The organism is [Lactobacillus] rogosae (genome assembly GCA_900112995.1).
Taxonomy (GTDB): Bacteria; Bacillota; Clostridia; order Lachnospirales; family Lachnospiraceae; genus Lachnospira; species Lachnospira rogosae.
Genome location: FONU01000019.1, coordinates 1 through 57671 on the forward strand (window position 1 = coordinate 1; position 57671 = coordinate 57671).

Consider the following 57671-nt stretch of genomic DNA (forward strand, 5'->3'; position numbering starts at 1 on the left):
TTAGAAGTTTCTTCGAAACTTCGGATGCGTGGAAAAGCAACGCAGGGCATATGATATAATGAGCACTAATGTGCTCATCTTAAAAGTTCCTTACGAAACTTTATATTCGCTGAAAAACTGCACAAAATTTATGATATAATATCAGAGATAAAATAAAAATAATACGAGGAATACTATGAGAATTCTTGAATTTGAGAACCACCACTTTGGTGTTGAAGATATTAAAGAAGCCCTTACTGAGATGGGGCATGAATTAACAGTTGTATCAACTCCACTTTTTCTGGAAAGAGCAAGCGAAGAGTTTGATAAGCTTTTTGAAGAACAGATTACAGGACAGCACTACGATGCCGTATTCAGCTTTAATTACAGTGCCGCCGTATCTACTAACTGCAACCGCCACAACATTCCATACATATCATGGATATACGACAGCCCGCTTCTTACACTGTATTCATACACTATAACCAACCCCTGCAATTACATATTCTTATTCGACAGTGAACAATATCTACAGCTTAAGAATGGGGGAATAAATACAGTATATTATATGCCTCTTGCTGTCAACACTGCACGTCTTGACCGTATGCCAATGAACACCAGGGTTCATCAGGTATTTGACAGTGATGTATCATTTGTCGGCTCTATGTACAACGAAAAAGGCAATTTCTATGAAAGACTAGAGAATATATCTCCATATGTTAAGGGCTACCTCGATGCTGTAATAAATGCACAACAGCGTATATATGGTGCTAATTTCCTTGAAGATGTACTTTCTCCTGACATAATTAAAGCCATACAGGAAATAACACCTTACACACCTAATAAAGATGGCATTGAAACTCCTTCTTATGTATATGCGAATTATTTTCTTGCAAGAAAGGTCACACAGAATGAACGCTTTGAGATATTAAAGGCTGTATCTGACCATTTTACAACCAAACTTTATACACACAACCCAACTCCAGAGCTTCCTGATGTGATTAACAAAGGACCTATTGATTTCTACGACAATATGCCTTATGTATTCAAATGCAGCAAAATCAACCTGAATATCACTCTGAGAAGCATTAAATCAGGTATTCCGCTCCGCTGTATGGATATTATGGGTGCCGGTGGATTTCTACTCACTAATTATCAGGCAGATTTCCTTGAATACTTCACACCTGATAAGGACTTTGTATATTACGAATCAATTGATGACCTTATCAGAAAATGTGATTACTACATAAAGCACGAAGATGAACGTAAGGCTATCGCGCTAAATGGTTACAATAAAGTTAAAGAATTCCACAATTATAAGGTCAGGTTAAATGATATATTCAAAATTGCTGGGTTGATTTAATATCATAATTGTAATTTATAAGCCTCTTAAGATACTCTCTGCCCTATTATCCCAAATATGTTCTTTAGAGGCTTTTATATATGCGTTCTGTGCTATACTCTCTCTTAAGCTGTCATTTGCAAGTAATTCTCTTACTACATCTGGCAGCTTTTCAAGATGTTCAAGATTAAACGTAACAATATCCTCATAATTGTTAAATTCTCTATCCAGATATTCTGTTCTCTCACTTAAGCATACCGCACCAGACAGGCATATATTAGCTATTCTTTCCGTCATTCCTGCCTTATGCCAGGTCATCACATTAAGTCCTATCTTAGATCTGCCCCATATTTCAAGGGACTCATCTACATTTACAGCATCATGCTTTATGAGATTATCTTTGCCAAGTCCCGAATATCTGTCCCAGGTATCTCCAAATACATCAATCTTAATACCTGCTGCCAAAAGTGTCTCAAGCACCTTCGTCCTATAGTAATTAACTATATTGCGGCATACATCCTGCAAAGAATCAAGCAGTGAAAGAAACTTTTGCTCATCAATATTAAAATCTTTGTATACAAGAAGCTCTTTAAGCCCCTGTTCAAATGTTATATTAGGATGTGCTTTCATATACTCATAATATTCTTTTTGAAACTCATCTTTAATAACACTCTCATCTACATAATTACACGCCCCGATAAACACTATATCAAATGGTCTGTCCTTATTAGCCGCCCAGCCAGCATCTTCTCCTGCTGGTGGAAGCTGCAAAGCATTGACCGCGCCAAAATGCTCCTCTATAAATTCAGCATAATATCTATCCTGGCACAAAAGATAATATTTATCATCTATTCCTTCAAACAGATTTCCAAAATACATTGGATTATCAAACCAGAAAATGTACTTAGGACATTTCATCTTTCTAAAATAGTCTTTAAATAACACAATAGACTGAAAACCTATAAAACCCTTTAATGAATTATCCTCAATATCAGATAGATTTACAGTCATTCCATAACTTCCATCAGATGTTATTACAGCCTGTCCTTTTTTGATAAGAGACCTGGTTATATCACCTGCAAATCTTCTTAATACTCCATGGCACGTATTATCGCCCATAATTACATAAAATGGTGCTGTATTAATCTTAATCTTTGCAAACAGCTCATCATTATTAAGAATTTCCAATAACTGTCCGTTGTATAAATCTGCACACCCTTTACTGTCAGCATATGCCTTCATTGCATATATTGCATTTTCAAGCAGTCCTTTGTGTGTCAATTCTTTCATATAAAGCTTTAAAACATAAGCATATGTAAGGAATTGGGCAGCTGTCTGTTCATCTGATATGCCTGTCACATTATACGCTTCCTGTACGTCTGATGAACCCGCTGCATTATCTGCTTCCTGTACGTCTGATGAACCCGCTGCATTATCTGCTTCCTGTATGTCTGATGAGCCTGCTTCCTGTGAAAATAAGTTCTCTTCGCTTGAACACAGCACGCCATATATTCCATTGTAATTATACTTTTCTGCATAATATGCCACTCTTACCGCAAGCTCATAATCTATGCCAGCCGTTAATTCTTCATTATAACAGCCTGTATACACGAGTATGCTTTTCTTAATGACCACACCATATACATTCATTTTAAAATAATCAATTATGTTATTAAAATCTATTTCTCCGTCTTGCACATTTTCTCCAAATATAGCCATACCATAATCCAGCAGGAAATCATTTTCCGTGATTATCTGTCTTATCTCTTCCTCACTTGTTACATTTTCATCAGCCAGTATCACATAATCTGCCTCTTCTGCCCCAATCATAAGATTTCTTTTAGCCGGACTTTTAAAATCCTCTCTATTAAAATCAAACCCTTTAATTATATCATTGTGATAACTGCTGTTTTCCATATTATCCATCTCACTTTCTTATCTTTCCTATAAGAATTCTTATATTTATGTATATAACTTCGCCAGCTGCTTTACGCTTTCTTACTGGCAACACGTCTTTGTTTATGATAAAATATAATTCTCAATTACTTATATAGTATATATGCAAAGGAGAATTATGAACATACTTTTTTATAGATATGGAAGTATATGCGAACCCGACATTATCGCTTCCTTTAAACACCTAGGTTTCAATATAACAGAAGATACAAGAGAAGTATACAACAAACAGCTTCTTCCATCAGACTGCATTAAGGGGCTTAACGAGCTTTTAAAGCAGGACACTTATTCTTTTATATTCTCAATTAACTTTTTTCCTTCAGTATCTGATGTATGTAATATATGGGGTATTCCGTATCTGTGCCTTATCGTGGACAGCCCTGTACTTGAATTATTCTCAACTTCATTAGCTAATCCCTGCAATAAGGTATTCTTATTCGACAGACAGTTGTACAACGATTTCCACCACATCAACCCTGACGGAATATTTCATATTCCACTTGCTACCAACGTCCGTGACAATTACGCTACTGCAACTATGGCAAGTGCTGCTGACAGAGCCAGATTTTCATCAGATATATCATTTATCGGCTCTTTATATTCAGAGAAATGTCTATATAACCAAATTACTCTTCCTGAAAAAATGCGTGGCTATGTAGACGGACTTATTGAAGCGCAGCTACTTGTATATGGATATAACTTCATCGAGGAATGTGTAACCCCTGAACTAATAGAAGCATTTTGCAAAGTCAGACCTGAGCTTATCAACTTTCCTGACAGTATGAAGGTTGATACAAAAGCTGTAATTGCACAGCACATTATAAGTGTAAAGGTGGCTGAACAGGAGCGGCTTCGTTACCTGAAAGCCTTATCTGAACATTTCAACGTAGACTTGTATACAGGCAGTGATACATACTCAATGCCACTAATTCATAATCGTGGTTTTGCTAAGACAAACACAGAAATGCCTATTATATTCCACCAAAGTAAAATCAACCTTAACTTAACAGCCAAATCAATACGAAGTGGTCTGTCTCTTCGCATATTTGACGTACTTGGCTGTGAAGGTTTTCTTATAACTAACTATCAGGCAGAACTGCCAGAACATTTTAATATAGGTGAAGATCTGGAAGCATATACAAGTCTTGATGACTTAATGGGAAAATGTGAATACTACCTTTCACACGATAAAGAACGCAGGGAAATAGCACATAATGGCTTTGAAAAAGTTAAAAAGTACCATACATATGATATCAGGCTTACTCAGATGCTGGAGATTGCGTTTGGGCTTAAATAATACGCTGCATTATAAAACATATTATATAAAAATTCTAATGGGAGATTTAATTATGAATATTGCAACTGCACTAAACAGAAAATACCTCGAATACACAGTCGTTATGCTATGTTCATTATGTGAAAATAACAATGAACATATTGATGCCTATCTTCTACATAGTGAACTTACACCACAAGATATTGACCTTATTAAAAATTCTCTATCAAAATATAATATTACAATAATTTCAGTTGAAATAAACAAATCTGATTTTGATGACAGACTTCCAAGAAATACACAATGGAGCATTGAAACTTATTATAGACTTATGTTAATGGATATACTCCCTGAAAGCGTAGACCGACTAATGTATCTTGATGTCGATTTAATAATAAATGGCTCTATAGAAGAACTTTACCACGTTGATTTTGCTGGTGATGACGTCATTGCCGCCGATGATAGTAATGGAAAACGTACATTAGATACATTTGGTTCAAAACAAATTGAAATGTTCCGTGATATGCTTGCCCAAGGTTTTCGCTATTTTAACGCAGGCGTTATGCTTTTTAACGTTGCTCAAATCCGAAAAACACATAATTTCAATACTTATATGGCTGCTGTAAAAGAATGGAACTATGAAATGGAGGCTCCTGATCAGGATATACTCAACTATGTACATGGATATAAAGCTGGATATGTTGATTACAAAGAATTTAATCTTTTTGCAAGGATTGCCCACAATCAAAAATATTCATATAACGATGTTAAAAATTCTGTTAAAATTATTCATTTTGCAGGTGACAAGCCTTGGAATAATACTAACTGTCATTATGATATTGAACAATTATGGTGGGATTACGCTAAAAAGACACCTTTCTATCATTCTCTTCTTGAACAGCTTCAACAAAATCTTATGTCAGATAACACTTTAGAAGCAATTTTTGACAATCTTATTAAAGAAAATGGAGAGCTCAAAGACAAAGTATCATCTCTGCTCTCCATTAATGAAAAACTTATAACTATGGTAAAATAAATATATTTATTATTAATTTAGCAATAATAACAGCGGGAACATATCTTCCCGCTGTCTTAATTGTCATAGAGTATTACAATCCATTTCAGTTCTACTACTATTGCCGATTTATTAACATTATTCCTTGGGACGAAGACCATTGCTGCAATCCAATCTGCACCTCCTGATTAGGTATTGCCACCTTCTTATTATCAAAGTCATAAGTCAGATATCCAAGATGTACAAGTAATGTTAAAACATCATCAGAACTCTCAAGGTAAACGCTCCAACCCATGTACCTACAAACGCCCCGGAAAATTTGATATAACCATAATAATCCAGTTGCACAAGTTGTACGATTTTAACGAATTGTACAATTCGTACAACCAGTACAAATTTTTTGGGGAGGTTATAATTATTGAATGCTAAAGAGCTGGAAACACATCACAATCTTAAAAAGTTGGCATCCCTAATAGCGGATAGCTGATATCATATGAGCGGACGAGCGGTATCGCTCGTCCGTATAAGAGGTTTTTCAACTGCATATTATTCAAATTTAATTAATTTTCTTTAAATCAACAACAACACTATCTTCTTTTAATTCAAATTTTCCAACCATTACATAATCATACGTACCAGCTCTCACCTCATATATCGTAATTTAGCATCATTTACCAGATACAAGCATCCAATTCCTCGTGCACTAGCTCGACCATATGTAGTCTTATCAATTGGAGGTACACCAATTTTCTTTATTGAAATTACTTCTTACAAATTCAAAGATAAATATTAGTATAATCAAATATATTCCCACTAAGTACGAATCATAAGTTCACTATTCACAATACAATTTTCAACTTTGTATCAAATATTTTGTAATTAATTATACACATATGCTTCACTAATCAAGCAATAACATAAATTATAATTTGCAGTCGTTGCCTCTACCTTTAAAGTTGAACAACTGTTAATAGCTACATCTGTTACTTTAATTGGTTCATCTAATTTTGATATTTCAGTTGAATATATTACATTTTCATTTTCATCCTTTAAAGAAACCGTCACATTATTAGTATTACTACTTCCATCTGCAATTGATATTATAAAACTTATATAATTATATTTTTTATCAGTATTATATATTATATATGAATTATTATAGGTCAATTGCAAAGCATTTGATCTATTATTTCCTCTGGAGTCCTTCTTTGAAACATTTACATCACAATTCTTCTTATCTACAACCCATATTTTATCTGAAAACAAGCTTGTTCTGTCTGATACTTTTTTCCCAATATACATATAATTATCGTCTGTCGTAATAGTTTTATTGTTTCCAACTATTCCTTCAATTACACTTTTTGCATAATATTCCTTACCATCAATAACTGCTTGTGATTTATCCGATGCGATTGAAATATTACTACTATCAACATATAATCCAAGATTCCTATAAACAACATAACTTCTATCATTTAATTGATTTTTTAATAATTCATTTTGCTCTTTAATTTCAACATAGTTTTTATAATACTCTGTATTCTGATCATTCAATTTTTCATTATCTTGTATCGTCTTTTGATAATCTTTTATAAATTCATCTACATTATTAAAACTTACTACATTACCATCTCCTATAACACTCGAATTAATATTTTTATAAATTTTCTTTTCCTCATATGTGCTTCCTCCTAAAGCACCCACTATAGCTGTAGCAATTATAATAATCAACTTCCATTTCTTATTTTTTATTTTAAGTTCTTCTTTTTTTATTTCCTTTTCTTTTATCTCTACATCTGACATATTAATCTCCTTTTATCTTAACATTGTACTTTACATTTTCTTAAATATGTTCCCCCCCACTTCCTATTTTAGCTTAAAATACTTTTAATCTACTAAAAGCAACAAGCCACCCGAATCCTAACGGACCGAATGGCTTATAATTCTATTATATATATTATGTATTGCCCCACTACAACCATTAGAATTCCTATCAATCCCATCTTTATTATCTTAATTAGAGTATAAAGCACCTAAATTTATTTTGCAATAATTTACTAAGTATATACTCTTCAATATTATGTATACTTTAATCTCTACTTAAAGCAAAATATCTAAAAGCTTATTATTATAATATCTTTATACTAATACTAATTCCAACATTTTTAAAATCTGTTCATATATACCAACTTTCTGGGCATCCTGAAGTATTATTTCTACACGATGATTGAACATCCCGGTTTTTATATAATCATTTTTATATTTTCCAAGTAATTTACAGCTTGATACTAAATAGTTATATGAATTCGACGAAATTCCATCACTAGAAATAGCTGCATCAACTAATACTCCATCGACAAAGCCAGCCTTATAATTTTTTGCTATACGTAATACAAAATCATAATCCTCTAATGCCGAAAAGCTATTATCCATCTTTCCTACAGCATTAAGACAATTTTTTTTAACCACTAAACTTGAAAATGGTATTAAATTATCCCATAATAGTTGGTTATATATATTTCCTATTTTATTATCATACGATATTCTCTCATCCGGCAGAATCATACTATGTGTATCATCAATCTTATATCTCAACTTACTGTAAACAAAATCTAATTGCTCATTAAGTTCAAACAATTTCATCTGCCTTTCCAGCTTATCAGCAACCCACATATCATCAGAATCCTGAAAAGCTATATATTCTCCTTTTGATACTTTTATTCCATAATTTCTTGCCGCACATACCCCTGAATTTGTAACAAATTTATGATAAATAATCCTATCATCATTAATTTCATTTATGACATTCTCAGTTTCATCTATAGAACCATCATCTACAATAATTAATTCATAGTCTTTATATGTTTGATCTAATATACTCCTTATAGAATTCTTTATAATATATGCTCGATTATATGTGGGTAATATTACACTAACTTTTCTTTTCTCCATATTTCTAATCCTTAATTTTAGCTCTGATATTTATATCAATTTAATATATTGGAATTTTTAATACATACTTTATATAGTTCACACATTTCTTATCAACTGTTCCACAATATTACTCCACACATAATTGTCTGCCACAATATCAAAACCATTCTGAATTATTGCTTTCGCTTCATCAGAATTATCCAGATAATACTTTATTAACTGAGGTATTTCTTCACACGCATCAAGCTTATAGTAAACAATATCTTGTTTATCTTTGAAATGCTTCTTAAGCCATTCACTTGAATCCGTCAATGGTAAAGAACCTGACAGCAGGATATTAAATATTCTATCGTGAGTACCCGCCTTAAACCACGGCATAACATTAAGATTAATCTTTGCCTCTGCCATAACTGGAAGTGTCCTCGCAAATGGGACACGGTCATTAATAATATGCACATTACTTAAATTAGCAGAAGGGTGATTTTCCCAGCCTCTTCCTAACAACCATATATCAATTCCTGCTTCGGCTATTATTGAAATAATCTTCTCCCTGTAATACATTCTCGCCATCCAGTCTATAGGTTCAGAAAATCTAAACAACTGCTTAACCTGCTCCTGTGCTAATGAAAGCTCCATCATATCAATAACATCAAGCACCGCCTGCTCCGTTGTTATACTATTATTGTCAATCATATACTCAGCAAGATTGTGATAAAATATCCTAAGCAGTTCATTATCTTTAAATGTATTGTCAATCTGTTCCAGATAACCCTGTGGTCTGTAATATGTCCCGGAAAATAACACATCATATGGACGTTTATCATAACCTTCAAGATTTAACTTTCCATTATAAGTACCCGCGTGTGGCATAAATTCTACTCTGCCTACAGTACCACCAAAATATTTCTTAACATAATCAACGTGATTATCATCACAGCAGAACTGCACATAATTTCTTGGATGCTTCTGCATAGTCGGATGAAATCTCAATGGGTGATCCATCAAAATATTAAGTGCTACCGTATCCATAGAATCCCACAGCTCTATAAACATATCGTCTTTTAAGCCTATTCCATCAAATCCTATAGCCGCATCTGCTCTTACCGAAAGGAACTCCGTAAACGCCTTAAAGGAATGACTCTCATCCTGCGTGCTGTTAGTTAAATCTAATATAAAGCACTCGTGATTTCTTTTTTTTAATTCTTCCACAATTCTATCCGTAAAATAGTTGAAAGATTCTACAGTGGAGTAAAATAATACGAAACGCATAGGTAATCCTTTCTCTCTTTAAAAATATACGCTTATTTGTGTTGGCGTTTTAGTGAATCGCATTTCTTTTTATATCTATATAATTTCACACCTATAAATGGCTGTGCAACATTATCATTTTTCAGTTCCTTTTCAAGAATATCTATCTTTGATTGCAAAAAAGTTGACGTCAGACACTTCTTCTTCTCCCATCTTGCAAACTCTGTACTCACACTATCATACATACTTCTACATGTTGCCACTATTTTTGTAGATGTATCTCTTATTATCCTGCCTGAAGCATCAAAATTAATACTTCTCATACAATAAGCACATATCCCATGCTGTTCTTTAAATAAATTTTCTCTTATTTCATTTTTAGGCATTCTTTCAAATAACTCTCTAAGCTTAGACGTGTCACCTGGAAGACTAATTGCTCTATAGCCACTAGCTGGATCCTTTTTTATATTATCAGATGCTTTTTTTATTGATATAGGGGTTCTTCTCTTTCTAATGTATATCATTATCATTTCCCACTTCTAATTTATATTCCGATTTTAAAGCAATAACTTTTGCATGTTCCTGTCCTAACAGTTTCTCTAAACTATTTAACGCTGATTTTGCCTCATCAAAATTTTCTTCATCCAACTCATTTTCAAATTTTTCTATAAGATTTTCTATTATTGCTGGCTGCATATGATATCCTAACATATCTCTTAATATTTCATTTACCGAATAAGCATAACTATCTGATATATACTCAATTTCTCCATCACTAATGTTTATAATATGAGCATTCTTACAAGATGATATAATAATTGGAGAATGCGTAGCTGCAATAAATTGAACATTTGGAAAAATTTGTGTAATCGCCTCAACTATTTTCCATTGCCATTTTGGATGTAAATTTGAATCGATTTCATCTATAAGTACAATTCCTTCCACTTTTGATATATTGTCCCCAATATCCGGATTAAGCACAGATATACGATATGCCAAATCAATTATAAGACTCAATATTGATTGATATCCCGCACTCAAATCTTCAATTTCTTTACAGATGCCTTTTTCAACATATAATAATTTACGAGAATTTACATCATATATGACTTCGCTTTCCACCCCATCTGCATACACCAATCATATACAGAATTAAGATTAAGTTTTCTGTCAAGACATCCTAAATATCCACATCTCCTATCATGTAGCTGCTTTATTTTTTTTACATCTGCATCTGCCCTTGCTGTTAGCCAATGTCTTGCCGCACTCTGATAACTTATCAATGGAAGCACTGCCTGCATTGAATTAATAAGCTTTTGCGATACATCCTGTATGTCTTTAGGATTCATAGTTGTTTTAGTTGAACTACTTGAATTCTTCTTCGCCCTCACCCATTCATAAGATTTATCATTATATTTTAAAACACTACGAATTTGTGTTGATTCATCATTATATATTTTATTAGGAATACCCATACTATCTTTAACAATTTCATATCTAACATCCTGCTTATAGATGTTTCTTGTCGGTACATCTTCCATTCCCGTTAAAAACCCCGAAATAGCCACTGAAGCTGCTTCTAAAATTGTCGTTTTACCTACTCCATTATCGCCTAATATAATGTTAAATCCTGGCTCGAACTCTAATTTAATATTATCAAACATTTTATAATTTGATATTTCTAATTTTTCTAAATACATTTTTACCTCTCCACAATATAAAGTACTGTTTTATATTCTATCACTTATAGTAAAACTCTTAATATTTATTATTAAGTATATACTTTTTCATTTAATCATACAAGTACAATTGTAATCGGACGAGTAATAACGTACTCGTCCTACTATTAATTTATCTTTAAATAATATATGTATCTTATTAACATTCATCATTCACAACTAATTTTATTCTTTAAAATATATATTACATTATCTTCATCAACAGTAATATCAGAATCTTCTCCTATAATAGCTTTTAAAATCTCAAAAGAGTAATATGGTATATCATTAATTCTAACCATAGAATTAATAAAATTATCTGATTTCACTTGTATTCCATCTACTGTTACTCCAACATTTGAAAATAACAAATTTAAATTCTCATCGCTAATTAACTGTGTTTTTTCATATACTGTGTTATTTTTTGCATTAGTATCATCATTGAATGCTATAGTTTTATTACAATTTGTAAATAAAAACATTAATAACATTAATATAATTACATTAACAGGCATAATAATTTTTACCATTGTATGTTTTTTTAATTTTTTCATCTTATTTTTCTTTAATTTCATTTTCATAATAATACAACACTTACCCTTTCTTGATGATAATGATACAACTGCTTTATATTACCTCCTTCATTTTGCAGTTATTAATTTTATTGCTTAATGCAGCATATAGTATATCTGAATTTTTTAAAATGTCAAGTACTATTTTCAATTTTTTTTTCGTTTTTGCTTTTATTTTTCTACAATTGTCTTTATTTTTTTATTTTTTCTGATATTTTTCTATTTATTTTTTCATATTTTTTTTGATAAAACAACTCAATATTCAACATAATATTATATTATTAGCAATTATATCTATGCATTATCAATTAACTATACAAATAGTATCCTGAGTTCTATCTAAATATAAAAAAAAATTACTTTTAATTATTTTATATAAAAAAAGACTTTTATGATTTACTATGTCATCATAAAAGTCCTACTTAATTATTTGTCATAACATTCTGCTAATCCCATATCTCCTCATAACCTTCTTCAGCCTCCTCCTGTGCAATCTCTACCATCTGTCTAGCCGTAAGTTTACTTTGATAAACAGGATTATTAAAAAGATTTTCGTGGTCCTCCCTTACTGAATGCGATTTTTCAAATGATATAGCAAAAAAATCCTTTGCGAGCCAGTTATAATCTCTTTGTGTCATTGCCTCTGGGTGGAAAAAATATCCCCCGTAACGAAATGAATGCCAATCACGGTAATTATACACATCTGGATAATTAATAGTCATATATGTACCAAATGTTTCAAATTCACTAAAACTATTTTCCTGTATATGTTCTAATCTTATTGAATGTAATATCTTCTCCCAAAATGTCACACCTTCAATATTTTCATTACTTTCTATATCTTCCAGCATTTTAACCAGATACTTACAATTGAATATCATATGTTCTGATATAAACGATTTGTCAATAGTTTTATCGAGATTAGGAAGAAGCTTATTCATAGTTATAAAATACTCCTGATGGAATTCGTGTTTTAAATCAAAATATGGTCTTCCATCATCACTAAACATTGAAAAATTCTTACAAGGTACCGTATCCCCATCCCACGACATATAATATTCATCTTTACACATCCTAGCATACTGCAATTTCAAAAATTGTTGATAATACCATCCAACAAGTCCTCTTGGAAGCTCTCTTCCCAATAGAATATCTGCCATTATATCTTTAAGACAATTATATACATCATCAAAAGATATAATATCATTTTCATCAACAAATCCTGCTTTATCACCAAGTGATGATTGCTCCACCAATTCACCTAATTCTTTGCTTCCAACAAATAAAACTTTTCTTACTGGAAGATATTCAACTATTCTTTTGTTATTACTTTCAACTCTTTTAAAATCCTTTGGCGTTACTACTACAATTGCATCATACAATTTTATATCTGACATATCTTCCTCCTTGAATTATTATTTATCTAAGTCATCAATTATAAATTTATGAATGTTTTCGCCTGCCGTTCCATCCAGATTACTAGCTATATCTTTAACTGCTTCAAGCTGCTTCTTCTTTATAGACACTAATTTATCATTAATTATGTCCTCCATAAAATCATAAATGCTATATTCATATGACTCTTCACACGCAAAATATCCCAACTCACTCTTTTTTAGAAATACATCTTCAGGACTCTTTTTTATGGCATTTTTTGATAATTGCTTATTATATATATGCTTGCTATCAAATAAATATATAGGTCTTCCACTTACTTCAAATAAATTTATAATCGAACTATATCTTGAACCTATATAACCATCGCATAAAGCAATTGCTGTCGAAATATCTGCTGATTCATCAAAAATACCAATATTATTCTGCACATAATAATTTACTAATTCTGTATACTTTTCTATATATTGAGGACGCATTGCCTTCACTGTTCCTTCTAATAATGGATGAGGTCTCCACACTATAACTAAATTATTATAATCACCAACAACATCAAATAAATAACGTAGTTTATTCATAAGAAGCTCTCCATTTTCAAGGAAATCCGATAGTGTAGTATTAAGCATAAGTGCTTTTTTACCTGTTAAATCAATATTCCAGCTCTCAGGAGCTGCTGGTCTATTATTTACAAGTTCAATTATCTTATCAAATTTAGGTGAACCCAAAGCATATATTCGATCATAATAATCATATCCCTTACAGCTCTCCTTAGTTCTTTCCGATTGAAAAAACAAATAGTCCGCTCTATGTAATAATGGCAAATCTATATAACCATCTGAAATAAATCCTGCATTTACGTAATATGGAACATATGCTAATTTTTTACAATTCTTTTTTAATTCTTCTGAAAAGTAAGCCGGATGCATTGTAGTAACATAATTATTATTGTCAAATGGATAATGCATAAATACAACATCTGGTTTTTTATCTCCTAGTAAATAATCTTGGAAATACGTTACTGGTACATAATCCGGATATTTACCACCATCGTATTTAGCTTCCCATTCATTAGTCTTTCTATTTGCCTCAAAATAAGGTATTGGAACTACCGTTGTTTCACATCTTTTATCGTTATAAAAAGCTTGCCATATACTTTCTAAACTGTCCCACATTGCCGCTTTATATGGTAAAAATACTATTCTGTATGTTACAGGAATATCTCTAATCAGCTGTTCTATTTTATCCAAATCACTTACTAAATTGATTACATCCTGCTGTACTATCATTTTTTGTGTACATAGATATATAGATTCACAGAATTTTTCTAATTCTAATACAATATTATTATTTTTCACTGCTTCAATATCATATTCATAAACACATTTCTCAAGGCTATCACCTATTACCAATGCACTTTCCTGACACTTAATAAGGATTTCAGTCTGTAACTCTTTATTACCAACTTCCAATAACCTATTACTCATTTTTCTTATAATACTGATTAAATTAACCAACCTGTTCTTTTCTTCATTAAGCATAAGATTTACCATACTTTCTAAATTAATTCTGTACTTTATTAATCCTGTCCGTAATATGCATCTTTTCCGTGCTTTCTTAGATAATGCTTATCAAGAATATATTTATTCATATATGCATCCTGATTTATTAATAACGTTTTTAATGCCATTTCTGCTACTTTCTCCATAACAACAGCATTATATACTGCATTTTCTGGACTATTACCCCAGGCAAAAGGTCCGTGATTCTTTACTAATACTCCAGGGATAGTCATTGTATCTGATTTATTTTTCTCTATAGTTTCAATGATTACCTTTCCTGTATTTATTTCATAATCATTCATAACCTCCTGTCTGGTTAACTCACGTGTACAAGGTATATCTCCATAAAAGTAATCTGCGTGTGTCGTTCCTAATGCAGGAATACCTATGCCGGCCTGTGCAAATGCTACTGCATTCACTGAATGAGTGTGTGCTATTCCATTAATATTCTTATATATACGATATAACTCTAAGTGTGTTGGAGTATCTGAGGATGGTTTCCATTTTCCTTCTACTTTGCATCCACTTTCAATATCTACAACAACCATATCATCAGACGACATTCCTTTATAATCTACACCTGATGGTTTTATTACCATATATTTTCTATCATCTGATATACCACTAACATTTCCCCAGGTATAGATTACAACTCCTTTTTCACAAAGGTCTAAATTAGCAGCACATACTTTTTCTTTGAGTTCTTCCAGCATCTATATTCCCTTTCCTGTATTACAATTTCATACTAAAAATAAAGGTATAAAATCCTTTGAAAGTTTACAAATAATTTTATGAAATTTGCAGCAAGTTGTTACATATAACACAGGCGCCATTTTCATTGGTGCCTTCAAACAATTTAAATATCTAACATTACGACCGAATTAATAAACTTATCCATTTCAAATAACTTACCCTTAAAGCCTAATATTTCCAAATCTTTTCTAATAATATCTATATATTTATAGTTAATAACTATAATATTATCTTCTAAAGCTGGTTTATAGTCGCAAATATTTATTACTGGAATTCCACATATTTCTTTACGACATATATCTCTGGCTATAAATCCCTTAACATTTACTATATCTTTCAAAATGTTATATATGAATGTACTAAGCTGCTCATCTCCATAAATATAAATACTGTTTATATCATTATCTTTCAAATATTTTCCAATCTTTTCAGGTAACTTTTCATCCTCCATACATTTAATTACCATATCCAATTGCTCTTTATACTTATATGCTGGATGTGGTACGGCTGGATGAAGATTATGTGCTCCCCAGAAGAACACCTTTTCATTCTTAAATATAGGATGCTTTAACACTTCCATATACTCTTTATGATATGGATGCATTGGGTTCAAAATATCTTTCTGCCAATACAAATCTTCTGAAAGCCCAAACCAGTGATACAATGGTTTTATAACCACCTGATCTGCTCCAAAATCTTCTATGCAACGTTTTGCAAACTCTGGAACTTCCATAAAATTACGATCCTGTACGACAATAGAAATATTATATTCATTGACCAATTCCTGCTCCCTAAGTTGCTTAATAAAATACAAATTGTGTATCATCTTGTCATATGTATCATGTCCACCATTTAAATACTTATATGTACTAGGGACAAAACTATTTGGGGTAACTGTTACAGTAAGATTATGTTCTCCCAAATGCTTAATCTTTTCCCAATGTTCCTCATCAAATAATACACCATTGGTCTTAATTCCAAATCTGCTTTCTTTTCTTGCAAACCTAATTTCCTGCATCATTCTCATAATTGATGGACTTGCAAACGCATCTCCATTACCATCAGTCAAAACATAATCTGCTTTATCTAAATATGGTAATAATTTATCAATCATAATATTAACATTTTCAGTATATTTACTATCTCCCACAAATACTTTTTCTCTGCACGAAGGACAGCTATGATTACATACATAATCACACGCTACACTAAAATCAACAGGTGCATCAGATGTAACTGTTTTTCTATCAAATTCTTCTTCATCTAAATCTGGCAAAGTATCATTTTCTAAAAAAGGACATGAAGTTTTTCTGCAAAATGCAAATGAACCATTTCTAATAGCATCTCTTTGTATTTCTGCCTTTTCACCCTTCCATATTTCATCAAGATCCTGTTCAATTAAATTTCCAATAGTTCCATCTGTCCATCCACATATTCTTACTCTTCCATCTGGCAAAACATAACAATGTTCAAAAGGTCTATTACAGTATTTCATTCTTCTTACCTTCCTATTCTTTTAATCTTAAATTTATTGTTTTTTATATTTGATTATTATATTAGTTATTTTATTGCAGGTTTTATCATCTCCATTTTATATGTAAAATTATTTTATTAAGTGCTGTATTATTTTTGCTTTATAAATGTATATATTTATAGAGCATCTCATAAAAGCATAAAATATACAATTAAAGCACATCTCAAACAATATTTAGTTAGACATTTTTAACAATCTACGCTTGATAAGATGAATTTATAAATAAGAAATAATATTCATCTCTCTCTTTATAGTTCCATATCATTTTTTTACATACAAACCCCTCCTCAAACATATCAGTTATTAAATTCGATATATAATATGGTTTAATACCAAAATCCATATATCCCGCATCTGTAACTTTATCATCCAATCTTATAAATCTCTCGTTTCTCGTCTTGCTTAAAATTACATATTTAGCTTTATTAAGCTGTTTAATAAATTGCGGTATATTTTCAACATAATCAATTACACCTGCAATATAATACAGATCAACATCTATTTGTGGCAATCTGTTTTTGTTTATATCACACACAATTGTATCATCTGTTCTTTTTTGATAATCCACACCATAATATTTAATATTTTGTGATAAAAATTCCTTCAACAAGCACTCACCGCACCCTATATCCATAACAGATTTTACATCACAAGGTATTAATTGTGCTAAACTTCTAGCTCTCCTTTGCCACCCTGCACGCTGTCTTGCCAATGCATTATTGTCTTTTTCTTCAAATTCAATCCAATTTTTATCATCATACACTTTATAATAAAAATTACTATCTAATTTCCAACCATTAAAAAAATGCTCATTTTCCTTCAATCCATATTCTTCTAACTTAATTTTTATTTCTGTATATCTTCTTGTATCATTAATAATAACAATTATATTGTCTATATTTTCTTCTCTTAAATAACTATAATCATATACCTGTTTTTTTAATCCGTCATAACCAAATTCTCCTTCTTCATCATCCAAAAAATATGATAGTTTCTCAAACCTATCCAACGTATACAATTTTTTTGCCCATTCTCCTGTCGGACAACCAATTAATTTTTTCATAATCATTCACTCTCTTTCATTTAATTTAAATTATACATTACACATCTTTTATTTACGTGCCACAATAAAAGCATAGCCCCAGCCATTTAATTGTCGTTTATATATCTTCTTAACTGACAGCAATACGCATATTTTACTAAAGAATAAATACAACTTGCTTTTATTGCATTCTATCCTACTCTTATTTTTATAAAATAATTTTGCTATTCTTCTTTCAAACAACATTCTGTGAACATTAAAATCTATTCGAAAAGACTCGTTATTTTTATATATAAAACCTTTATTTTCTAACTCTGCAACATATCTTTCAAATGTTCTTCTTTTCCAACCACTGCCTTGCAATTCATATGGTGCTATTTGTTCACATATACACAATACCCCCCCACTTTTAATTTGTTATATGCGTTTTGTATTAATTCATTTACTGTATCATCAGTTATATGCGCCAAAACGGCTACAATATATATCATATCATAACTCTCATCACCTTTAATTCCATCTCCTGAACATTCAAAATTCACATTAGAATACTCTTTACATCGCTCTTTCGCTACTTTTAACATTTCACTTGAAATATCAACCCCTGTGAATTTATAATTATCATTATATAATATTCGTAAATATTCACCATCTCCGCAACCTAAATCTGCTATTTTTTTCACTTTATATTTTTTTATTAGTCTTCTTAGTGTTCTTATAATTATTTCTCTTCTTTTCACATAATAAGGTGCTGCTGTAATCGTATATAATTTTTCACCTTTGTATTGATATTCCCTTAATGCACGAGCAGACCAATAATCCTCATTCTTCTCTATCATAGTCTTTTATCTCCATACTTACTTTTAAATATATATTCTGCCTTTTTAATATTTTCTATACACTTATTTATTCTGGAATCAACCGACATTATTAAACCATCTTTTTCTATTGCTAAACCACCATTACTCATTTGAATCTGCCATTGTTTAGCCATTTTAAACTCATCAGAATCTAACCATAATTGTGGTACAGGAAGCCACCCAGCCACAAATGCAATATAAAGTCCTTTTGCAGAATATAAGTTAGGAATACTATTTTCCATTACTTTTAATAATTTTCTTGTATCATTTTCAAGCTGCATCATTCTTACTGCAATTTTATCTTCTGCCTCTGTAATAATATCTAATTCTTTTTTCTTATTCCTATATTCATGCAATGCTTTACGAGTAATTTTTATACTATCATTTATTATATCCGGTGTTGCCAAATATAAAGCCTCACTGTAACTTACCACATGAATTATTTCTGGATTACATATATTATACGGATCAATATCATCCATCATAGCAGTAACTGCTGCTAATTGAATCTTCGCCTCTTCAATATCAGGTTTAAAATAATCCAATCCAGCTCTCGTCTGAAATATTACTCTAAAATTACTATCTTCTAATTCTTTAATCAGCTTCAGCACTACTCTTGATTTTGCAAGATCCTGTATTCCCCAGGTGCTACGTGGCGTATTTAACATATTTTGTAATATAAAATATTTAACACCACATTTTTTTGCCATTTTCGCTGCCAAAACTTCTGCCAGTATATATGTTACGTCATCACAACCTCGAAATGCAAAATGATGTGACACATTTGTCTCAACCGGTGTATTATTAACCGCAACATATTTCATTGTATCAATATGTTCATTTAGATTTTGATACAAGTTATTAACACCTCTTCCATCTAACTCATCAAACCACCATAATGAAAGAGCATGCCAGGCAATATGTATTGTTCTTTCGTACATTTCAGCCATATTTCTAACATTTTTTGTTGCTGAATATGTCCTTACAAGCATAGGTTTTGCTGCATTCCAAATATCTATATATTCTTTTTCTGAATTGACAGGTACTCCTCCTCCATTAATTTTACCACTCCAATTTTCACCAAAATTAGATTGTGATAACTGTGACGAACCTATCGATAATATATCCAAATATCCTGAATTGGCAAGTATCCTGCACCATTCTAAATACTGTTTCAAACAATCTTCTCTTGTCATATCTGGTGAATATGGACCTGAATGTGCCCTTATTAATGGTGCAAATCCACAATTAAATCCATTATCTAATCGCTTGATTAATGAATCTGTTGTTTTTCCATAATCACTATATTTCTTTTTATCTAAAGGTTTTTCATTTTTATAAGCACCATCTGTTATAATACTTTTTCCAAATTTCAATATTTCACGATCATATTTACAGCCTGACACAATATTTTCTGGCATTTCTTCTTCAGGTACTCCCATTACCGCCAGTGTTTCTTCTGCTGACTCTCCACCTTTAAATGTACTAATTCTTCCGTTATACTCTTTTTCTATCATTTCACAAGCAGGCTTTAATCCAGCAAAATATATGCTCTTGACTACAGCCTCTAAACATTCATAGCATCTTTGATCTTTTAATAGTGTAACAAAACGACCTACTATATTTACAGCATCATTAGGATCTAAGCGATATGAAATACCAATATGTTTTATTTCATTTTCTTTAATCCATTCTACAATTATTTTTTTACTTTCTTCACTTTCCAAAGATTCCAAGGCTCTTTCTTCTCTTGCCGTTGACATAATCACCGTATACCCACAGTCTTTTAATAGTGCTGCTGCTGCATATACTCCCATCGTATGTGCATCAATCAGTGTTTTTATTAATCCAAATTTTTCATTCTTTTGAGCTTTCATAATTCAAACCTCTTATTTTTCACTATATGATTTTATAATGCACAATGGAAATGTTCTTCCACTTTTTCTAAAATCTGTTTCATATACCGCATTAGCTAATTCAATAATATTGGTAATATGTGGAGTTTCCACTTTTAATTCACTTGCAATATGTTCTATTGGAACTAACCCATTAGGAACATCTTCTAATATATATCTGCTATTCAAAGATGGAGGTGCATCAATTTCCTTATATGCACAATTATTTTTTATGCACTCATATAAGTTATCACCTGTTATCTCATATGTTCTTCTAAGCCAATCAGCTACTGTTTCTATAGAATACCCTATTTTATTCGCAACTGCTAATCTTTCACCATCCATTTTTTCAAGATATTTTGCAACAGTTTTTGATATTCCATCATAATAATATTTAAATGCAACTTTATCATTTTCAATCCAACCAATATTCATAAGTACAGGTGCGCAATGTAATATCATTCCTACATTCGACAATGAGATTCTCATTATACTATCATCTACAAGAAAATATTTCTTTAATGAAGCCGGCATTTTGTCCATTACCATATGCATATTACAATTAGACAATCCTGCTATCTTAACATCTTTTTTCATCGCAAATATAGTTACCTCATTCAATTCACTTCTTCTACAAGTATAAACAATTGTCTGCGTTTCTGCTATCTGTGGCAGTTCTTTTACTCCACATTTTTTTAATTCTTCTGCAAAATGTATTGCCCCAAATGTTCTTCCTGGATTAAGCACTATAATTGTTTTTTTATTAATATATGGTGCAATCTTTTTGGCTATATCTGCATATGCATTACTTGGAACTGTCACTAATATATAATCTGAAATTACCTCTTCTATTATATCTGAAGCCTTTTCAATTTTTGCAATTCCTTCTATTTCACCTAAACAATGTATTGTTCCATCATTTATAACATCTTTTATATGTTCTCTTGTTCGATTCCACAATGTAACTTTTTCACCATTCAGCGAAAGGTATGCTGCCATCGCAAGTCCCTGATGACCACCACCACATACAAAATATGTCCGTTGTTCTTCCATTTACTTATCCTCTTATATCAAAACATTCCCTATACATTATGTCTTTCCCATTAGTAGCTATGATTTGGGTCATTTCCAGTAGTTTTTTTCTTTTCTCTAATATTTCTTCAACAGACTCTGCTTCTAATAACACTCCCATAACTCTATCGCTGCTTACAAGTCGCTGTCTTATTTCAGAATTTTTTTCTTTATATTGAAAAAACTCTTTTATAATATCTTCCTGCTTTGCTTTTTCAAAGCCATCAATTCTTTCAATCACTCCATTATAAGCATATATATAATCCATTTCATATAACTTTTTCTTATTTGATAACTTAATATCCGAATTAATGTTATCAACAACAAAATCTGTATACAATTTCATTATATCTACATCTGTAATATATTCTATAAGTTTATATTTTGAACCTCCTCCCATTCTGGCACTGAATTCTAATACGAATATATCATTATCCTGAACAATAGCCTGAACCAGCATTGGTCCATCTTTTATATCAAATGTTTTACTTATTTTTTTTGATATTTCATATATCTGATGTTGTAAATCATACGAAATGTCATCTATTGAATAAAAGCTTTGATATATTGTAAATGCCCCTGTCCCTGCATTCATTTTATTAGTTCTGGTAACATCTAAAATTAATGGTTCATATTCTTTTACCCATATATCTATTGAAATTTCATACCCACTTAAATACTTTTCCACTACAATTTTGCTGCTTCTGCTTAGGGAAAAAGCTGTATCGACTGCACCTTTTAACTGTTCTATATTCTCAACTTTTTTAACGCCCTTTGAGCTGTTGCAATCACAAGGTTTCACTACATATGGAAAATCATTAAACTTTTGAAATTCCTCTTTATCTATTTTGTTTTCATATAATTTATACATTGCTGTTGGAATGTTATTTTCTTCAAACCTTTGTTTCATATAAAACTTATTAGTTACACTTTCTGCACAAGCTTTAGACAAATAAAATGGCATATGCAGCTTTTCAGATACATTGGCTACCGTTAGTAACGCCTGGTCAGTGCATGCAGTAATAATAGTATCAACCTGTTCTGTCTTGGCAATATCATATATTGCTTGTTCATCTAAAGTACTTACTTGCATAAAACAATCCGCTTCCTTTTTGGCTGGAGGATTATCCAAATAATCTGCAAGAATAATATAGTATTTTTTTTGTTTTAATTCATTAATTAAGGCAATTTGATCATATCCCCCGGCTAAAACAAGAGCTTTCTTTTTATTATTATTCAAAATTAATCTCTCCCAATATTAACATATTCATATATACCATCAATTACTCTATCCATTTCACTCTTCTGTATATCTTCATAAAATGGAAGAACCAATATTTTATCAGATAGTTCTCTAGCATTGTCTAATTGATTATTTCTATATTTATTCTTAAAACAAGCTTGATCAGCTGTTATTGGATAAAAATATTTTCTTGAATAAATCTCTTTACTGCGCAAATATTTGTATAACCCATCCCTTGATATACCATCTGTTTTATTATCTACAATGATTGGATAGTAAGCATAATTAGTTACTACATTATCTATTTTATTAAACAAGTGAATATCTTTTAATTCACTTATTTTTTCATTATAATAGCTACATCTTTTCTCTCTGGCTTTTATCGTTTCATCTATATGTTTCAAATTACAAAGCCCCATAATAGCTGAAAATTCATTCATTTTCGCATTAGCACCTATTGAAACTACTAGTTCCTCGCCACGTATACCAAAATTTTTCAAATTATATAATTTATCATATAATTTTACATCCGAAAATGTAACAGCACCACCTTCAATGGTATTAAAAACCTTAGTTGCATGAAAGCTAAATATACTGGCATCACCATAATTGCCTATGCCTTTTCCATTGTACTTAATTCCAAAGGCGTGTGCTGCATCATAAATAACTTTTAAATTATATTTGTCTGCTATTCTTTGAATTTCATCTACATTACATACATTTCCATATACATGTACCGGAAGAATTGCCACTGTATTTTCTGTAATTAAATCTTCTATTTTAGTTTCATCTATTGTTCCATCACTTTGTTTTATATCACAAAATACCGGTTTTAACCTGTTCCTAACGATTGCATGTGTTGTAGATATAAATGTAAAAGGAGTTGTTATAATTTCTGAACCCTCGGGAAAATCAAAAGCTTGAATTGCAAGTTCCAAACCCATATGTCCATTTACCATTAATGATAAACTCGGTACCTCAAGATAATTCTTTAATTTTTCTTCTAACTGCTGATGATATGTTCCCATATTTGTAATCCAATGCGAATCCCATAATGATTTTATTTCATTTACATATTCTTCAAATGGTGGCATTGATGGTCTGGTTACTAATATTTTATCTTCCATGATTTTCATCTCCATTTATTAAATATTCATTTCTAATATTTACATAGTCTCTAATGCTTCATTAATTAACATCGTCATCTTATTCGCACCTAAATCTGACAAGTGCTTTCTGGTCTTATCCTATTCTATAATATCGACCATATAAAATCAGAAAAGCCATTATCTTTTAAGGAGTTCTCTATTTCTTCCTGATATCTCTTCTTTATCGCAATTATCACTCCTATATCATCTTTATTACCTTTTACATCTTGTAAATGCAGTACCTTTTTACCACAAAATACTCCATTAGTGCTTTGATTATTTGAAATGACATATCCATCAAATTTCAATCCTCTTTTATCCAGAAATTCTGTTATAATCCCAGACACATCTCCTGTTCCCATCACATATACCTGATTATGCTGTTCTATATACTGTATCATTCTTTCAATTTCATTTTTATATTCATATTTATATTGTATTAATTCATTCCAATACATATCAACATCAAATAGTAATCTGTCATTTACTCTATCTTTCAATTCTGATAAAGCTTCATCCTTAATTTCATTATTTAGCAGAAAGAAAGCTGCCCCTTTATAGAATCCATTTATAATGCCATCTACCTGTTCTTTATATTCATTCTTGGTATATACATTTAACTCAGTAAAAAAACGTGCCATATCTAGAGAAAATGTTATATAATTTTCTAATTCATTAATTTTTTTTGACCACGATCCTGCTGTCATATATCTATATACAGACATAATCCTGTTAAAATAATGTATTTCCCCTTTTGTCGCACAATATATCATTAATGTCCAATCTCCTATACTACATTCCTTAAAAGGCTTGTCCATTATAAACATATTTTTTTTCATAATCATAGATGCTGTCGGGAAACAATTTTTCTTATGAATAAGGATTTCCTGCATCGATACATCTTTATCCTCATCGAAACCATCTATAGCTTCCATTTCTCCTGTTCTGCAATCATAACATATTCCGTTATGTGCAGTCATAACACAATCCTTGTGATTTTCTAAATAGTCAAGCTGCAATTGAACTTTATAGTTATCAATCCAATAATCGTCACCCTCACACCAGGCTAAATAATCCCCCTTTGCATAATTTTCTACAATATTATAAAGTTCAGCCCCAAGCATTTTCTCTCTATGTTTATTTTTCTGCTCATAAAACACCTTAATAATATCAGGATAGTTCTTTTCGTACTCTTTTAAAATATCTATAGTCCCATCTGTTGAAGCATCATCGTGAATAAGTATTTCATATTTGTATTCAGTTTTTTGGTTTAAAAAGCTTTCTATTGTTCTTCTAATATAATCTTTATGATTATATACTACACATAAAATTGTTAATTTTACATTATTTTCCATAGTCTTCTCCTAATATTATTAAGTGTTTATTATTTTAATATATTAAGTACACTTCTAATTCCTTCTTCTATTCCATATGACGGCTTCCACCCAAGATTACATAGCTTTTCTGCATTCAATATCTGGTTTCTTATCGGACTTCTATTAGCAATATCCCGATTAGTTGGATTTTCCATTATAACCTTTGTACCGGCTATTTGAGCTATTGTTTTAGCAAAATCTGCTATAGTCAGCACACTATCAGGATTAGAACAATTATATGCCTCTGCGCTTTTACCATTAATTAATGCTGTTAATATACCAGCAGCACAATCTGCAACATAGCAATATGAACGCATCTGCTCACCAGAACTTTTTAATACTATGTTTTTTCCTTCCATAGCATTTCTTATAAACTGGGCATTAGCCCTGTTATCATTCTTTGTAATAGTTGGACCGTACGTATGACAAGGTCTTACTATCACCACATCAGTCCCATATTCTTTATTATAAGAAACACAGAGATTTTCTGTCGTTCTTTTACTCAATGGATAACATGATCTTGACATAAGAACATCTACATTTCCAAGCTGTTCTTCTTTAACTCCATTTATATCAGCACTTATATTCCCGTATACTTCACCCGAAGAAACGTATAATACCCTTCTCGTGCTATGCTTTCTTGCATACTCTAATATGTTATATGTGCTATTTACATTACCAACTATTGTTTCCACTGGATTATTAGTAAAAGCTGTAGGATATGCATTACCTGCTGCGTGTATTATATAGTCAATATCCATATCGAATTTTATGTCTTTTAACATATCATATTCTACATAATGTACTTTATATGGACACTGGCTGAATCTTTCACTATATCTATCATTATTTCTGCACGCAGCATACACGCATATATTAGCATTATATATCTGACTATATGCCAGTATTGTATCCACTATATATGAGCCAATAGTCCCTGTTGCACCTGTCACCAATATCTTTTTGTTTTTTAACTGTTCTATTCCTACTGTCATACCTATGGTAATTTTTAAATCTTCCATATAAACAGCATTATTATATATCTTCATATGTTATCCCTTTAACCAGTCAGATCTCTTTGCCAATAACAACGCTTTAAATATATCTATATCATCAACTGTCGTTAACTTTATATTCTTTTCAGAACCTGCTGAAAAATAAACCTGCTCACCCATTTCTATCTTAAGCGTACACGAAGCTATTGAATTAGTTATTCCTGCTTCAAGCGCCCTCTTGTGTAAATCACATATATCACCAAGATAAAATCCTTGTGGTGTCTGTGTTCTCTTTAGATTATCCCTCGGATAACTTCCTGTTGAAATTTTACCATCTTCAGTACTTAACATAGCTTCTGCACAAGGTATTGTAGCTATAGCACAACCATACTGCTTTGTCTTAACTATGCAGTCTGATATAATCTCCTGTGATACCATCGGTCTGATTGCATCGTGAATAAGCACTATATCATCTTTATTAAAATGCTGCGCAAGTTCATATACGCCATTTCTTATAGAACCTTGTCCATTATCTCCACCTTTTACAATATATTCCAATTTGGATATATTAAACTGATTAGCATACGCTCTTAATACCTGTTCCCAGCCTTCAAGACAAACTACAGCTATACTGTCTATATCCGCGTGATTTTGAAATGCTTCTAATGTATAGACTATTACTGGTTTTTCGTTAACTGTAAGAAACTGCTTAGGTATGTCCTGATGCATACGTACACCCGAACCACCTGCTATTATTAATGCAATATTTGCCATATTATCACACCTTTTGTTATATATTTTCTTTTTTATATCTATCCTGTATTTCCTGTAACGTAATTTCTTTAGTTAATATTTTTGATGCAGCAACATTTAGACTATTACGGTCTTTTTCAGGTGGTGGCGTCATATAATCACCATATAATAATGTAAGATATCTATCATAATCTTTTATTGCTTTAAACTTCATGCCTTCAAATTCCAGCTCTATATATTCTGAAAAACATTCTGCTGGCATTCCATATTTACAATCCTTTTTAGGATATGGATAAAGTAAATGACTTACAAGTTCTGTATCTTTCTTGTTACATTTATATGCAACTGCATTTCTCATCTTAAATACTACATTTCTAGGAACTCTGTACAAAAGATTATATATACTTCTAAGTAATATATTATTCCCCTTATCCTTACCTATTTCTGAATATAATATTTTTCTAAGCAAAACATTGTATATATAAAATAAACTCCTACCTATTTTATTATCAGGTACATTATCCACAACAAATACATCTATGCATATTCCTGTTTTATATTTTAAATGCTCCTGCCCACTTCTTACATATTCAGTATCTTTATGTCTTAATTTGGCATAGCCCCATCTATAATATGGGTCTGTCCTATATTCCTGTAAAAAGAATTCATTCTTTTTTAATTCTTTTTTACAAGCTCTGTAAAATTTAGCGTATTCATGTCTTGTAAAGATAACATCTGCATCTTCATCCCACGGAACGAATCCTTTATGTCTTACCGCTCCTAACAGTGTTCCTCCATCAAGAGAATAATCTATATTGTATTTTCTACATATTCTATCTACTTCAACAATTAACTCAAGCTCGTTTAACTGTAGATTTCTATGCTGTTCATCTGATAACTTTACAATTGTATTCATTATAAATTACCTCTTTCTAATCTGTGGAAACTTTAATTACCACGCATTTCTTGTATTATTTTATCCTGTTCTTTATAAAATGGATAATTATGAGTAATCTCCTTAATTGGAGTCATATAATTATCTCCGAATTTAATTCTTAAAATTTTATCATATTCCCTAGGTACTGGCACTGTTACTGTTTCAAACGGAATTTCAATCAAATCATCAAACCATTCCTTAGGAAAATGAAAATTATTCTGCCAGATTAATCTCCATATTCCAGCAACTTCATCTGCATCTTCCGGACCATATATACTGCATAATTTCTCCGCTAATCTAAGTAATGCTATTTTAAGAGGAACTGTCCTATCTATTGCAGTACCTGTTAACTGCTCTACCTGTCTTATATAATCATCTACATCTTCTTTAGAAATATCTGGAGATGCAACATTTTCAATAGCTCCTAATATAATATTTACAACTTCTATATGAAGTTCTCTTTCTTCCTTATCTCTTGACAGATAATCAAGTGGAAATATATCAATGCCCAATACATATGGACAACCATGATATTTTTTCATTCTGGCTTCATCATCAGATATCGTAGTCGAATTAACAACCCTTACGATTAATGAATCATACTCTGGTTCTAAATCCATACATAAAATCTTATATTCCTCTGGCAGTTCATCTTTTCCATACTTAATAAAATTCTGTAAGTCATCTCTTTTCATTCCGATATCGATATCATCGTCCCAGGGTATAAATCCTTTATGTCTTACCGCCCCCAATAATGTCCCATAATCTGCAAACCACTTTATATTATGTCTTTCACAAACCTTGCGTATCTCTTCCATAACTTCTATTTGACCTGCCCACGCACGCTTCATCATTGACTGGACTTCAAATCCTTCTCGAATTTCTGTTTCAAAATAACTATCTGGAAATACTGCCATTCTAAATTTCCTCCTTAATGAGCTTTTCAGAAAAATATCTATAAATCTTCTCTCCACAAGTGCCATCTAAATTTTCTGCCAAGTTCCTGCTCTCAACAATTTCTTTCTCTGTTACATTTTCTAAATTATCATTTACAAGATCATCCAAAAAATTATTAATTGCATATTCTTCTGACTCTCTGGCTGCAAAATACGCATATACAGATGGCTTACTAAATGCCTTATCTGCTGGTAAACTGCCTTTTGAATTATCATATATAATATTACTATTTAACAAATAAATAGGTTTCCCTAATACCTCAAACATATTGATAACGGAGCTGTAATCAGAACCTATATATGCATCTGAATATATTATTGTATTGGATACATCTCCTGTTTTGTCATATATTCCATAATCGCAACTGATAAATTCATTTATTAATGCATTATAATCTTCTATCAGCTCTACTCTTAGTGATTTAATTGTTGCTTCCAGCAATGGATGTGGACGCCATATAATAACAACATCCTTTCTTTGTGAAACTATATCAAATAAATTTCTTAATTTATTAATCAAAGACTTATCATTGCCCTCAAATCCTAACAAATCACTTATAGTTGTATTCAACATAATCTTTTTCTTATCTGCTGATTTTTGAATCCATTCTTCTGGCACGCTGACTTTATCTTTACTATTAATTAATTTATCAAATTTGGGTGAGCCTAAAGCTATTACCTTATCAAAAAATCTTTCTTTCTCACACGATTTTTTAGCTGATTTTGATTGGACAACTATGCTGTCACACCTTAATAATGCTGGCAGCTGCTTATATTGGTCTGATATAAAACCTGAATTAACATAATAAGGAACATACACTAAATGCTTTATATATTTCTTTAATTCCACTGTATAATAATCAGGATGAACCGATGTAACAAGATTATATTTATCAAATGGATTATGTATAAACGCTAAATCCGGCTGCATTTCTCCAAGATTATATTCCTCAAAAGGTACTATCGGTACATTCTTTGGAAATCTAAGTGCATCATAACGTGGCTCCCATTGCCCAGTCTGTCTATTTGCATCAAAATATGGTATTGCAACAACCTTACAGTCGAATCTGTTATCCTTTGCAAATTCAACCCATATACTTTCAAGGCTGTCCCACATATCTGCTTTATATGGAAGAAACACTACTCTATATTTAACCTTAACTTCTTTAATCTGCTTAATAACACTATTAACTATATCATTTATCAGCTTGAAATATTTTTCTATTTCAGCATAACTGTCTGTCTGTGAAATACTATATATAATCTCACAATACTGCTCTAATTCACTGACAATATACTTTAAATCTGAATCATTCTTTTCAATTTCATTTCCAACACTAATAGCTGCTTCCTGACATTTGATAAGACATTCATTCAATTCTTCTTTCGTATTGATGTTTATTATGCTTTTCTGAAAATTCAGCAGCGTATTCAGCAGCTGTAAAATATCTTTTTGAGTCCGGTTAAACATATTATACCTATTGTTCCTTCTTTAAATAATCTGTATATGGTTTAAATGGATCTATCAATGCTCCTTTATGACATCCACCACCCTGTCTTGGTGTCATATAATCTCCATACCATTTTTTTAGCACCTCATCATACCCTGCTGGTACTGGCATCTTAAAGCCTTCAAAATCCATATAAATTGTTTCATTAAATGCTGCTTTGGAAAAATATCTGTCATTGTCTCTTACTTCATCTACATAATATCCAACCATATCTGACTGCCCCCAATTATCTAATGTTAATTGCTCAAATATATGCTCTGCACTTATATAATCATTTGATAATTGGACGACTGTATCTGTGTCCATTGTAAATTTTTCTCCAGCAAGCACCCCTTTTAACATTTTTATAGGATTGTTTATGCAGTCAAATAGTTCTCTTTGAACCTTCTTAAATACTTTATCAGTATTAACACCATCATCAAATTCATCTAACGCATTAATATCTATAAACATTCCCTGATTAAATTCTTTTCCCTTATCTGGAAATTCTATTGCTGTAGTACTACTGTTCCTAAGCTTTGAAAAACACCAGGTTCTGCCACAGGAATTATACCAGTCCTGAAAATAATAAGGCTCTTTAAACACATCTTTTGCAACTAATTTTAATTTCTCATAATCATCACGCATCATACATAAATCAATATCATCATCCCAAGGTATAAACCCTTTATGTCTTACAGCCCCGAGTAATGTTCCATATGCTGCATAATATTTTAAATTATGTTTCCTGCAAACTGAATCAAATTGCTGCCATAAATCGAGTCCAACTGCCCATATATGTTTCATTTCTTCCGACACATAATAATCTGCTCGAACCTCCGCTTTATAAAATGCCTCATCAAGTAATAATTCAGTCATAATCTTCTCTTTTCTAATAAATTATCTATCAATATCCAATAATGCTTCTAAGAACTGTTCCATATACTGTCTTTCACCTGTTGTAACTCTTAAGCATTTTCCAAGTGAGCCAATACCAGAATAAGATTTTATTAATATCTTCTTTTCATTTTTCATCTTATTCACTATTTCATCAGCATCTACATTTCTTGGTTTTATAAATATAAAATTGCCCTCCTTAGCATTAACCTTATATCCATTAGCCACTAACTGGTCAATTATATATTTCTTTCCTGTTAACTGCTTCTCAATCAGATCATCTAACATTCCATCTTTTTCTATTATTGCCTGTGCAAATTTCATTGCAAATGCATTAGTATTATGAGGCGTGCAAAGATTAGCAATCATCTTTACTTCCTGTGGCTGGCCCACAACATATCCAAGTCTTAAACTTCCAAGTGAGAACAACTTTGAAAATGTTCTTGTCAATAATATATGTGGATTATTAACCGCATATTGGATAAATGAGTTATCATAAAAATACATATACGCTTCATCAACTAAAATAGTAATTTCATATTTCTTAGCTGCTTCAAGTATCTTTTCAAATTCTTCATTACTATATGCATTTCCCACTGGATTGTTAGGATTTAACAGCACTAATAAATCTACATCCTCGTTAAGTGCATCTATTATCGTGTCTGCTGATATTGTTAAATCATCATCATATTTAACCTGTATGAATTCTCTGCCATACATCTGTGCATACACCTGATACATAGCATATGATGGAACAACACCGACTATTTTTCCTCCCGGTGCTGAAAATGCTTCAATAATATGTCTTATTCCTTCTGATGAGCCATTAACAAGACATATATTGTCATTATTTACATTTAAAAATTGAGCTAAGCATGTTTCAAACTCTAATGTCTCTGGATACTGTGATACAAACTTTGGTGTAATATCTTTTAATACTTCATCAATAAATTCCTGAGGAAGTCCTCCTGGATTTTCATTTAAGTCTAATCTTAAATACTGTTTTCTATTATTCTGATAAACTATTCTATGTAAATTAACTAAATTGGGGTTCACATAATACATTTACTTTTCCACCTTTAAATAATATTCTTTTTCTTAACAAATTCTTCAACTATTGCTGTTATTGCAATAGATTCACCAGCTGTAAGCTTGTATGACTTTTCTCCATTTCCTCTTATCTTAGCAACGAACTCACTTATTTCATATCTAAGTCCATCGCCTACAAATTTAGGTTCATAATGGTCTATTATTGTTTCATCCTCATACCTTACATCGAATTTCTCTGTAAGCCACCAAGGTGACTGTGCTATAACATAGCCTTTTGTTCCTGCAACTATAAGCTGTCCTTCTGATTTAACCGCCATACCAACCTTTGCAGTTGCCATAGCATTTTCATATCTTATCTGAATTTTTGTATAATCATCTGTACCCAATTCATTATTAATACTGTCAAAAGACACTGATTTATAATCTTTGCCCAATATTTTTATTATTGGCATAAGTGCATTACCACCATATTCAAGAAATGCTCCGCCATACTTTGCATCTGTCCTTTCTCTTGAATTAACAGATGCAATTCTTGAAAAACAGGCCTCCACATCACATATTTCTCCTATTTTTCCACTTTGAACAACATTAAGCAGCTGCTGAAATCCTGGACAATATGCCGCCTTTATAGCTTCCATAAGTACAACATTGTTATCAGAAGCAATATCATATAGCTCTTCACTGTCTTTCTTGGTAAACGCTAATGGTTTTTCACATAGAACATGTTTATGTGCAAGTAATGCTTTCTTTACATAGTCATAATGAGTCTCGTGTGTAGATGCTATATATACAGCATCTACATTTTCCAGAAATCTATCATACTGTTCTGTTTCAATTGCAATTTCATATTCAGAACACTTTTTCTTGAATTTATTCACGCTCTCTATATCCGGATTATAGGCACTTGTAACAATAAGCCCACTTGCATATCTTGCCTCGGCAACAAATCTTTCTGCAATACGCCCTGTTCCTACTATACCCATTTTAGTAATTTTATAATTGCTTCCTCTAAGCATTGTTGACGATATATTAGGTGTCCTATCCAAATAAACAACATCACAGAATGCTTTTAAATAATCAAATGTTCCTACCCAGTCTGAACCAACCGTAAATATATCTACACCATATTTCTGAATGTCCTCTATCTTCTGACCTTCGTGATCTTCAACTATAATCATATCCGCAAAGCCAGTCTTTTTGACATTTTCTATTCTTTTCATAATAGGGTCAACTACATTTATTTTTCCACGCCACTCATCAAAATGTTCTGTTGTAACACCAACTATAAGATAATCTCCTAATGCCTTAGCTCTTTCAAGCAATTTATAATGTCCTTCATGGAACAAATCATATGTTCCATATGTAATAACTTTCTTCATTAATAATCCTCCATGATTATGCATTCAGATTAACTAAATGTATTCTCACAACAATTTACAGCTTATATTTATGTATGCTGTTCCAAATATTCCTGCTGTTTCTTATAAAATGGGTAACTATGTGCCGCTCCCGTTCTCCTTGGTTTCATATATTCTTCACCATAATTAAGTCTCAATATACCATCATACCCTTTAGGTACTGGGACTTTGATATACTCAAATGGAACCCATTCTGTTTCATCAAACCATTCAAGAGGCATAATATAATTCATCTGTCCACGAATTCTTCGACCCATTTCACATAAATAATCTGACTCTTCCCTATTTGATAACATTGCAATATTGTCCGACATTCTCCATAACTGCTGTTTTAATGTATTATCTCTTATAAATTTAGTTTTACATATATCTTCTATCTTAACTAACCTTGACTCTAATTCGCCATTTTTACTCAGCTCTTCATATCTTTGTGCAACGTCATATATAATTCCATAAACAAGCAACTGTGTTTCAGCAAACTCTTTATCTCTCGGAACATAATCCATCGGATTAATATCTATTCCTGCAACATATGGAAAATTGTAGAATTTATTTTGAATTTCCAGAGGCAGAGGCACTTTATTATAATTCATAATCGCAGCGCTTGGCTGACAATGCGTTCCCTCTGTATATAGACTGCTTACATAGAAATCAGTATAAATATCCTTATTCTTAAATATATCCAGCAACTTCATATAGTCTTCTCTTGGCATATCAAAGTCTATATCATCATCCCAGGGAATAAACCCTTTATGTCTTACAGCTCCTAAAAGAGTTCCCCAGGATGCATATATTCTAAGTCCATACTGATTACATATATCCAATAATTCACAGGCAAGTTCCATCTCTACAACCCACGCACGCTTCATCATAGATGAAATCTTAAACCCACATCTTTCTTCTTCCTTGAAATAATTATCATCCAACTCCAGCATCCTTGCTACCTCTTAAATCTTATCAATATATCCAATATACTGCTGTCTAGTAAGTCCACTCTCAATCAGCTTATATAATGCCATCTGTTTAACAAGTATTGCACTATATGGCGACTTCGTTATATCTTTAACCTCGCTTAATGCTTTCTTAGCAAGTGGAACATATCGCTCATAATCTATTGTTATTTCTCTCTGCTTTGCAAAATCAAGAATTTCATATAAATATGTATGAAGAAAATACAGCTTAATCTCCTCATAATATTCTTTAAAATATGAAGTATTCTTCATAAACTCCCAGACCATTAACTGAACCTGGCTATGCTGAAATAAAGTTTCTTTCTCCTTCATATCATTACGCATAGTTCCGTTATTGTTCTGTCTATATATATATAATTTATCGGCCATTTTCACCAATTTATTAGCATAAAAGAGTAATGGATACACAAATAATGGTTCTTCGTATATAACATTTTCTGCAAATGCTGTATTGGCATCAATAACCATTGACCTTTTATACAGCTTATTCCAGCATCCATATGTGAATTTTTCCATAACAAGCATCTTTTTTCTATCGTCTGATGACTTTATTTCAAAATACTCATCAGTCACTTCATTCTTATTAGGAATAATGCCAACATTTTCAAAATAATAATTATAATTAAACTGTACTATATCAGCATCTTTCTCTTTCGCCCTGGAATATGTCTTTTCAAATAATTCCGCTTCCACCCAGTCATCTGCATCAACAAATGCTATATATTCACCGGAAGCATACTTTAACCCTTCATTTCTTGCACCGCCCTGTCTTCTATTATGAGGAAGGTCTATTATTATTATAGATTCCGGATATGCCTTTTCTATTTCATTAAGCATATTCCACGTCTGTCCATCGTCCGTGGAGGCATCATTAACAAATATCAATTCCAGATTATCGATTCCAATGCTCTGTCCTACAAGTGACATAAAGCACTTAGGCAGCCACTTTACGGCATTATAGCACGGAATAATCACGCTTACTTTTTTCATATTTCCTCATTTCTACTACAATATATTTATGGTTAATATTCCTTACACCCAGCAAGGCACCATCCATCTTGTCGCTAATTGTGCTCATACCACTCTTAATTTCTACGCACATTTTATTCTTAACTATTTTTACATATATGTGCAGACACAAAGCCCCATACGGAAATTTATTTCCACACTCATCTCCATTTATCATTAAGTATATGTTATAATAATTTTATCACATATATCAGGGAGGATAAAGTTTAATATGCCAAAAGTATCTGTTATTATGCCAGTTTACAATTCTGAAATGACTCTTATTGACAGCTTAAGCAGTCTTGTCACCCAGACTCTTACGGATATTGAGTTAATTCTTGTAAATGATTACTCAACTGACAATTCACTGAAAATACTTGCTGACTGCGAAGCACAATTTTCTGACAAAGTTCTTTTAATTAATCTTGATGAGAACCACGGTGCTGGCGGTGCAAGAAACATCGGTTTATCGTATGCTTCCGGCGATTATATTGGTTTTATGGATAGTGATGATATCGCAGTTCCTGATATGTTTGAGAAAATGTATGCTAAAGCAATCTCAGGCAATTATGATATTGTTGATTGTGGATATTATAACGAAGCAAAAGATTCAGCCATTGTCCACGCTTCTGATGAATTAACCGGTGAACTCAATGGCTATAAAAGAAGTGAATTAATCGCAAGTGGTGGATATTTCTGGTCAAAGCTTATTAAGAAATCTTTTCTTGACCGCATAGGACTTCAATTCAGGGAACACTGCATACTTGAAGATTTTGAAACACTTATGTATTTATTCGCTACAGCTTCCAGCATAGGCAATGTTAAAGAAATCCTTTATTGCTATAAGAATAGTGCAGCTTCAATCTCTAAGCATATTGACTACAACAACTATTACAATAACGTCATCAGTGCTATTGAAGCAGCTTACAGCCAGTTATCTGTTCTGCCTGATTATACAGATATTCAATATGCTGTTGAATACGGAATATATAATCTATGCTCCTTAGCCCTTAACTGCTGTCTTAATTCCAGCAATTCAGTTCCTGCATACATACTAAAGAACAGAATTACCGATATTAAGAATTATATAAATAAATATATTAAGCTTCCTGTAAAGTCCAATAAATTCATTAATAATAAAATTGATAAACAGGATTTACATTTATTATCTGATATTGATAAGATTATTTCACAGCTTGGCTAATTACAGCCAAGCCTTTTTAATCCTTTTAATGCCGGTTCATAACTTTGACATTTCTTATAACTTAATACCGCCTTTGCTGTATCGCCAAGACACTCATATATAACGCCAATATTATAATCAGCTTTATAACTGTTACAACCATCAATCTTACATAATTTATATGACTTAGCCTTATTAAATTCCTCTATCGCCTTATCAAACAATCCATTGTTCATATATGCAAGTCCCATTAAAAATACATAATCTGCACTTACCGCAAACTCACTATATATATTCTGAAGAAACATCATTTCAGGAATTCTCTTCTCATTAAGCAGTGAATATCCATATGTTTCAATCATATCCTGAACATACTCAAGCTTTGGATCTAAATCAAAGGATAAGCCCTTTTCAAAATTCCCAGATGCATTTTTATAATCTCCCTGCATATAATAGCTCTTACCCAACTGGTAATATATATATGCATCCGGACCATTTTCTTTTAATTCAAGCTCTAACAGCCTTATGTTACGCTCTGCCTTTTTCTTCTTATTATCAACGCTTCCCATATATCCTGAATGACCAACTGTTATCGGAACATCTACGGCTGTAACTACATTTTTATCAATACTTACAACCTGCTCGTGGATTCTTCCCTCATAATGACACCGCTTTCTGTTAAACAGGCGTGTTATTCTCTCTACACCCCTGGTCAATTCATTATCATAATTAATATTATTAATTAGTTCTATTTTCCCCGTACAATTCACTGATTGATTGCTTATAATAGCAGCTACTTCATCTATATTCATCTTTTCAATCCATTCATCGCTGTCAAGTACGAGAATCCAGTCATTACCTGCAAGGCTGATTGAATAATTTCTCGCCTTTGAAAAATCATCACACCACTTATAGCTGCCACTTATATCTGCATATTTATCAATAATTACAGATGTATTATCTGTTGAACCAGTATCAACTACAACTATTTGTAAATTATATTTTTTTAATGAAAGCAGACACTTTTCCAGCTTGTCTGCTTCATTCTTAGTAATTATACATACTGATATATCCAATATTATCCCTCCAATACTAATCAACACCTAATATATGCTTCAATACATAAATGTAATCAAACTTTTTAACAGCTCTATGACCATTAACAGCTATTTCCATCCTTTCTTTTTCGTGGCACATATAATAATCTATCTTATTAAGCATATCATTCTCACCAGTAAACATAACCAGTTCTTCACCATTTTTAAATAACTGTTCAATATCTTCCTGATAATTAGTAAGGCAGAATCCTCCTGCACCTAATATATCATATACTCTGAGCGGAATACCTGTAGTAATTGAACGAAGGGTTATATTTAAATTAATTCTGGACTTTCTGAATATTACTGGCATTTCACTATAATAATCTACACCACTATGAATATCAGCATTAGCAATATCTAAATCCCTGCTTCCTGTAAATATATCCACCATATATTTATCAGCTATCTTTCTTAATAAATTGACCCTCTCAACTCCTGTCACATATTTATTAATCTGGGAAGACAGCACATGTTCGTGTGGCACAGCAATATTATCCATATCAGCACACGCTGCATATAAATATTTATCTACGAACTCACTATCCACAATATCATTAATTATATTGTATCCATATATTTTTTGCTGTGCATTAGCAAGTCCATTAATGTAGCCTTCATAATATGAAGATACATCTTTGCTCATCAATACACTTTTCAGGTCAGGATTCATATTTCCCACAAAGCTTATATCATACTCATAGCTTGTATTATCAATATCTTTTCCTAATTGCCTGTCAAGCCTGTCTGTATCAACTGCAAGACTTGCATACTGTATATTACCCATACCATATTTTGATAATAATTTAATCCCATCTCTCTCAAACAAATATATTTCATTGCATTTATTATATATTGCCTTGGAATATAACGTATAATTAGGCCAATCATATATCCACGAAATATACGTTATTCCATAATTACTGCATGTATCTGATAACATAGGAAGAAAATCAAACGATATAACAACATCTATTCCATTAGATAATATGTCTATAACTTCATACTCAACTTCTTTGTTATCCCCAATATACTCCTTAACGCTATGCTCTATAACAAACACTTCATCTGCTAATATATCAAGTGCTTTAACCATATCCTTCTTGGAATTCTCATACCAGCTGCAATATAATACCTTCATCGAAACCTCATTATAAAAAAGGACTGCCAGATATAATGACAGTCCTTGTATTAATATATATTCTTTTAATATTACTGAAGAAGTGAAAGAACACCCTGTGTAGCCTGATTAGCCTGTGCAAGCATAGACTGTCCAGCCTGTGCAAGAATGTTATTCTTGCTGTATTCAACCATCTCTGTAGCCATATCCACGTCACGGATACGTGATTCAGCTGCTGATGTATTCTCACTTGTTGTGTTAAGGTTGTTAATTGTATGCTCAAGTCTGTTCTGAATAGCACCAAGCTTAGATCTCTGAACAGATACTGAATTAATAGCCTTCTGAATAGCTGCCATTGCTTTTCCTGCTGATGAGAATGAGCTAACCTTAAGTCCGCTAATCTTAAGTGAAGATGCATTCATATTATCAATAGAAATTACAATACTCTGTCCTGATAATGCACCTACCTGCAGCTTCATATTTTTGAATGTACCATCAAGTAAGTTCATTGAGTTGAACTGAGTTGTTGAACGGATTCTATCAATCTCTGATGTAAGCTGATCCATCTCCTTCTGAATAGAAGCTCTATCTGTTGATGTATTAGTATCGTTAGCTGCCTGTGTTGCTAATTCATTCATTCTCTGTAAGATTGAATGTGTCTCGTTAAGAGCACCTTCAGCTACCTGTACTAATGAAATACCATCCTGTGAGTTAGAAGCAGCCTTGTCAAGACCTCTAATCTGGCTTCTTAACTTCTCTGAAATAGAAAGACCTGCTGCATCATCTGCGGCTCTGTTAATTCTATAACCTGATGATAACTTCTCTGTTGACTTAGCCTGTGCACTTGTTACTCCACTTAACTGTCTGTTAGCGTTCATTGCTGTAAGATTATGCTGTACTACCATTAATAATTCCTCCCTGAATGTCTTACTTATCCTTAAATATATATTGTAATTAATAAAATGTATATAAGTCTTCCAAAACTTAACTGCAATATATATCGGATATTTTGATATAGACTTAACCCCTTAATTTAAAAATTTTAAAAAAGGCTGTGACAATAACAAATACTTGTTAAAGTCACAGCCTCTATGATAGTATTATAACTTCAACTACCTAATTAGCCTAAGAGTGAAAGAACACCCTGATTAGCCTGATTAGCCTGTGCAAGCATAGACTGTCCAGCCTGAGCAAGAATATTGTTCTTGCTGTATTCAACCATCTCTGTAGCCATATCTACATCACGGATACGTGATTCAGCTGCTGATGTATTCTCACTTGTTGTGTTAAGGTTGTTGATTGTATGCTCAAGTCTGTTCTGAAGAGCACCAAGCTTAGATCTCTGAGTAGAAACTGAATTAATAGCCTTCTGAATAGCTGCCATTGCCTTTCCTGCTGATGAGAATGAGCTAACCTTAAGTCCGCTAATCTTAAGCTTAGAAGAATTCATATTACCAATTGAGATAGAAATCTTCTGTCCTGATAATGCACCTACCTGTAATTCCTTTCCTGTGAAAGAACCATCAAGTAAGTTCATTGAGTTGAACTGAGTTGTAGAACGAATTCTATCGATTTCTGATGTAAGCTGATCCATTTCCTTCTGAAGAGCATTTCTATCTGTTGATGTATTAGTATCGTTAGCTGCCTGTGTTGCTAATTCGTTCATTCTCTGAAGAATTGAATGTGTCTCGTTAAGAGCACCTTCAGCTACCTGTACTAATGAGATACCATCCTGAGCATTAGAAACAGCCTTATTAAGACCTCTGATCTGACTTCTCATCTTTTCTGAAATTGAAAGACCTGCAGCATCATCACCAGCTCTGTTAATTCTGTAACCAGATGATAACTTCTCTGTTGACTTCTGCTGTGCACTCTGAACTCCACTTAACTGTCTGTTAGCGTTCATTGCTGTAAGATTGTGTTGTACTACCATAATAGTTTCCTCCTTGAATTCTTGGTGGCGTCCCTGCCACCCATAATTAAATTGTTCAGGATTGCTCCTGTTATATATTATATCGGACTGTTGTTTATTAACTTTAGCCCTAATATAAACTTATTTTAATATTTTTTAATGCAAATGTCAAAATACTGAAATATACTTATTACCTAGCTGCATTAAAATATTGGTAAATATATGTATTATTTCTTCTGATCCATAAACTGCGGTTCAGAACTTACCCTGCTCATATTCTGATAATACTTATTAGCCATACTTACACTTCGCTTGGCTGTCTTAGCATTATCCTTTAACTGCCTGAACTTAATATCAACTCTGACTTTGTTTCTTGATTCCTGTGCCTGTATAGTCGCACTTAAGGATGTAGCTTCTCTTATAAGCTCCTGTAATCTAATTATTAATTCCTTATAATCAGCCTTATACTCTTCTACATCTTCTTTTACTCTGTCAAATACAGCTTGAAAGCCCTCATCAAGTGAATTAAGCTCATCTATATATGCAGCTTTACTCTCCATATTACTCTGAAGCTTATCTCCATCGAATTCTTTATCATCAAGCAAAGCACTCTGTTGTTCATTCAGTTCAGATACTTTCTTAAGTATCTCTATCTTCTTAAGCAGACTATCTATCATTATCTGAAGATAATTCTCTGTAATCATATACTATTACCACCATCTTGATATCATAAAGGTATAGTTAAATTACTATTTGACTATACCTTTATATTATTAATTACCAGCTTTTGCCATAACTTCTTTCCAAGTATCTCTCATTCCTCTTAATTCAACTAATGCCTGATCAAGAACTTGTGTATCTTTCTTCATATTAGCGTCAACTAAAAGGCTGTAGATATACTTGTACACATTATCAAAATCCTCTGCTACCGGGTATTTACGATTAAGTGTTGACTGAAGCTCTTCTATAATCATCTCTGCCTTTACTATATTAGTATGTGCCTTTTCTGTATCATTCTTTTCTATTGCAACCTGAGCAATATTACAAAACTTAATTGCACCTTCATATAATAATAACGTAAGCTCAGCCGGTGTCGCTGTTAATATCTTATTGCGGTTATACTGCTGTGCCATATTCTGATTATATATCATAACTTGTCCTCTCTCCTGATGTCATAAACACCTTATATTCCTATTACCATATTATCCTTAATATAGAATTAAATCAATACCCAATTATCAATTTCCAAATAAACCAGACATTGATGATGTCTGCGAGTTAAGCTTTGATAAAGCTGATTCCATAGCTGAGAATTTACTATAATAGTAATCTTCCCAAGTTGTAATCTTAGTCTCTGCATCACTTATCTTAGTTGTATATTCTGAATATTGCTTAGTCATCTGCTTGTCATTATATACTGTATAAGCACTGCTCACTGAAGATGTAGCCATCTTATTACCTAAATCTGTATAAAGCTTTGTAGCAAGCTGTGAGAAGAACGAAACTACAGTCTCCGGATCACTTGCTATTGCCGCCCTTAACTTATCATCATTACCCGATGAAACAGAGTCATCTGAATCACCATCAATATGATATACACCTTTTTCATTCTCACCTGATGAGAAATATCCCTGTGTTGCTATACCAAAGCTTGATAAAGCATACGACTTTCCGTTAATTGTAAATGATGAAGCCATATCATTCTTCATAGTATTGATAATACTGCTTAAAGTATCATCCTTTCTAAGAAGTGAGTCCTTAATCTTAGTCTCCCACTTTTCAACTTCATCATCCGTCATTGCGGACTTCTCGTCATCTGTAAGTGGTTCATAACCCTTAGAGCTGTCTGCATTGTATGCTTCATCCATTGACTTAATCAGCTTATTATAATCTGTAAACATATCTTTAATAGACTTATAGATTGCATCTACATCTGTATCTGTAGTTATTGTAACCTGCTCATCATCCTTAGTCTTAGCGGTTACCTGTATTGTAATGCCATTAATCGAATAGTTATTGCTATTACTTGTAAATGTAGCACCATTAAGCTCAATTTCTGAATCCTGTCCTACTTTTCTTGATGCGCCCTTAGAAAACTTATGTGCTGCGTTAATCATATCATAGCTATTCTTTGCTTTGTTCTGATACTGTGTTGTAAGGTCTGCCTTAATCTTAGTATTCCTGTCAGCAGTCTCAGCAGCTATATTGGCAACTCCAGCAGCTGAATCTGTCTCTTTTAGAGCTGATACAGTTGTCTTGCCATCTTTCACCTCAATATTAACATAATTTTTAAGGTCTTCCATTGATTTCTTAGCTGTATCGTAGTTAGCTATGTCTGATTTAAGTGTTTCTACAGAACTTGTAAGGGTTTTATATTGTTCTTTTTCTTCGTCTGTAAGTTTACTTTCATCAAAATCACTATCATTATCTCCGCCTTTGCCTTTTAAAATAAGTGCATCAAGCTGTGCCTGTTTTGATGTAAGCTGTGCCTTAGCATTATCTTCAGCTGTGACACCTGTATCTGACATATATTTAGTATTAAAACTATCAACTGTAGCAGAAGCTTTACTATATGCTGCAAGCTTTTCCTGTGCTACTGTATCAAAGCTTATCTTATTACTCTCATAAGCACTATTAATAATATCATCAAGTGCTGATGTATATGTACCATCCGCAGCATTATAATAGCCAGCCCATTTTGTATACTCTGCTGTAGATGTCTTATCATCTGTATAAAGTCCCAATTCATACAAAGAGTCTCTACCAGCTGTATCATTAGCTACTAATGAAAAATCGCCATCTTTACCAGAAGTCTTGGAACTTATAAAGAATCTCTGGTTCGCCTCATCAAAGCTTGCCTGTACACCAGCATCCTTAAGCTTTACTAAGAACTGATTAACTGTCATATCATCTGTAAGTTCTATATTAGTTGACTTACCATCAACAGAAAGTGTAACACTTCCCTGTCCTGACGTCTTACCTGTTATAGCTGATAACTTGCTTGAACCTGTTATCTTTGATGTGCTGTCTGATTTATTAGTAACTTCACCACCTGTAAGATAACCCGATGATGCAAGTTCTTTAACCTTTAATGTCTGGTCTCCAGCTACCGCACTTGAACTTGCTGTAACTGTAGCTACACTTGAATTAGATACAGTTGACTTCTTAAGGCTGTATGCTTTACCAAACCTCGCTGATGAAAGCTTTCCACTATAAAAGCTATATATGCTTGTATTCATAGTCTTCCACTTTTCCTGTTTCCAGGAAAGCTTAGTCTGAGCCTTTACAAGATTGTCTTTCTTTAACTGATATCCTGATACAAGTGCTGTTACAAGCGACTCTGTATCCATACCTGAAACCATACCTGATAATCTTATTGGCATAATATTACCTCCTATCTCTTCTCATCAACAAGGATACCAGCAAGCTCCCAGGCTTTTGCAAGCATTTCAAGAGCCTTCTCTGATGGTATCTCCTTGATGACTTCATCAGTGTCCTTATCTTTAATCTTAATAGTAATACGGTTAGTTGGCTCATTATAACCAAATTCTGCTATTGTATTTCTATTAATTACTTTCTGTATATCTTTGAGTTCCTTGATACTTGCTTCTTTCTTCTCATTCTGCTGTGCAAGATTAGATTCGCCATTGTCAGTACCACTCTTCTGTGTATTGGTTATCTGCACTGTCGATGCTGTACTGACTTTACTATCTGCTGTCATCTCCTTTGCTGCTGTATCAGAAGAAGTCTGAACATTAACCTTATTAATCTGTGTTGCCTGAACTGCCTGATTATGGTAATTGGCAGCTATGCTCATTTTATCAATTCCCATTATCCTTCACCTCCGTGTGGTTGTAAAAAATGTTCTCAAACCGATATTAACCAATATTACAATTCTGCAATATATATCCTAGTGCAGTAAAGAAATCCTTTTCCCGTATTTATTGCACTTTACTCAGTTTCTAAACCCTATATCGGCATTCTAATGCCATAATATAATATTATATATTAATTATATTCATTATAAATCATTACAATTGTTATAACAAATGTAACTATCATTTCTTAAAGAGCTGGTTAAGTGCCTTAACATCAATTGCCTGTTGTGTAGCTTCCTTATTAGCATCCTTTATCTGTACATATACTTCTTTTCTGTAGATTGGAACAGACTTAGGTGCTGTTATTCCAAGCTTAACCTGATCTCCTTTAATCTCGATAACTGTGACTTCTACGTCATCGTTAATTATTATAGCTTCATCTTTTTTCCTTGATAATGCCAGCATTCTACTCACCTTTCCTTTCTTCAAGAATTGAATAAATAGGATATCTGACTTCATAATCATTGTTGTCGGCTATAAGCTGTACACCCTTTAATGTATCAGCATTGACAATGATTGGAGCTTTGAAATTAATTGTCATCTTAGTAATATCTGCCGGAACAGTAAGTACACAAAACACTATAAGATCAGCTTCTTTAATATCACTTCCAAGAGCCTTTAACATCTCATCTTCAACTATCGGATCATAGTCTTCTTTAATAAGCTCCGGCTTTAACATTGGAAGAGCAAGTTCTGGCTCATCTAATGACTGTAACCACATTATTGATGCCTCGTCTCCCTTATCCACATCGTATATAAGTGTAAACTTTTTACAGTCCTCAAAGCCAATAACCCCAAGGTCAAATGTTATAATCTTCTCATCATCAATATCAATCGTTCCAAACCATCTAGTATCTACCTTCACCTTAATACCCTCCATTAAAACGCTTTGATTATCATTTTCTATCCAATAAAATCAAGTAATGTCTGCTGTACTACCTTGCTTGCTGCTGACAGTGCCGCATTATATACAAGCTGGGCAGAAGTATAAGATATAACAACCTCCTCAAGGTCAATATCTTCATTCTCAGACTTAAGACTTGTAAAATTAGTCTTCTGTTCTGTGAGTCTTGACTTAGTAAGGTCAAGTCTTGTAATTCTGTTACCCACATCAGCCTTGGCATTAGAAATCTGTTCCTGATATCCCTGCATCTGCCCGATACCACTCTCAAAAGCTTTAGTCATCTGGCTTTTTGCTAATTCCTGCTGCTTAGTAAGTCCTTCAAGAATATCACTTAAACTCTTCTGGTCTGCATCTGATGAATATCTTTCCTCTTTCATCATACTTTCAACCTTTGACATCTGGCTCTCTATATCAAGAACATTCTGTACTGCTGATGTGAGGTCATCTATATTTCTTCCAAAATATATATTAAACGCTTCATCTGCCTGAGTATTAACCTTTAACTTCTGTGTAAAATTAATATTATACTCTATATCTTCATCCTTCTTAACATAAGTAACGCCTGTAACATTATCAACACAGTCAAAATACATTGTTGGATTAACATCACCCTTTTTAAAATTAGATTTATCATACTGCACTGAGAATGAATTGCTTGTATATACGTCCTTATATACATTTTCTCCAAGAAGAACTTCACCAACCTGTGAATTAATAACTATCTCATCATCACCTGGTATATAATTAGTATCTGATGTAAATGATACTGTAACTGCATTGCCACTTCCATCACTAAAGAAGTTACCTGTAACGCCTGTTATATTACCATTGGCATCTGTATTAGTTGTAACACCTGTAACTGCATTACCATCTGCATCTGTTACTGATATTGTTCCGTCTGTGTTCTTAGTTATTGAAGCCGTATTGCCCTGACTGTCTGTAATCTTAAATGTTCCATTAGCATCAACCTCTGAATAAGCAAGCTGTAATCTGTGTACTGTCTGCACATTTGGTGTAATAATCTTGCCATTAGCATCTTTTTTAACTGACAGATTCATAATATCATCATTAGAATAGGCATTAGTATATACAGTCTTACTGCTAAGTGCATCTCTTGTAAAGTTCTGTGTTATTGTATAGTCCACATCCTTAGCATCTGCATCTGACTGATATGTCAGAGGCTTGTCTGTTGCATAACCTGTGAATACATATCTTCCAGCATAATCTACATCTCCCTGTGTATAGAATGAATCCTTTAGCTTATTAAGTGTCTCAACAATTGTATTACGTTCCGAAGGAGAATAAGAATCTGTTGCACCCTGATTACAATAGCTGTAAAGCTGTGATACTATATTGTAACTCTGGTCAAGAGCATCGTGTGTTACCGAAAGCCATGATGAAGCATCTGGTATATTCTTATTAATATACTGTGTAACCTGATCAAGACTTGAACGAAGTCTTAATGCTCTGATTGCAATAATTGGGTCATCAGAAGGCTTGTTAATCTTCTTCTGTGTAGATAACTGTGTATCCATTGTATTAATCTGACTTTTATTAGTCTGTATATTAGCTATAGAGCTGTTTATCATCATCTGATTAGTTATTCTCATACTATTCCTCCATTCATTTACAGATATGCTATGTGAACTAATTATAAGCCCGTCTGGTTAATAAGCTTGTCGTATATCTCGTTCATAACCGACATCATCTTAGAGTTAAGATTGTAAGCCTGCTGGAACTTCATAAGATCCATAGCTTCTTCATCAGTATCAACACCCATAACCGATAATCTCTGGTTCTGAATTGTTGTCTTCATATTATTATAGTTAGAAAGAAATGTCTTAGCCTTACTTGAATCAATTGATACATCACTGACAATACTTTCAAGGAAGTAAGCACCTGTACCACCATCAAATATCTTTTTCTTCTGAAGTGCATTAATCTGTTCAATCAGATCGCACTGTGATTCGCCGTCCCCTACATTTGACTTTGTCGCAAGCTTATCAGCATCCTCTAAAAGAGCCGAATTAACAGATACTGTTGTTGCTGTAAGAACTCCAGAACCATCCTGAACAACAAAAAGTGGTATACCTTTATTCTTAGCATCAGTTGTATCCGCATCTGATACATAGCCACTTTCAAATATGCTGTTAACTGCCTGTGCAAATGTCTGTATAAACGTATTAAGCTGTACCTGATAATATGGAACACCCTTATAATTAATATTCTCGCCTGCCTGTGCATTAGTCTCTGTTACGATATTACCATCAATATCTGTCTTGTATGTTCCATCATCATTCTTAGCATAAGACTCAATCTCTCCATTACAGCCATCTCTTATATCTATAAGTGCTTTTAACTGTCCTCCAAGTGAGTCACTGTATATATTAAAATCAGATCCGTCATTCCACTTTATATCATAAAGTCCATCTGCATCGCTTGTATTTCTTACTTCACCTCTTGCCACAACCTCTAATGTCCTGTAACTGTAATCATTAACAAGTGACTGTCCATTAATTGTTATCTGGAATGATGTAAGACCATTCTGGATTTCTGTCTCGCTTACTGTTATATTAACTGCCTTTGAAAGCTCATCAACTAATGCATTTCTCTGGTCACGAAGATCATTAGCATCACCATAGCACGCCTCAATCTGGTTAATCTGCTTATTAAGTGCTGTTATGTTCTGTGCAAGTGTATTAATATGCTCAACAGTATCCTTTACTTCGTTATTGGCATCTGCCTGTACATTTCTTAAGTTATTAGCTAATGTATTAAAGTAATCTGTCATACTCTTGGCATTATTAATAAGCTGGTTCTTTGCAGAAGTGTCAGCTGGTGTAATTGTAAGCTGGTTAACTGCATCAAAGAAATTGCCGTATTCCTTTGAGAAACCTGAAAGAAGAAATTCATTAAGATAATCCTCAACCTGTGTCATATAATTATTCTTAGCTTCGTACTGTCCATAGTTAGCACAGTTGTTACGATATTTCTCATCATAATAAGAATCTCTTGTCTGTTTAATCTCTACAACATTAACACCTGAACCAATTGTTCCGTATGTTGAATATGTTCTTAAAGCATCTGATGCCTGTAAAAGCACGCTCTGCTTAGTATATCCATCAGTATTAATATTAGAAAGGTTGTGTGCTGTTGTTGTAATAGATGTCTGTGCCGCCTGAAGTCCTTTGTATGAGATTGATAATCCAAAAAATGTAGATGCCATATTAACTCTCCATTCTGCACCTTTATACCAGTGCATTATTTACATTGTTGTATTAAACATCAATTATAATTCAATATAATCTGTAATTAATATAATCAAGAACCAAGTGATGTAACAAGATGTTCTATCATCTCACTTACAACATTAATATATCTTGATGCCGCATTATATGCGTGCTGATATTTTATCATCTTCTCAAGTTCTTCATCTGAAGATACACCTGATGTCTGTAATCTCTGGTTATCATAACCATCAACCATTGATGTCTGGTTATTAACAAATCTTGAAAGTACCTTACCAACTGTAGCAAACTCACCTATATAATCATTATAGAATGAATTAAAGTCTGCCTTGGCATATGAATCAGGATTAAGCGATGCGAACTTTTTGCTGAATGCATCAATAAGTTCATTAGCTTTAGAAAAATCTTCCTTGCCCTGTATTGTTGATAATGGAATTCTGTCAACATGCTGTGAAGCTTCTGGATTAACTAAAAGCTTACCAAGTGTATAATCTGTTTCATAATCTGCTGTGTTAAGATTATTACGGACATAAGTCTTAGTTCCGTCTGCCGCTGTTATCTGGATGTATCTTTCTGTTCCCTCTCTCTTGAACAATTCAACACCCATAGTCATATCCTTATCCATACCGAAACCAGCCTTGTCTGTGTCAAGTACAGAATACTTCATATTATCAATAGTCTCAGCTGTTGTTCCTGCCTGGTCAACATAAAGCTTCTCACCTGATGAATAACTGTAAGTTCCATCACCATTGGCAACACCTTTAACTTCCTTACCATATCTGTCATAAAGTGTTGCATTGACTGAAGCATTATATATGTACTCATCAGCCTGTAATACATTACCGTCATTATCTGTAAGCTCTTTTGTTGTTTCTATTGTCTTTTCTGGACAAAGAATATCATTAAGGGAAGTAACTATTCCATTAACAAGCTTATCAAATCCAGCTATCGCACTAAGTATTGCTGATGGTTCAATATATTTGTTGTAATATTCCTGCTTCTCGTTATATGCATCCATTGCATCATTATAAGCCTGAAGTCCGTCTGCTGTTGTAAGATCGTAATCTTCCTTCTCCGGCATAACAGGTACATCTGTATAATTAACTTCTATAGAACCTCTTGCTACTAAAAGACCTTTGAGTTCTCCCTTGTCTGTATCCTTCATATTATTAATATTAGAAAGATTAAATACATCCCTGTCATAACCTGGCCAGATTGGGATTAACAGTGCACTATTATCAACCTGTCTTGTTCCCATCTCAGTAACCTGTGCCGATGTAACAAATGGTACATTCTCAGCAGTTACAATCACCTCACCATGTTCATTCTCATAATAATCAAAATCAATATAACCACTTAATTCATCTAACGCATTATCTCTTGTATCTCTTAAATCATTAGCACGTTCACCACTTCCAGATTCAACCTTGGCTATCTCTTTATTAAGGTCATATATCTTTTGTCCAAGATTGTTAATCTTATTTACCATATTATTAATATCTGTGTTAAGAGTTACCTGATAATCCTTAAGCCCAGCATATATTGCTTCAGACCTGTCTATAAATGCTGTTGCATTCTGGATAAGCGAAGATCTTGCAATTGTACTTGTTGGATTCTTAGTAAGTTCATTAATTGCGTTATACAGATTCGTTATCTGTGTCTGGTATGTAACGCCCTGCATTTCTCCAAATAAATCTTCTACTTCTTCTACTGCCTTATACTGGCTTTCATAATATCCAAGTCTTGCATTCTCTGTTCTGTATGACTTATCTATAAAATCATTTCTTATTCTGCTTATAGCATCAACATCAACACCAAGTCCACACTTGCCTGTGCTGTTTCCTGTTCCGAACACATTAACATACGTACTGTCTGCAAATGTAATCTGCTGTCTTGTGTATCCTGTTGTATTAACATTTGACAGATTGTGTGCCGTTGTATTAAGTGCTGTCTGTGATGTTTTAAGTCCTGACGCTCCTACCATAAGCGATGCCATTCCGTTAGCCATAATTCCTCCATATCCTAAACCCAGAAAAAAATCACATTCTCAAAGAAAAATCCCAATTCATTCCTTTGAAAATGTGACCCTTAATTCCGAATAATATTACTTAATCTATATTGTGTAATAATCAGAGTCAATCCGTTTCTTCTGATTATTAGTCCGGATTATATTTATTGTTTTGCATCAAATCCTGTCGCTCCAGTAATCCCCTGTTCCTCATAAGCTGTTCTTCCATAATTGGAAGTCTGTGGATCCATAACTGAATTCTTGGCAAGATCAAGCTCAAACTGTATCATATCCATTGATTCCTTGAGAAGCAGCTTATTATTATCATTAACTGTTGTAAGCTGGTTCAAAGTTCTTTTAAGTCTGAGATATACTTCTTCTAGTGCATCGTGCTCTTTAGGCTTCTTCTCAAGTATCTGTACTATATGTTCTACTCTTATCTGCTCATATGGAAGCCTTAGTATCGAGCATATCTCTTTCACATCTTCCTGTCTTTTCTGTTCAACGGTTTCAAGTTCTTCTATTAACTTCTGTTCCTGTAGGAATATCTTTTGTAATTCATCAACATCTCCCTTAACAATTGCGGAAGTCTTATCATTGGACAAGTCCAGAAGCTTATTATATCCTGTATCCTCATTATTCAAATCATCGATTAATAGATCTATTAAACTTGCCATGCTTTAACCTCACTAAAATGTTAATGTTGAAATTCTGTCAAGTATCTTATCCGCAACATCTTCAGAACTTATATTATATGTTCCGGCCTGAATACGTGCCTTAACATCATTAACCATATCCATTCTGACATCTGATGTAGAAGCCACTGCTGACTTCGCTACCTGATACAGCTTAGCTGTATCTGAAATCTCATACTTGTCATTCTCTTTCTTATTAGTAACAACCTTATTATTCTTAGAATAAGAACTTGTCTTATATATCTGACTCACAGCATTATAAGCATCTATACGCATACTTACCGCCTCACTTTCTATCTTCAAAGTCTTGTAAGAACCGTTATCAAAGGTGTCTGCAACAAATATTCCAGTCCTTAACTGCCTTATTACAGCTCAGTTCTCTGCTTTATGATTAAGTTATCGGTAATAATCTGTTATCTCTTAACCCCATTTTATAATTAATTTAGATACAAATACAATTAGTTCTTATCAAGAAATCTCATCTTGGCATCGGCTGACGATAATCTCTTTTCCATATGTTCAACAGCGGCATTAGACTCACCATACATTGAGCCAAGGTTATTAGCCATTTTATTCTTACATCTTTCACAGAAACGTCCACTTTTTATCGATGCTCCACATCTCTCACATGTAATTCCAATCGGAGAATCATCAGCTATTACAAGCCTCTCGTCTCTTATCCACTGTTCAATCTGTCTTGTGCTTACGTCACATTCCTCTGCAACCTCTGTCATTGTTGCATTATGGTGATCCTGTATGTATTCCTTAACTTCAAGATACTTTTCTTCAATCTTCTCTATGCAATTAGGGCAAAGATTACGATATGGACCTCCTATATAATTATATAATTTGCCACAGCCTCTGCAATTTCTTACTTCCATAATATTCCTCCGTTCTTGTTACCTGTAGTCAAAATCCTCTGCCAACGCAGAGTGTAACAGCATATACTTCTTTTACTCCTGCCCTCTTAAGACATTCTGCACACGCATCAATAGTTGTTCCCGTTGTATATATGTCATCTACTATTAATACTTTATTATATATTATAACATTACCAGCTATTTTAAAAGCCTTTTCAAGATTTTTAGTTCTCTGGATATCATTAAGATCTTTCATCGGGCTTGTGGCCCTTGTTCTAATCAGACTATGTTCATTGTATTCTATATTAAGCTTCTTACTAAGGCTTTCCGCTATAAGTCCTGCCTGATTATAGCCTCGTGACTTTAATTTGGATACATGAATTGGAACCGGCATAATCACATCAGGCTGCCACATATTTATTACATCACCGTACCTGCCTGATATTTCATCTGCGTATACCTCTGCATATTCACGCTTATTATGATATTTAAAATTATAGATAGATTGTTTTATCCCCTCTGAATACTCATACACACTCACTGCCTGATTAAACAAATGCTGTTTATCCGTGCAGTCCTTACAATATTCCCTGTTATCGTCCTCTAATGCTTTGCCGCATTTAAGGCATGCAGGCTCTTTAATATATGTTATATATTTAAGACACCACGGACATATATTTACCTTCCTGTTATCAATAACAGGCCTGGGATTTGAACATATCGGACACGCAGGCGGAAACAATATATCTTTCACACCCGCTGCTATCCTTTTATATATTATGTCGTATTTATTCAATATTTTTTATTTCCTTTATCCTCTCATCTAAAGACGAATATCTTCTTGTTTCAGATACATTTTCTGCCATCTGGTTAAAAATTCGTTCATCACCTATCATACATACACACTTTCTTGCCCTTGTAACAGCCGTATAAAGTATGTTTCTGTTCATAAGCATTCTTGGTCCCTGATACATCGGTATTATAACCGCAGGATATTCACTTCCCTGTGCCTTATGTACAGTTATCGCATATGCAAGTTCAAGCTCATCAAGCTGTGTAAACTCATAATCAACATATCTTCCATCTTCAAATTTGACAGTAACACTCTGATTATAATTGTTGATATCATCAATAATTCCAGTATCACCATTAAACACTCCACTGCCTTGCTCTATCGCAATGCCATAGCGGTTCTTTTTCTCCCATTCGAGCTGATAGTCATTCTTAATCTGCATAACCTTATCGCCCTCACGGAATATCGTATCGCCAACTTTCTTCTCCATTTTGCCACTGTCCGGCGGATTAAGATATTCCTGCATTACAGTGTTAAGCCTGTCAACTCCGACAGATGATTTTCTTGATGGTGTCAAAATCTGAAGTTCACTCACATCTGCATTAACATACTTTGGAAGCTTCTCACTTATAACAGTCTTCATAGCCGCAATTATTGCATCTGGTCCATTTCTATGTATAAACAGGAAATCCTTACTGTATTTATTAAGTGTCACCTTATCGCCTTTATTAATCTTATGGGCATTAGTTATAATCTCGCTCTCAGCCGCCTGCCTGAATATCTTTTCAAGCTTAACAACAGGAAAGCACTCAGATGCTATTATGTCTTTAAGAACATTTCCTGGTCCAACACTTGGAAGCTGGTCAACATCACCTACAAGTATAAGTCTTGTTCCAACTGCTACTGCTTTAAGAAGCGAATTCATAATATTAATATCAACCATTGACATCTCATCTACAATTATTACATCTGCTTCCAACGGGTTGTCTTCATTTCTGTCAAAGCTCATTCCAAGGCTTGATGTCTGATTTTTCTTGTCTTCTTTATCAGCCATAGTGCTTCCAACTATTTCAAGAAGTCTGTGAATTGTCTGTGCCTCAAAACCACACGTTTCTGTCATTCTCTTGGCAGCTCTTCCTGTCGGTGCCGCAAGCCTTATCTCAAGACCTTCCATCTCAAAATATTTAATTATCGTATTAATTGTTGTTGTCTTACCGGTTCCCGGTCCACCTGTTATTATAACAAGTCCGTTAAGTGCAGCTTTTACAACAGCTTCTTTTTGTATGTCATCAAGCACAATGCCCTCTGATCGTTCAATCCCTGCTATTCTGTTATTGACCTCGTTGATATTTTCATCGCATTTTATATCAAGTCCTGCCAATGCCCTTGCAACATTCTGTTCCATATAGAAATACATCGCAGAATACACATTTTTAGATTCTCCCTCTGTTCTTACAACAATCTTCTTATCTATAGCAAGATCCATAAGAAACTTATCATAATCAGCAATGTCAATAAGCAGAAGTGATGATACCTGCCTCTTTAATTCTTCATAAGGAAGATACACGTGTCCCTGCAATGCCGCCTGATTAAGGCAATAAAACATTCCGCTTCTTATTCTGAACTCCGAATCAACCTTAATTCCAACTCTGGAAGCGATCTCATCAGCCGTCTTAAAGCCTACGCCCTCAATATCATCAGCCAGCCTGTACGGATTTTGTTCTATGATTGTGTAAATATCATTGCCATATCTTTTAAATATTTTATTGGCTAAATTCATCTGGATTCCATAATTCTGCAGAAACATCATCGCACGACGCATATCGTGCTTATCCGCAAGCTGGTTAGCAATGTCCATTGCTTTAGCTATGCTTATCCCTTTAATCTCTGCAAGACGTTCTGGTTCATCTTCCATAATGCGGAATGTATCATCGCCAAATGTATCTACTATACGTTCAGCCATCTTGCTGCCTATTCCTTTAACTGCACCAGAACTTAGATAACGCCTCACTGACTCCTTGTCCGCCGGCGCCTTGAATTCATAAGAAGAAATCTTAAACTGCATATAATATACTGCGTGTTTGACAAATTCGCCATTCGCAGTAATAAATTCACCTGTGTTGATATAACTTAACGTACCAACACAGGTGACATCTTCACCCTGATATATTATCTCAAATACTGTATATCCATTGTCTTCATTACGATAAATTATATTATCTATAAATCCTTCAACGTATTTAACAGACTCGTAATCCAATCTGCTTCCCTCTCTTTAATAATATATTAATATTAAAACCACATTGTGTTTAATAAAACCGTCCACTTAAAACACACTGCAATCTATAAATCTGAAGAATAATTACGCTTCATCTGTTCATATAATGTCTGGGCTATTCCAAGTCCTTTCCCATTATTAGACTCTGTAAATACTTCTGCGTAGTTCTTTATCATCTCATCGCCAAAGTAACTTCCCATTGTACTCATAGCCGAATCCGAACTGCCTGAAATAGATGCCATACTGCTGAATAAAGATGAGTCGTCGTCATCATCTGCATCTATCTTAGCCATTTTCTGCATTGACTTTAACATCTGCTCAACAAAGTAGCTTTCAAAGTCCTTGCACACGCTCATAAGTTCATCGTCTGATGCCTGTGAGAAATCTGTACTTGTAAGCTTATCACTAAGCTGTGATGAAGTTTTATCATATGTATCTGCATAACTTGTACTTATTGATGTTGAATAATCCATACCTATTCTCCCTTGTCATTACTGCAAATCATATCTATTTTATTTATCTCTTTAATGAGTTAGCCTGTTCCATCATTGTATCTGATGTTGTGATTGCCTTAGAACATAACTCATATGCTCTCTGTGCTGTAATAAGGTTAACCATCTCTGTTGCCACCTGTACATTTGACGCTTCAAGATAATTCTGCTTTAACTGACTCTTCTTAGCAACTCCGTCAGTCTCCTCATTCATTGGAACTCCTGATGCTTCAGTCTCTGCAAGATAGTTACCACCAAGCTTATCAAGACCTGATGGATTAGCGAACTGGAAAAGTCCTATCTTAACACCTATATTAGCAAGATTACCATCTTCACCTGGATACATAAGGTCACCCTCTGATGATACCTTAATATTAGCCGCATTGTAATCTGATGATAATACGATTGGCTGTCCATCTGTGCTAAGTACAGGATAACCATCTGCTGTACATAACATCATTCCTTCTGTTGCTGTTGAGAAGTAGAAATTACCATTACGTGTATATACTGTCTCACCTTCTTCATTCTGTACAGCAAATAATCCGTCACCACTAATCGCAAAATCAGTTGAGCTGTCACTTGCATTCATAGCACCCTGTGTAAAATGTGATGTAACTGACGCAACTCTTGCACCAAGTCCTACCTGTGCAGCTACCGGCTTATATTCTCCATTCGCAGATGTTGTTCTCGACTGGAGATTCTGATATAATAATGATTTAAATTCTGTTGATTCTGACTTATAACCGACCGTATTAACATTAGCCAGATTATTAGATATTGTATCTACACTTGTCTGCTGTGCCATCATTCCTG

General features: G+C 33.0%; 53 protein-coding genes (1 of these 53 running past the window's edge). 4 read left to right on the top strand and 49 right to left on the bottom strand.

The genetic code is table 11. From position 1 onward, the window contains the following. The first annotated feature begins 175 nt into the window (after positions 1 to 175). A complete protein-coding gene (locus BM157_RS09135) occupies positions 176 to 1342 on the top strand; it encodes a CgeB family protein (protein ID WP_090140814.1) in 1167 nt (388 codons plus the stop codon). 15 nt (positions 1343 to 1357) lie between these two features. Here BM157_RS09135 and BM157_RS09140 read toward each other — a convergent pair whose 3' ends face one another. Then, the gene (locus tag BM157_RS09140) at positions 1358 to 3238 is read right to left on the bottom strand and encodes a glycosyltransferase family protein (RefSeq protein WP_318255895.1); all 1881 of its coding nucleotides are present in this window, start codon (positions 3236 to 3238) and stop codon (positions 1358 to 1360) included. Positions 3239 to 3395: 157 nt separating this feature from the next. On the opposite strand from BM157_RS09140, the gene BM157_RS09145 reads away from it, so the two are divergent. Both BM157_RS09145 and BM157_RS09150 read left to right on the top strand, forming a co-directional pair. Then, on the top strand, positions 3396 to 4574 hold the full coding sequence (locus tag BM157_RS09145; protein WP_055177074.1) for a CgeB family protein: 1179 nt from the start codon (positions 3396 to 3398) through the stop codon (positions 4572 to 4574). 52 nt (positions 4575 to 4626) lie between these two features. Next, positions 4627 to 5589 (top strand): glycosyltransferase family 8 protein, encoded by a 963-nt coding sequence (locus tag BM157_RS09150; protein ID WP_318255896.1) that lies wholly within the window; start codon positions 4627 to 4629, stop codon positions 5587 to 5589. An 858-nt stretch (positions 5590 to 6447) separates the two neighbouring features. Here BM157_RS09150 and BM157_RS09155 read toward each other — a convergent pair. The 28 genes from BM157_RS09155 to BM157_RS09295 all read right to left on the bottom strand — a co-directional run bounded on the left by BM157_RS09155 (position 6448) and on the right by BM157_RS09295 (position 36373). Beyond that, the gene (locus BM157_RS09155; protein ID WP_055177069.1) at positions 6448 to 7371 is read right to left on the bottom strand and encodes a hypothetical protein; all 924 of its coding nucleotides are present in this window, start codon (positions 7369 to 7371) and stop codon (positions 6448 to 6450) included. A gap of 336 nt (positions 7372 to 7707) precedes the next feature. Further along, positions 7708 to 8520: a glycosyltransferase family 2 protein gene (locus BM157_RS09160; protein ID WP_055177066.1), complete on the bottom strand. Its 813-nt coding sequence runs from the start codon at positions 8518 to 8520 to the stop codon at positions 7708 to 7710. A gap of 78 nt (positions 8521 to 8598) precedes the next feature. Continuing rightward, positions 8599 to 9711, bottom strand: a complete 1113-nt coding sequence (locus BM157_RS09165) for a glycosyltransferase (protein WP_172677798.1) — start codon at positions 9709 to 9711, stop codon at positions 8599 to 8601. 92 nt (positions 9712 to 9803) lie between these two features. Continuing rightward, positions 9804 to 10274: a hypothetical protein gene (locus BM157_RS09170; protein WP_156333767.1), complete on the bottom strand. Its 471-nt coding sequence runs from the start codon at positions 10272 to 10274 to the stop codon at positions 9804 to 9806. Then, positions 10261 to 10872: an AAA family ATPase gene (locus BM157_RS09175; protein ID WP_055177058.1), complete on the bottom strand. Its 612-nt coding sequence runs from the start codon at positions 10870 to 10872 to the stop codon at positions 10261 to 10263. The genes BM157_RS09170 and BM157_RS09175 overlap by 14 nt, the downstream gene beginning before the upstream one ends. Then, entirely contained in the window at positions 10845 to 11450 is a 606-nt protein-coding gene (locus BM157_RS09180; RefSeq protein ID WP_055177054.1) for an AAA family ATPase, read from the bottom strand. The genes BM157_RS09175 and BM157_RS09180 overlap by 28 nt, the downstream gene beginning before the upstream one ends. A 188-nt stretch (positions 11451 to 11638) precedes the next feature. Beyond that, on the bottom strand, positions 11639 to 12049 hold the full coding sequence (locus BM157_RS09185) for a hypothetical protein (RefSeq protein ID WP_156333766.1): 411 nt from the start codon (positions 12047 to 12049) through the stop codon (positions 11639 to 11641). Positions 12050 to 12486: 437 nt separating this feature from the next. Then, positions 12487 to 13437 carry a DUF6492 family protein gene (locus tag BM157_RS09190; RefSeq protein ID WP_055177048.1) on the bottom strand — a complete coding sequence of 317 codons (951 nt, stop codon included), beginning with the start codon at positions 13435 to 13437 and terminating at the stop codon, positions 12487 to 12489. A gap of 18 nt (positions 13438 to 13455) precedes the next feature. Continuing rightward, positions 13456 to 14973 carry a hypothetical protein gene (locus BM157_RS09195; RefSeq protein WP_156333765.1) on the bottom strand — a complete coding sequence of 506 codons (1518 nt, stop codon included), beginning with the start codon at positions 14971 to 14973 and terminating at the stop codon, positions 13456 to 13458. 38 nt (positions 14974 to 15011) lie between these two features. Then, entirely contained in the window at positions 15012 to 15707 is a 696-nt protein-coding gene (locus BM157_RS09200; protein WP_055177042.1) for an L-ribulose-5-phosphate 4-epimerase, read from the bottom strand. A 143-nt stretch (positions 15708 to 15850) separates the two neighbouring features. Beyond that, the gene (locus BM157_RS09205) at positions 15851 to 17242 is read right to left on the bottom strand and encodes an SPASM domain-containing protein (RefSeq protein ID WP_090140820.1); all 1392 of its coding nucleotides are present in this window, start codon (positions 17240 to 17242) and stop codon (positions 15851 to 15853) included. A gap of 235 nt (positions 17243 to 17477) precedes the next feature. Next, positions 17478 to 18344: a class I SAM-dependent methyltransferase gene (locus BM157_RS09210; protein ID WP_318255897.1), complete on the bottom strand. Its 867-nt coding sequence runs from the start codon at positions 18342 to 18344 to the stop codon at positions 17478 to 17480. 353 nt (positions 18345 to 18697) lie between these two features. Next, positions 18698 to 19162, bottom strand: coding sequence for a class I SAM-dependent methyltransferase (locus BM157_RS09220; RefSeq protein WP_090140824.1), 465 nt, complete (start codon positions 19160 to 19162; stop codon positions 18698 to 18700). Further along, positions 19159 to 21060, bottom strand: a complete 1902-nt coding sequence (locus BM157_RS09225) for a cobalamin-binding protein (protein ID WP_090140826.1) — start codon at positions 21058 to 21060, stop codon at positions 19159 to 19161. The genes BM157_RS09220 and BM157_RS09225 overlap by 4 nt, the downstream gene beginning before the upstream one ends. 12 nt (positions 21061 to 21072) lie before the next feature. Then, positions 21073 to 22131 carry an NAD/NADP-dependent octopine/nopaline dehydrogenase family protein gene (locus tag BM157_RS09230; protein WP_090140828.1) on the bottom strand — a complete coding sequence of 353 codons (1059 nt, stop codon included), beginning with the start codon at positions 22129 to 22131 and terminating at the stop codon, positions 21073 to 21075. Between the two features lie 4 nt (positions 22132 to 22135). Beyond that, positions 22136 to 23389: an ATP-grasp domain-containing protein gene (locus BM157_RS09235; protein WP_090140830.1), complete on the bottom strand. Its 1254-nt coding sequence runs from the start codon at positions 23387 to 23389 to the stop codon at positions 22136 to 22138. Between the two features lie 2 nt (positions 23390 to 23391). Continuing rightward, positions 23392 to 24519 carry a DegT/DnrJ/EryC1/StrS family aminotransferase gene (locus BM157_RS09240; protein ID WP_055177018.1) on the bottom strand — a complete coding sequence of 376 codons (1128 nt, stop codon included), beginning with the start codon at positions 24517 to 24519 and terminating at the stop codon, positions 23392 to 23394. Between the two features lie 125 nt (positions 24520 to 24644). Next, entirely contained in the window at positions 24645 to 25895 is a 1251-nt protein-coding gene (locus tag BM157_RS09245; RefSeq protein ID WP_090140831.1) for a glycosyltransferase, read from the bottom strand. A 29-nt stretch (positions 25896 to 25924) separates the two neighbouring features. Further along, positions 25925 to 26965, bottom strand: a complete 1041-nt coding sequence (locus BM157_RS09250; protein WP_090140834.1) for an NAD-dependent epimerase/dehydratase family protein — start codon at positions 26963 to 26965, stop codon at positions 25925 to 25927. A gap of 3 nt (positions 26966 to 26968) precedes the next feature. Then, positions 26969 to 27685, bottom strand: coding sequence for an IspD/TarI family cytidylyltransferase (locus tag BM157_RS09255; protein WP_055177004.1), 717 nt, complete (start codon positions 27683 to 27685; stop codon positions 26969 to 26971). A 16-nt stretch (positions 27686 to 27701) separates the two neighbouring features. Beyond that, complete coding sequence (locus tag BM157_RS09260) at positions 27702 to 28580, bottom strand: LicD family protein (protein ID WP_207643414.1); 879 nt, start codon at positions 28578 to 28580, stop codon at positions 27702 to 27704. A gap of 32 nt (positions 28581 to 28612) precedes the next feature. Continuing rightward, positions 28613 to 29518 carry a LicD family protein gene (locus tag BM157_RS09265; RefSeq protein WP_055177001.1) on the bottom strand — a complete coding sequence of 302 codons (906 nt, stop codon included), beginning with the start codon at positions 29516 to 29518 and terminating at the stop codon, positions 28613 to 28615. 1 nt (position 29519) lies between these two features. Continuing rightward, positions 29520 to 31028 (bottom strand): CDP-glycerol glycerophosphotransferase family protein, encoded by a 1509-nt coding sequence (locus tag BM157_RS09270; protein WP_055176998.1) that lies wholly within the window; start codon positions 31026 to 31028, stop codon positions 29520 to 29522. Between the two features lie 7 nt (positions 31029 to 31035). Continuing rightward, positions 31036 to 31926, bottom strand: coding sequence for a LicD family protein (locus BM157_RS09275; RefSeq protein WP_055176995.1), 891 nt, complete (start codon positions 31924 to 31926; stop codon positions 31036 to 31038). Between the two features lie 21 nt (positions 31927 to 31947). Further along, positions 31948 to 33009, bottom strand: a complete 1062-nt coding sequence (locus BM157_RS09280; RefSeq protein WP_055176992.1) for a pyridoxal phosphate-dependent aminotransferase — start codon at positions 33007 to 33009, stop codon at positions 31948 to 31950. A gap of 14 nt (positions 33010 to 33023) precedes the next feature. Next, positions 33024 to 34373 (bottom strand): Gfo/Idh/MocA family oxidoreductase, encoded by a 1350-nt coding sequence (locus BM157_RS09285; RefSeq protein WP_055176987.1) that lies wholly within the window; start codon positions 34371 to 34373, stop codon positions 33024 to 33026. A 68-nt stretch (positions 34374 to 34441) separates the two neighbouring features. Next, a complete protein-coding gene (locus tag BM157_RS09290; RefSeq protein WP_055176984.1) occupies positions 34442 to 35347 on the bottom strand; it encodes a LicD family protein in 906 nt (301 codons plus the stop codon). A 12-nt stretch (positions 35348 to 35359) separates the two neighbouring features. Then, positions 35360 to 36373, bottom strand: coding sequence for a glycosyltransferase family 2 protein (locus tag BM157_RS09295; RefSeq protein ID WP_055176981.1), 1014 nt, complete (start codon positions 36371 to 36373; stop codon positions 35360 to 35362). A gap of 250 nt (positions 36374 to 36623) precedes the next feature. Between BM157_RS09295 and BM157_RS09300 the strand changes: the two genes are divergently transcribed. After that, positions 36624 to 37595, top strand: a complete 972-nt coding sequence (locus BM157_RS09300; protein ID WP_090140836.1) for a glycosyltransferase family 2 protein — start codon at positions 36624 to 36626, stop codon at positions 37593 to 37595. Here BM157_RS09300 and BM157_RS09305 read toward each other — a convergent pair. The 20 genes from BM157_RS09305 to BM157_RS09400 form a co-directional block, all read right to left on the bottom strand. Then, entirely contained in the window at positions 37592 to 38650 is a 1059-nt protein-coding gene (locus BM157_RS09305; RefSeq protein ID WP_055176975.1) for a tetratricopeptide repeat-containing glycosyltransferase family 2 protein, read from the bottom strand. The two genes, BM157_RS09300 and BM157_RS09305, sit on opposite strands and share 4 nt — an antisense overlap. 16 nt (positions 38651 to 38666) lie before the next feature. Continuing rightward, positions 38667 to 39812 carry a glycosyltransferase family protein gene (locus tag BM157_RS09310; protein ID WP_055176972.1) on the bottom strand — a complete coding sequence of 382 codons (1146 nt, stop codon included), beginning with the start codon at positions 39810 to 39812 and terminating at the stop codon, positions 38667 to 38669. A gap of 71 nt (positions 39813 to 39883) precedes the next feature. Next, positions 39884 to 40696, bottom strand: coding sequence for a flagellin N-terminal helical domain-containing protein (locus BM157_RS09315; protein ID WP_055176970.1), 813 nt, complete (start codon positions 40694 to 40696; stop codon positions 39884 to 39886). 215 nt (positions 40697 to 40911) lie between these two features. Further along, entirely contained in the window at positions 40912 to 41724 is an 813-nt protein-coding gene (locus BM157_RS09320) for a flagellin N-terminal helical domain-containing protein (RefSeq protein ID WP_055176966.1), read from the bottom strand. A 206-nt stretch (positions 41725 to 41930) separates the two neighbouring features. After that, a complete protein-coding gene (gene flgN, locus BM157_RS09325; RefSeq protein WP_022502416.1) occupies positions 41931 to 42407 on the bottom strand; it encodes a flagellar export chaperone FlgN in 477 nt (158 codons plus the stop codon). Between the two features lie 69 nt (positions 42408 to 42476). Further along, a complete protein-coding gene (gene fliS / locus BM157_RS09330) occupies positions 42477 to 42854 on the bottom strand; it encodes a flagellar export chaperone FliS (protein ID WP_055306886.1) in 378 nt (125 codons plus the stop codon). 87 nt (positions 42855 to 42941) lie between these two features. Beyond that, entirely contained in the window at positions 42942 to 45086 is a 2145-nt protein-coding gene (gene fliD / locus BM157_RS09335; RefSeq protein WP_090140839.1) for a flagellar filament capping protein FliD, read from the bottom strand. 11 nt (positions 45087 to 45097) lie between these two features. Beyond that, complete coding sequence (locus BM157_RS09340) at positions 45098 to 45535, bottom strand: flagellar protein FlaG (RefSeq protein ID WP_055176960.1); 438 nt, start codon at positions 45533 to 45535, stop codon at positions 45098 to 45100. 226 nt (positions 45536 to 45761) lie between these two features. Next, positions 45762 to 45986, bottom strand: a complete 225-nt coding sequence (gene csrA, locus BM157_RS09345; RefSeq protein ID WP_022502412.1) for a carbon storage regulator CsrA — start codon at positions 45984 to 45986, stop codon at positions 45762 to 45764. 1 nt (position 45987) lies between these two features. Further along, positions 45988 to 46446, bottom strand: a complete 459-nt coding sequence (gene fliW, locus BM157_RS09350; protein WP_055306888.1) for a flagellar assembly protein FliW — start codon at positions 46444 to 46446, stop codon at positions 45988 to 45990. Between the two features lie 38 nt (positions 46447 to 46484). Then, positions 46485 to 48095 (bottom strand): flagellin N-terminal helical domain-containing protein, encoded by a 1611-nt coding sequence (locus tag BM157_RS09355; protein ID WP_055306889.1) that lies wholly within the window; start codon positions 48093 to 48095, stop codon positions 46485 to 46487. Positions 48096 to 48136: 41 nt separating this feature from the next. Next, complete coding sequence (flgK, locus tag BM157_RS09360; RefSeq protein ID WP_055176955.1) at positions 48137 to 49711, bottom strand: flagellar hook-associated protein FlgK; 1575 nt, start codon at positions 49709 to 49711, stop codon at positions 48137 to 48139. A gap of 95 nt (positions 49712 to 49806) precedes the next feature. Beyond that, positions 49807 to 51741, bottom strand: coding sequence for a flagellar hook-associated protein FlgK (gene flgK / locus BM157_RS09365; protein WP_055176952.1), 1935 nt, complete (start codon positions 51739 to 51741; stop codon positions 49807 to 49809). A 164-nt stretch (positions 51742 to 51905) separates the two neighbouring features. Beyond that, positions 51906 to 52418: a flagellar protein FlgN gene (locus BM157_RS09370; protein ID WP_022502407.1), complete on the bottom strand. Its 513-nt coding sequence runs from the start codon at positions 52416 to 52418 to the stop codon at positions 51906 to 51908. Between the two features lie 12 nt (positions 52419 to 52430). Continuing rightward, positions 52431 to 52712: a flagellar biosynthesis anti-sigma factor FlgM gene (flgM, locus tag BM157_RS09375; protein ID WP_055306891.1), complete on the bottom strand. Its 282-nt coding sequence runs from the start codon at positions 52710 to 52712 to the stop codon at positions 52431 to 52433. A gap of 182 nt (positions 52713 to 52894) precedes the next feature. Next, positions 52895 to 53317: a hypothetical protein gene (locus BM157_RS09380; RefSeq protein WP_022502405.1), complete on the bottom strand. Its 423-nt coding sequence runs from the start codon at positions 53315 to 53317 to the stop codon at positions 52895 to 52897. A 28-nt stretch (positions 53318 to 53345) separates the two neighbouring features. Continuing rightward, positions 53346 to 54050, bottom strand: coding sequence for a ComF family protein (locus BM157_RS09385; RefSeq protein ID WP_318255900.1), 705 nt, complete (start codon positions 54048 to 54050; stop codon positions 53346 to 53348). Between the two features lie 34 nt (positions 54051 to 54084). Further along, a complete protein-coding gene (gene recD2, locus BM157_RS09390; RefSeq protein ID WP_090140843.1) occupies positions 54085 to 56349 on the bottom strand; it encodes an SF1B family DNA helicase RecD2 in 2265 nt (754 codons plus the stop codon). 83 nt (positions 56350 to 56432) lie between these two features. Further along, positions 56433 to 56840 (bottom strand): hypothetical protein, encoded by a 408-nt coding sequence (locus tag BM157_RS09395; RefSeq protein WP_055176931.1) that lies wholly within the window; start codon positions 56838 to 56840, stop codon positions 56433 to 56435. A gap of 43 nt (positions 56841 to 56883) precedes the next feature. Further along, on the bottom strand, positions 56884 to 57671 hold the 3' portion of the coding sequence (locus BM157_RS09400; RefSeq protein ID WP_022502401.1) for a flagellar hook-basal body protein. It continues 28 nt past the right edge of the window; 788 of the gene's 816 nt are visible here — the last part of the coding sequence; the start codon falls outside the window, past its right edge; it ends in the stop codon at positions 56884 to 56886.

Coding starts and splice junctions, on each gene's coding strand:
- BM157_RS09135 (WP_090140814.1), top strand. CDS start 176: ATGAGAATTCTTGAATTTGAGAACCACCACTTTGGTGTTGAAGATATT.
- BM157_RS09140 (WP_318255895.1), bottom strand. CDS start 3,238: ATGGAAAACAGCAGTTATCACAATGATATAATTAAAGGGTTTGATTTT.
- BM157_RS09145 (WP_055177074.1), top strand. CDS start 3,396: ATGAACATACTTTTTTATAGATATGGAAGTATATGCGAACCCGACATT.
- BM157_RS09150 (WP_318255896.1), top strand. CDS start 4,627: ATGAATATTGCAACTGCACTAAACAGAAAATACCTCGAATACACAGTC.
- BM157_RS09155 (WP_055177069.1), bottom strand. CDS start 7,371: ATGTCAGATGTAGAGATAAAAGAAAAGGAAATAAAAAAAGAAGAACTT.
- BM157_RS09160 (WP_055177066.1), bottom strand. CDS start 8,520: ATGGAGAAAAGAAAAGTTAGTGTAATATTACCCACATATAATCGAGCA.
- BM157_RS09170 (WP_156333767.1), bottom strand. CDS start 10,274: ATGATATACATTAGAAAGAGAAGAACCCCTATATCAATAAAAAAAGCA.
- BM157_RS09180 (WP_055177054.1), bottom strand. CDS start 11,450: ATGTATTTAGAAAAATTAGAAATATCAAATTATAAAATGTTTGATAAT.
- BM157_RS09185 (WP_156333766.1), bottom strand. CDS start 12,049: ATGAAAATGAAATTAAAGAAAAATAAGATGAAAAAATTAAAAAAACAT.
- BM157_RS09190 (WP_055177048.1), bottom strand. CDS start 13,437: ATGTCAGATATAAAATTGTATGATGCAATTGTAGTAGTAACGCCAAAG.
- BM157_RS09195 (WP_156333765.1), bottom strand. CDS start 14,973: ATGCTTAATGAAGAAAAGAACAGGTTGGTTAATTTAATCAGTATTATA.
- BM157_RS09200 (WP_055177042.1), bottom strand. CDS start 15,707: ATGCTGGAAGAACTCAAAGAAAAAGTATGTGCTGCTAATTTAGACCTT.
- BM157_RS09205 (WP_090140820.1), bottom strand. CDS start 17,242: ATGAAATACTGTAATAGACCTTTTGAACATTGTTATGTTTTGCCAGAT.
- BM157_RS09210 (WP_318255897.1), bottom strand. CDS start 18,344: ATGAAAAAATTAATTGGTTGTCCGACAGGAGAATGGGCAAAAAAATTG.
- BM157_RS09220 (WP_090140824.1), bottom strand. CDS start 19,162: ATGATAGAGAAGAATGAGGATTATTGGTCTGCTCGTGCATTAAGGGAA.
- BM157_RS09225 (WP_090140826.1), bottom strand. CDS start 21,060: ATGAAAGCTCAAAAGAATGAAAAATTTGGATTAATAAAAACACTGATT.
- BM157_RS09230 (WP_090140828.1), bottom strand. CDS start 22,131: ATGGAAGAACAACGGACATATTTTGTATGTGGTGGTGGTCATCAGGGA.
- BM157_RS09240 (WP_055177018.1), bottom strand. CDS start 24,519: ATGGAAGATAAAATATTAGTAACCAGACCATCAATGCCACCATTTGAA.
- BM157_RS09245 (WP_090140831.1), bottom strand. CDS start 25,895: ATGGAAAATAATGTAAAATTAACAATTTTATGTGTAGTATATAATCAT.
- BM157_RS09250 (WP_090140834.1), bottom strand. CDS start 26,965: ATGAAGATATATAATAATGCTGTTTATATGGAAGATTTAAAAATTACC.
- BM157_RS09255 (WP_055177004.1), bottom strand. CDS start 27,685: ATGGCAAATATTGCATTAATAATAGCAGGTGGTTCGGGTGTACGTATG.
- BM157_RS09260 (WP_207643414.1), bottom strand. CDS start 28,580: ATGAATACAATTGTAAAGTTATCAGATGAACAGCATAGAAATCTACAG.
- BM157_RS09265 (WP_055177001.1), bottom strand. CDS start 29,518: ATGGCAGTATTTCCAGATAGTTATTTTGAAACAGAAATTCGAGAAGGA.
- BM157_RS09270 (WP_055176998.1), bottom strand. CDS start 31,028: ATGTTTAACCGGACTCAAAAAGATATTTTACAGCTGCTGAATACGCTG.
- BM157_RS09275 (WP_055176995.1), bottom strand. CDS start 31,926: ATGACTGAATTATTACTTGATGAGGCATTTTATAAAGCGGAGGTTCGA.
- BM157_RS09280 (WP_055176992.1), bottom strand. CDS start 33,009: ATGTATTATGTGAACCCCAATTTAGTTAATTTACATAGAATAGTTTAT.
- BM157_RS09285 (WP_055176987.1), bottom strand. CDS start 34,373: ATGAAGAAAGTTATTACATATGGAACATATGATTTGTTCCATGAAGGA.
- BM157_RS09290 (WP_055176984.1), bottom strand. CDS start 35,347: ATGCTGGAGTTGGATGATAATTATTTCAAGGAAGAAGAAAGATGTGGG.
- BM157_RS09295 (WP_055176981.1), bottom strand. CDS start 36,373: ATGAAAAAAGTAAGCGTGATTATTCCGTGCTATAATGCCGTAAAGTGG.
- BM157_RS09300 (WP_090140836.1), top strand. CDS start 36,624: ATGCCAAAAGTATCTGTTATTATGCCAGTTTACAATTCTGAAATGACT.
- BM157_RS09310 (WP_055176972.1), bottom strand. CDS start 39,812: ATGAAGGTATTATATTGCAGCTGGTATGAGAATTCCAAGAAGGATATG.
- BM157_RS09315 (WP_055176970.1), bottom strand. CDS start 40,696: ATGGTAGTACAGCATAATCTTACAGCAATGAACGCTAACAGACAGTTA.
- BM157_RS09320 (WP_055176966.1), bottom strand. CDS start 41,724: ATGGTAGTACAACACAATCTTACAGCAATGAACGCTAACAGACAGTTA.
- flgN (WP_022502416.1), bottom strand. CDS start 42,407: ATGATTACAGAGAATTATCTTCAGATAATGATAGATAGTCTGCTTAAG.
- fliS (WP_055306886.1), bottom strand. CDS start 42,854: ATGATATATAATCAGAATATGGCACAGCAGTATAACCGCAATAAGATA.
- fliD (WP_090140839.1), bottom strand. CDS start 45,086: ATGCCAATAAGATTATCAGGTATGGTTTCAGGTATGGATACAGAGTCG.
- BM157_RS09340 (WP_055176960.1), bottom strand. CDS start 45,535: ATGGGAATTGATAAAATGAGCATAGCTGCCAATTACCATAATCAGGCA.
- csrA (WP_022502412.1), bottom strand. CDS start 45,986: ATGCTGGCATTATCAAGGAAAAAAGATGAAGCTATAATAATTAACGAT.
- BM157_RS09355 (WP_055306889.1), bottom strand. CDS start 48,095: ATGAGAATAACTAATCAGATGATGATAAACAGCTCTATAGCTAATATA.
- flgK (WP_055176955.1), bottom strand. CDS start 49,711: ATGGCATCTACATTTTTTGGATTATCAATCTCATACAAAGGACTTCAG.
- flgK (WP_055176952.1), bottom strand. CDS start 51,741: ATGGCTAACGGAATGGCATCGCTTATGGTAGGAGCGTCAGGACTTAAA.
- BM157_RS09370 (WP_022502407.1), bottom strand. CDS start 52,418: ATGGCAAGTTTAATAGATCTATTAATCGATGATTTGAATAATGAGGAT.
- flgM (WP_055306891.1), bottom strand. CDS start 52,712: ATGCGTATAGATGCTTATAATGCTGTGAGTCAGATATATAAGACAAGT.
- BM157_RS09380 (WP_022502405.1), bottom strand. CDS start 53,317: ATGGAAGTAAGAAATTGCAGAGGCTGTGGCAAATTATATAATTATATA.
- BM157_RS09395 (WP_055176931.1), bottom strand. CDS start 56,840: ATGGATTATTCAACATCAATAAGTACAAGTTATGCAGATACATATGAT.